The sequence below is a fragment of the Sphingobium sp. MK2 genome (assembly GCF_040170545.1).
Taxonomy (GTDB): domain Bacteria; phylum Pseudomonadota; class Alphaproteobacteria; order Sphingomonadales; family Sphingomonadaceae; genus Sphingobium.
Window position 1 is genome coordinate 1 of record NZ_JAZDXA010000037.1, and the last position, 53,460, is coordinate 53,460.

Here is a 53,460-nt window from a genome sequence, read left to right on the forward strand (position 1 = left end):
AACCCTTCTCTAAACCAAATCAGATAGTTACGCTACGATCGCCAACCCAAAACCGTGCCCCCGGTGCATAAGACGGGCTAGGGCTCGACGTCTACGAGGAGGAGGACGGGCTCTTCTTCGAGAACCTGTCGCAAGACATGATCCAGGACGATATTTTCGCGCGCCTGCTGACATTCCCCAACGTTCTCGTCACCGGGCACCAGGGCTTCTTCACGGGCGAGGCTCTGACTGCGATTGCGGCGGCGACGATTGAGAACCTTTCCAGCTTCGAGGGGACAGGCGTCGCTGCGCACCAGATTGCGCCGGTTCGCAGCTGATATCGATCTGTCCCGCGACGCTCGCCGGACCCGTAACCTGCGCGATGTTCCGATCCGGTCAATTACGCATAGGCGCACAGCTGGCGAACGATCATCCTGCGTCCAACAACGGAGAAGCATGATGCGCACGATCCTGACAAGTATAGCGCTCCTCGCGCTCTGCGCCTGCGATGCGGCCGAAAAAAATGTAACAGAGCCGAGGGAAGTAGCCGGAAATGTGACCAATTATGTCGCAGAGGTCGTGGCTCTACCCGAACGTCAGCGGAATGCGGTCTTCTTCCGCGCGATCCGGGACGCGGGTCTGCCGTGCCAGAATGTGACCGGCGCCGAGCAGATCGCGACTGGCGAAAAGGCGCCGATGTGGCGCGCTCAATGCGAGGACGGCGTCGCGCACCTCATCCAGGTTCTGCCGGACGGGACCGCCAACGTCGTCAGCCGGGCGACCCCGTAGGTGACCGCGCCGTACGCAGATCACGAGAGCGCCAGGACGGACGCCGGCGGCCGGCGCTGGAGGGTGCGGTGATCACAGCCAGTGTCACGGATACGCAAGACGGCGACGACCTCCCCGAGCCGGATATTCAGCGTGAACACCCTGTGCGGATGCATATTTCCGACACGGTCCACAAGATCCTCGCGCGCTACGAAGGAGAGTCGGCCGAGATCAAGCTGAACCTGGCGCGCATTCTCATGCATGGCCGGGTAGGAGGCAGCGGCCGTCTGATCATCCTTCCCGTCGACCAGGGGATCGAGCACGGCCCGGCGCGAAGCTTTGCCGCCAATCCAGCCGCCTACGATCCCCACTACCATTTTCGGCTCGCGATCGATGCGGGCCTGTCTGCCTTTGCAGCACCGGCCGGCATGCTCGCGGCCGGGGCTGACTCGTTCGCCGGACAGATCCCCACGATCCTCAAGCTGAACGCCGCCAACAGCCTCACGGTGATCAAGGATCAAGCGGTCGTCGCGACCGTGGACGACGCGGTGCGCCTCAACTGCGCCGCTGTAGGATTCACGCTCTACCCTGGTTCGGATGCCTTTATCGACCAGGCCGAGGAGTTGCGCATCGTGGGCCAGGAGGCCCGCGCCGCCGGCCTTCCATTGCTTGTCTGGTCCTATCCGCGTGGCGGGCTGATTTCCGAACAGGGCGAGACCGCGCTCGATATCATCGCCTATGCCGCACACATCGCTGTCGCGCTGGGCGCCCATATCGTGAAGGTGAAGCTGCCCAGCGAGCATATCGAACAGGACGCCGCCAGGCCTGCCTATGCCGACCGGCAATGGTCCGACCCGGTCGAGAGGATAAGGCACGTCGTCCAGGCCGCTTTTTCCGGGCGTCGCCTCGTGCTCTTCTCGGGAGGCGCGGCTAGGGACGCAGAGTCGCTGTATCGGGACGCCCGCGCGATACGTGATGGCGGCGGCAGCGGCTCGATCATCGGCCGCAACAGCTTCCAGCGGCCTCGCTCCGAGGCTCTGGCGATGCTGGACGAGGTCGTGCGAATCTATTCCGGCACAGGCTGATGGCCCCCGGCACTTCTGACCCCAATCCCGAGTTGCGGGCAAAGATCGAAATGAGGAGAAACAGCATGGCGACCCAGCCGGAATTCCCGCCGCCAGACACCATCGAACCCCAGTCGCCACCGGAGGCTCCGCCTGGCCCCGGTCCGGCGGAAAATCCTTTTTCCGAGCCGCCGGAGATCATTCCAGACGTTCCCGACCAGGATTATCCGGGCCGAGAGAACGACCCGGCGTAAAGGCATTTCGCGCCGGGCGGTAGCCGGCCGCGAGAGGTAACGGCATGATCTGCCGTTCAGCGTGTCAGCCCGAGGCCTGAGCACTGCGCCAAGAGGATTAAGGTTGGCACGGATGTACGCGGCAGGAATTTGCGAGCTGGAGGGCTTTGCTTATGCGACCAAGGCATGCAGCACGTCGGCACGGCTGATCAGGCCTACAACCCGACCGTCCGTCACTACAGGAAGCCGTTTGACAGCATGGCATTCCATGAGCTCGATCGCTTCCTCCATGGATGCATCGGATCCGATCGTGATCGGGTCGCGCGACATAATCTCGCCGACGGTCCGGGATTCTAGCGCGTTGATGCGCGCGTTGGCATCTGCGCCGAAGAGCGCGGTCAGCCGAGCCGGCCGCTCTTCACGCCGGAAGAAATCCCCCTCGGAGATAATGCCCTGGAGTTGCCCGCCCCGATCGACCACGGGCAGGGCGCTGATGTGGTGGTTGGCCATGGTTCGTATCGCCTGCGCAAGCGAAGCATCATGCGTGATCGTCGCCGCCCCGAGGCTCATAACATCGCTTGCTTTCATCTTCTCTCTCCGTCCGCTCGATCATTTGCCTGCCGTTGCAGCAAGGTAGGGCGCTTGTCTCTCACGCGCGCTGTGCCTCCGCTGCCCGGCTGCTATGCGCTGCCATATTGATCGAAGCTTCCGCCGGCGTTTCGCCCGGATCGACAAGGACGTACAGCCGTTCCACCTCATCCCGATGGCAAAGATCAGTACCCGGCGTCAGGACGGCGGCGGCGCCTGCCGCGATTCCATATCGAAAGGCGTCCACCGGATCCCGGCCGCAAGCCAGCGCGAATGTCATTGCCGCAAGAAAGCTATCGCCGGCGCCGACTGCGCTCTTCGCTTCAACGGGCACTGCGGGCAGCCAGAGGACACCGGAGCGCTGCGCGAGGAGGCCGCCTTCATGGCCCATGGTCACAGCCACATATTGGGCCTGGTCCTTGTGGACGATGTCCGACGCTGCCGTCGCGATGTCGCTGCGATCTGCCAGTGAACGGCCTACAAGCTGCTGAAGCTCGCCAAGACTGGGCTTGACCAGCAATATGCCGCCGGCGGCGAGGCCCTGCTGGAGTGCGGCCCCCGAACTGTCTAGAATGAACTCGATCCCGCGAGCCCGCGTCTTCGTCTGCAGGCGGCTGTAGAAATCGTCGGGCACGCCCGGCGGCAGCGATCCGCTCGCGACGAGATAATCACATTCGATACCGTCGAGATGGTCAAGGCATGCTTGCCATTCCTGCTCGGTGACGACGGGGCCGCGCGGCACGAACCGGAATTCCTTGCCTGTTTCCCGCTCATAGACCGCCGTGCTTATGCGGGTGTTGCCTTGGATCGGGATGCGGGAGCGAACCATCTGGTGAAGATCGAGAAGACTATCGAGCGTAGCGCCGGTGGCGCCGCCCGCGAGATAGTGCGCGCGCGCGGTGCCACCCAGCCGGGCGATGACACGCGCCACATTGATGCCGCCGCCGCCCGGGTCATAATGTTCCTGGCGGGCCCGGATCTTGTGAGTGTGAAAGACGCGGTCCGCCTCATAGGCCACATCTATGGCCGGGTTCATCGTAAGGGTCGCAATTCTCTTCATGTCCGGGAGGTTATCATCGCGAGCCTTGACGTCGGAATAAGTATATGTCCCGAGATGCTCCGCAGTTCGGCTCGCTTGACTGCCATGGCCACCGCGACGGCTCTGTCACCGCCATACCCCTGTGCAGCTATCGAGTGGGCTTCGGTGCGGACACGGCTCCGTATTGTTCCCTATGTTGTCACGCCCCGGCTTTCGACAGGAAAAGCCATGAAGAAATTCCTGCTTCTCGCCTTTGCCTGCTTCCTGCCCGCGGCATCCGTCCCCAACCCGCCGCATTGGCACAAGGCGCAGGCCGAACGCCTCGTCGAATGGCTCGACGCAGCTGCCGACGACGGCCTCGCGCCCGTCAGCAAGGAAGCGCACGTGGTCCGCGCGGCGATTGCGGCCGGTGAAGAGGTGCGCCTTGATACGGCGGCGACGGCGGCAGCGATCCGGCTGTTGCAGGCTCACCGGACGGGTTGCTGCAATGCGTCCCTGCGCACCGGTTGGCGCATCGCGGGGGAGCCGCTTGGGGCCGAACCGGCTGCTGCGGTGGCGGCGTCGTTGGCGCGAGACGACCTCGACCGGCTGTTCGGCACGGCGCGCCCCTCGCATCCCTTTTATTATTCGCTTCGCAAAGCCTATTCGCACGAGCAGGATCCTGCGCGGCGCGCGACAATCGCCGCCAATCTCGATCGTTGGCGCTGGATGCCGCGCGTGCTCGGAGCCCGCTACCTGCTGGTTAACACCGCGGCCTTCGAAGCGACGCTGTGGGACGGCCGGAAGCAAATCGGCCGCTGGGCGGTAATCGTCGGCAAGACCGGCTCGCCGACACCGGTATTCGCCGCAACAGTGACAGGTGTGACGTTCAACCCCTGGTGGGAGATTCCGTCGAGCATCGTCGCGGAAAGCGTCGGCGCTTTGGTGCGCAACCGTCCTGCCGAGGCGGCGCGCAAGGGCTATGTCGTGCAGGGTGGCCGGTATCGACAGCGCCCGGGCGCAACCAATGCACTCGGGCGGATGAAACTCGTCATGCCCAATCCTTACAGCGTTTATCTTCACGACACACCGAGCAAGGGTCTGTTCGAGCAGGATGTACGCGCCTTCAGCCATGGCTGCGTCCGGGTCGGGGACGCGCTCGGCCTCGCCACGGCGCTTCTTGCGACCGAGCCGGGCTGGGACCGGGCGCGCACGGATGCCATGGTCGCGGCAGGGCGGACGGCTACCGTACCGATGGCTGCTCCGGTTCCCGTCTATGTCGCCTATTTCACGGCCGAACCGGACGGCGAAGGCGGTATCCGCTATTTTCCCGACGTTTACCATCGGGACCGCGGCATGCCGGTGCCGGGCGAGGAGAATTGTCCCCGATAACCTTTGCAAATTGCGGTGCCCAGCGGGAACATCGACCACGCCCATCGGCCGAATCTGCGCGAGGCGGCTTAGCGTTCAGACGGCTCCTAGATGACATCACGAAACGGTGAGAGAAGGCATGCATGGCGGACGAAATCGAACTGAAGCTCGAACTGACGCCGGACGCCGCCGATGCGTTCGAAGCTTCCGCTTTGCTGCCGGCCAATCCTGAAAAGATCGAGCAAGGGTCGGTCTATTTCGACACTCCGGATCATGCTCTGGCGAAGAAGGGGTTTTCGCTTCGCATCCGCCGTTCGGGCAGGAAGCGCACGCAGACCGTGAAGGCGGATGGCGCCAGTGCCGCGGGCCTGTTCGTGCGCTCCGAATGGGAACGCGCCGTCAAGGACGACAAGCCAATCCTCGATGATACGACGCCGGTTCGGGCCATGATCGGCGGCGCGGTCGATAGCGTCGGTTCGGTCTTCGAGGTGCGGATCGCGCGGCGCGCGTGGATACTGAGGCAGGAGGGCGCGACGATCGAAGTGGTTCTGGACCGCGGCGAGGCGGCGGCGGGGGACCGAACATCGCCGATCTGCGAGATCGAGCTGGAGTTGAAGGCCGGCGATTCGGCCGCATTGTTCACGCTTGCCCGGCGCATCGATGCGGTCGCGCCCGTCCGGCTCAGTGTACAGACCAAGGCCGAGCGGGGCTACCGGCTCACCGGACCGGTCACGACGATGGTCAAGGCCGAGCCGATAGCGCTAACCAGCGACATGACGGCAGCCCAGGCGTTCCAGCATATCGTCCAGAGCTGCGTGCGGCAGTTCCGGTTGAACGAGACGCTGCTGCTGGCCCGCCGGGACACCGAGGCGCTGCATCAGGCGCGCGTGGCGTTGCGCCGCCTGCGATCAAGCTTCTCAATCTTCAAGCCGCTGATCGGTGGCGACCGCAAAGCGAAGCTGGGCGAGGAGCTGCGGTGCCTCGCTTCGAGGCTGGGCGACGCCCGCAACCTTGATGTGTTGCTCGAACGCGCCCGATCGGGTCCACTATACGATCGCATCGAGGCGGCGCGCCAAGCGGCCTATGGCGAGGTCGCGGATGCATTGGCGTCATCGCGCGCGCGGAAGCTGATGCTCGATCTTGCGGAGTGGACTGTGAACGGCGACTGGCTACATGTGTCCGCCACCGAGGCGGATCGCCATCAGCCGGCGCGAGAATTCGCGGTCGCCGCGCTCGGCCGCTTTCGCCGCAAAGTGAAGAAGGGGGGAGGTGATCTCGCTCATGCGGACGATGCGGCCCGGCACGAGGTCCGCAAGGACGCCAAGAAGCTGCGCTATGCCGCGGAGTTCTTCGCCGCCCTGTTCGAACGCAAGCGCGAGAAGCAGCGGTATCGAAGGTTCCTTGCCGTGCTGGAAGAGCTTCAGGACCAGCTCGGTCTGCTCAACGATCTGGCGACGGCGCCGCGCCTGCTGGAAACGCTAGGAATCGCTGACGATCACGATGCGTCAATGTTGTTGGCCGACGGCAGGAAGAAGGCGTTGCTGAAAGCTGCGGCCGATGCGTATCAAGCGCTGATCGACACGAAGCGGTTCTGGCGATGACCGATAGTTCCGGCTCTTGTCGCTGGCGTAGCAACGGATGCCGGCGCAAGCCCTGCTTGCACCAACCAACGTGCCTTTATCGGATGGATTGTAGTGGGCGGGACGGGCCGTCTATGCCAACCTGGCCGCCATGACATTGTCCACGCAACTGGGTATCGCAACAGCGGTCGTCGCCCTGACGGTGCTGGTGCACCTCGTCGGGCTTGGGGCGTTGCTCGCAATTCTGCGCCGACACCGTCACGCATCGAGCCGAATGCTGGCGGCGATGTTCAACACAGCGGCGATCCTTTTAGCGGCGTTCGGCCTCTTTGCGCTGCATTCGGTCGAGATCTGGATCTGGGCGGGCCTATACCGGTGGCTCAACGCTTTTCCTGATTTCGAGCAGGCGCTTTACTTCTCCACCTCGACCTATGTGACAATAGGCTACGGAGATCTGGTTCTTCCCCCGGGCAGTCGCATCCTGGGCGCGATCGAGGGCGCCAGCGGAATTATTCTGATCGGCTGGTCCACCGCCTTCTTCTTTTCCATCGTTGATCGTTTGAAGCTGCTTGAACGAGGGTTCGAGCATGATCGGGCAGAATAGCCTTGGTCAGTCATTCGTGGTCGCGCCTGATGGAAAGGGACGCAAAGTCGGCGCTCATCATCATCATGGCGCCAGCGGGCCGTCATGCTTCCCACCCGATCCGCATCCAGAACGTCGCCCAGCCTGGATCGCGACCGGTTCCGGAAAATCTTCATTGACGCCGAAATGGACGGCGTCGAAGCGATGAACATCGTCAGGCTCGGCGCTGCTATCTCCCAGACGTTGGGCATTGCGCGTTGCCCCTTTTTGCAGTCACCTTTCTTTCTCAAGCGACCGCAGCTTCTCTTCCTCATCGCGAAGGAGTTTGCGGATTTCATCATGCCTGTCGCGATGGGCGGCATTGTGGAGAAGCGCCTGGAAGCGCAGGATATTCTGGTTGTGCGCCCAGGATTGCTTCTCGAAGTCGCTCCGACCGTTCCCGCCCTCACGCGCCATTTGTAACGCTCCCGTTAGCGACCTGCCTACGGGTGAGCGGAGCGCCGCTGGCGGCTATCCTATCGACTCAGCGTGTCGGAGTGCACAGAGTGATGATCGTTCGCGCACGCGTCTGTTCGATGTCGAACATAGCATGAGCGTTTCCGAACCTTTCCCGAAAAATCAGCCGCCCGGCTGCGTTTCCGGACCGAACAATCGATTCATCTCTGCGGTGGTCTCGGCGTAGCATTCGCATGAGGTCTCCTCGAGACCCGCCCGGTCGACGATCGTAATGATCCCGCGTACATAGTCGATGTATCCCGCCCGATGGAGCACCTTGGCGGTCAGCGAGACGCTGGAGCGGGTGGTTCCAAGCATCGTCGCGAGGAATTCGTGGGTGAGCGGAAAGGTGTCGGCAAGCGCACTGTCATGGCTCGTCAGCAGCCAACGACAGCAGCGCTCCTCGAGCGTATGCAGTCGGTTACAAGCCGCAGTCTGCGCGAGCTGGCCAAAGGCGAAGCGCCAGTACCGCTCCATCATCCGCCTCAGATCGCGATCCCGCTCGAGCTCGCGCGAAAGGAAAGTTCGGCTGATCTTCAGCGCGCTGCCCGGCACCTGCACCATCGTCTCGGTGATCGCGACATCGACGCCGAACAGCGCATTGGAATCGGTGATGCCCTCGAGGCCGATCGCGCCCACTTCGACGGAGCGGCCGTCGCGCATCACCTTGACCATCGAGACGATGCCCCGGTTTACGAAATAGAGATGCTGGATCAACCCGTTAACATGATCGATGACGGCCCCCGACTCCGTCCGAATAAGCTCCATCTCGGGCGTCAGCCGGGCGAGCGTTGCCGGAGGCAGCGCGAGCAAAAGGCGGTTGGTGATTGGCTCCCTTTCACTGACCATCGTGACGCGCTCCGCCTGACTGACGGTGCGCATGCAAGAGACGGTCGATAGTGTCACCGACGGCTCCTTCGCGAAACGGCTTCTCGATCACCGCCCCAAAGCCGAGGCTGGCAGCTCGCTCCTGAAGGTCTGGGGTGGAGTAGGCGGTAATCAGTATGGCGGGTCCATTCCAATCCCGCGAACGCAGGCGCGACAAAATCTCGAAGCCGTCGAGTTCGTCGAGCCGATAGTCCGCCACCAGGCAGGCAGCGCTTATGCAAAACGGATCGTCGAGCAGCGTCTTTCCGCTCGCGTGCGCCCTCACGTCATAGCCCCGCGCCTGCAAGACCAGCTGAAGCGATCGCCTGACGGCGGGATCGTCCTCTGCAAGCAGGATCTTCGGCTGTCCCGAATCCGAAACAGTGTTTCGGTATGGCATGTCGTTCCGTTCGGAGAGGAGATATTGCATCGCTCCCGATACCGGGCCCACCTACGCGGTGCGTTACGTAAAGCCCCGGATGGGGCGTCATCAGTCCCGCGCACCACTTCGGACAGGCGCCAGACGCTCAGTTCGTGATGGCCCGCGACCACCTCGCTTGTGTCGGAATTTGTGCTGCGGTCACGTCCCCGGGGATGTGACCGCGGCGATCTGCTCGCGCCACTCTACCGCGCGGTGCCGGGGGCTGCGGACCAGTGAACTCTGGCTCGCAAAGCGACGACGTTGAGGGAACATACCAATCTGCTGCGGTCTCTCGATGATGTAACGCCTGCGGACATATGATTGGTCATGCTTTCCGGGCAGCGTCCGGAAGAATGAAAGGATCGCGAATACCAGTGGCGATTTCGATACATCATCACATTCCGGGTCGAACGCGATTGCGGTTTTCTCCATGGCCTGCCGATGACGCGTTACGGCGTTTCCGAAGCAGATTGGTGGCTCGCGGTTGCCGTGTAGGGGAGGGCAATGCCTTCTTGGGCAGCATGCTTGTCGAACATGATCCCGCAGTGACCATTGCCGCCATCGTCTCCTGGTTGGAGGAATCGGCGCCGATCGAGGCGGCCGCCGAGCCAGATGACCGGCTTTCCCGCTCCGGTCCGCGGCGACCGAGGCTTTTGGACGAACCGCCACTGGAGAGTGACGCCATTTTCCGTTCGCGGGGTGAGGATATCCTCGAGCTGTTGCGTAGCGGGGCGGACGGTCTTTCTGCGAACGAGGCGCGCCGCCGGCTCGCCGTCTACGGGCCGAACCAGACTCCGCCGCCGCTCGGCCGCTCGCAGCGGGATATGGTCGCGGCGCAGTTCACGGGCTTGCCGGTGGCGCTGCTGTTCGGATCGGCGGTTCTTTCCTTCGCCACCGGTGGCCTGCTGGACGCCGCTTTGACGATCGGCGTCGTACTCGCCAACGCCGCCATCGGCTTCTCTTCGGAAAATGCCACGGAGCGCCTTATCCGCCGCCTGTCGCGGCCGACGGAGCATATGGCGGAGGTCCAGCGTGACGGCAATCGCCTTACGGTGCTCGCCGCGACGATCGTGCCCGGCGATATCCTCGTCCTCGCGCCGGGCCAGTTCGTGCCCGCCGATGCCCGAATTCTCGAATGCCGGGATCTGACGGTGGATGAATCGACGCTGACGGGCGAGAGCCTGCCAGTTCGAAAGCACGCCAAGGTGCTGGACCAGGCGCCGGCCGGAGTCGCCGACCGGCACAATATCGTCCACGATGGAACGATCGTCAGCGGTGGAGACGGGCGCGCAGTCGTCTTTCGTACAGGCAGCGGCACGGAGGCCGCACGAACCCGCGCCTTGATCGATCTGGCGCGTCCGCCCCGACCCGTCATCGAGGAGGAGCTCACTTCCCTCAGCGGCCGTCTCGCATTGCTCTGCGTCGGCGCATCGAGCGTTGTGTTCCTGGTCGGGCTACTGCGCGGCGAGCCACTGCTGGCCATGGCGCGAAGCGCGGTCGCGCTCGCCGTCGCTGCCATTCCCGAGGGTCTTCCGGCCATCGCGACCACGACACTTGCGCTGGGCGCAAGGGCGATGGAGCGCGAGCAGGCTTTTGTTCGGGCGCTGCCCGCGGTCGAGGCCCTGGGCACCATCGACACCATCTGCCTCGACAAGACGGGAACCCTGACCGAGAACAGGATGGCGGTCGTGGCGGTCGCCATCGGAGAAGAGGTTCGGCGGACTTCGGCGGACGGACATGGCCATGGCTCGGACACAGATTTGCTGCGGGCCATCGCCGAGGCCGTAGCGCTGTGCAATGAGGCAAATCTGGCTATGCAGACGGGATCCTCCACCGAGCTGGCGCTTCTTCGCTTTTCCAGCGACGTCGGCATCGACCCCGATGCCGTTCAACAACAGTCGCCGATAGTGGGCCTCCAGAGCCGGGATCAGGCGCATCGATGGATGGCGACAGCGCATCGCCGCAACGGCGCGGATTATGTCGCGGTCAAGGGCGCGCCGGACGAATTGCTCGCGCTTGCCGCCCACGAACTGACGGAGGATGGGCTTCGGCCGCTCGACGAGGAACGGCGTTACCGGATCCTTGCCACCAATGAGACGCTCGCCCGGGAAGGCTTGCGGGTGCTCGGCGTTGCGAGGAAGGAAGGTGATCTTCGCGACGGATTGCCGGACGACCTCGTCTGGCTGGGCCTCGTGGCGCTCGCTGACCCTGTCCGCGCGGAGGCGCAGGAAGCGGTCGAGATCTTTCACCGCGCCGGCATTCGAACGATCATTATCACCGGAGATCAGCCGGCCACCGCGCTTTCGGTCGCCGAAGCGGTCGCCGTGTCACGGACCGGCATCATCCCCGTCGTGGACGGCGCGAACCTTGCGGATCTCGACGATCAGGCGCTTGGCGCTTTGGCGCTCCGGACGTCGGTCTTCGCCCGTATCAGCCCTAGTGACAAGCTGCGCATCGTCCGCGCGCTTCAGGGCGCGGGCCGGCCCGTGGCGATGATCGGGGATGGCGTCAACGACGGTCCCGCGCTCAGGGCTGCTGCGGTAGGCGTCGCCATGGGAAGGCAGGGAACCGATGTCGCGCTCGAGGTGGCGGACATCGTGATCGCCGACGATGATTTACGGGCGTTGGCACGGGCGATCGCCCGCGGGCGCGCGACCGATGACAGCATCGGCGCGGCCACCCGCTATTTCCTGTCGACGAACCTGTCGGAGGTGCTCCTCATGCTCGGCGAAACCCTGCATGGCCGGGGCGGGCTCGAAACGCCGATGGAGTTGTTCTGGCTCAATCTGGTGACGGACATCATGCCAGGTCTGGGGCTGGCGATGGCCGAGCCGCGAGGCGACGTGATGACACGCCCCCCGCGCACTGCGGATGCGCCGCTGTTCGGCCACGACGAGCTTCGGGATCTTGGATTCGACGGCGCGCACCTCGCTGCGTCGGCGTTGACCGCCCATCTCATCCTGTTGGCGCGCAAGGGCGCCGGACCACAGGCACGCGCGGCGACCTTCATAACATTGTCGCTGGCGCAGTTTGCCCACGCCTGGGGGCTGCGTGACCGGACGCCCGGATCGGTCGCAGGTCGAGTGGTATCGGAGATACGGCTTGGCGGCGCATTGGCAGCGGCTTGCGGACTGCTTGCCGCGCCTTTCCTGATCCGGCCACTGCGAACGCTGCTCGGGCTGGGTGTGCCCGGTCCGGGCGACTTGGCGCTCTCCGCCGGGCTGGCGGCGACCTCTTTCGGCATCGGCGAACTGCGACGGACTCAGCGAATGAACGTTCGCAGTGGCCGGGCCATCGTCAGGGTGGCGGCCTGACCGAGGAGGGTCAGCGCCGGTCCGGCAACCCTGCCTCTTGCGAGCTGGATCACACCCCCGGCCACAAGCCCCGCGAAAGCCAGGCTCCACAGATCCGCACGGCCGTCCGTCAGGCGCGCTATCGCTCCGTCGACCGTACCAAGCTGCCGTGCGGCGGCGCCCATCGGATCAATCGGCTGAAGATGCGTGATGGACGAAGCAAACTGGATGCCTTCTCTGGCGATCGACTCCCGCAACTCATCAAAATCGCCGCGGTGTCTGATAACGATGCTGCCGCTTGTCGGCCTGATCTCGGCGGAGTCTATGCCCGGAATCGCGGCCAATGCCGTAGCAAGCGACTCAAGCCGCTCGAGGTGGGGCAGGGGACGATCGAGCACGATCCGGACGCGTCCGGGCATACGGTGCTTGAGATGACCTCGCGTCGTTTCAGCTTTTGGACTGCGATCCATCGACGGCGTCCTTCTCCTGGCTGGCTGCTCCTTGCGTGGCTGCGGTTGCGGAAGCGGCCTCTGGCGCCGGTGTTTGCTTCATCTCATGGGCGACCTCGGCGACCAGATCCTCGACATCTTCAGCGAAACGCGCGGCCGCGCCGCGAACTGCTGCATAGCCGGCAAGACCGGCCCGCAGCGCCCGTTTGGCCGCAGGCCTCGTCGTTTCCCACGGGATCGACGCCACCAGGGCGCCACCCGCTCCGACCACCATTCCCCAGAAGAAGCTGCCGCGCATGATCGTTCCCGTATTTTCCTGCCGCCATGGCAAATCGAGCCGTGCCTTTCGCTCGGCTTGAGCCGACTCTGCACGAGCAATATGAAAATCTGTGGCTGATCCGAGCCTGCCTCATGCTCTTAACCGGACGAATTCGTATACATACGTAGGTCCCGGCGATCACCGTCCCTCATAGTCCTTCCACTGGAAGCGAAGCGACAATCTTGTCGCAGCGGTCGTCCTTCAGCCAGAAGCCCAGGTGCCGACGCGGAAGGTTCCTTGCCGCGGTGGAAGCGCTTGGGGACCGGCAGCATGCCCAACGATCTGGTCAACCGTACCGCACATATAGGAGGAACTCGGAATAGCCGATGATCCCGATGCAGCAAAGCCGGTGGCCAGCCGCGGCAGGAAGGCGATGCCGAGGGCTGCGTCCAACGCCACATGACGTCCTGCACGAAGTGGTTCTGGCAAGGACCGATGGCCCGGTCCTCATCGTGGGCAGAAATCTCCCATCGCTTGGGACTTAGGGGAATTCCTTACAGAGGGACCTGCCTGACGCATCTAAAACCCTATATTTCGGATATGACGGTCTTGCCCACTTACAGCCCACGCAAGTCGACGGCAGCCGCCGGGGTTCCGCTCTGCGCCCTGCTGATCGCTTCGCTTCTGCTGGCCGGCTGCATTCCCCATAGCCCGCCGCCCAAGACCGGCGCAGCCGCGCCACCCGTCGCGCAGCCGGAAAGCAAAGGTAGACCAGACGGGCAGGAGGGCGGGCGAGATCGTGACCCAGCCGGTTCGCGACGTCGGTGTGGCCGCGACCAATATTCCGCCGGTGTTGGAAAGAGCGAGCGAGAACCCCTACAACCTCGACGGCCTTAGAGCCTGCACCGAACTGGCCCGTGCGGTAACCGAACTGAGCGCGGTGCTTGGACCGGACTTCATTGTCGGTGCGAAACAGCAAGAGAACAGCGCCGGAAAATTTGCAGAGGCCGGCGGCCAGATGGTGGTGAACTCGCTCATTCCCTTCCGGGGACTGGTGCGGGAGGCGACCGGCGCGGCGCCGGCGCAGCGTCGCCTCAACACCGCGATCGATGCGGGTTTTGCGCGACGGGGCTTCCTGCGCGGCATCCACCAGGCAAGAGGCTGCCGTCCGCCGCTCTGAGGCGCCGGGAACGCGTCCTCAAGAGGCTGGACGTCGCGGCGACCGATCCTAAAGAAGGTCTCCTTCCCGACGGTTGCCGACGACCGTACCGTCGGGAAGGCCGCTGCTGAAGAGATTCGCGCCGCTTGAGCGACCCGAGCGGCTCTCCCGGCTGGGCCGCGATCCGGCTGGGGATGTTGGAAAAGCATGTAAATCGCTGTGAATGTCGTCGTTGATCATTATCCATATATCCGTTAATATAGATACATGGATAATGATTCGGCCATCGCCACTTTAGGCGCTCTCGCGCAGGGCACCCGCCTTGACGCCTTCCGGCTTCTGGTCCGGCATGAGCCCGACGGGCTCGCTGCCGGCGAGATCGCCAAGGCATTGGCTGTTCCCCAGAACACCATGTCGGTTCACCTGGCCACGCTCTCACGAGCCGGATTGATCCGTTCCGAGCGGCGCAGCCGGGTCATCAACTATCGCGCCGAGCTGGACCAGTTGAAGACGCTGACCCTGTTTCTCGTGAAGGATTGCTGTGGCGGCAACGCGGCGCTGTGCGCGCCATTGATCGCCGAACTCGCCCCCTGCTGCTGATGGAGTCTGCCATGTCCGACCGCATCTTCAACGTCCTCTTCCTGTGCACCGGTAACTCGGCCCGCTCGATTCTTGCGGAGAGCGCCCTTACCAAGCTGGGCGGCGGTCGCTTCCGTGCCTTTTCGGCCGGGAGCTACCCCAAGGGCGCGATCAACCCTGACGCGCTCGCTCTGCTCGAGCGGATTGAATATCCTACAGAAGGTCTCCGTTCGAAGAGCTGGGACGAGTTCGCCGTGCCTGGCGCGCCCGTGATGGATTTCGTGTTCACGGTCTGCGACGACGCGGCGGGCGAGGTCTGCCCGATCTGGCCGGGTCATCCTGTCACCGCCCATTGGGGGATCGAGGATCCAAGCCACGTCCAGGGTTCGCAGATCGAGCGGGAGCGCGCGTTCGTGACAGCGCTGCGCTATCTTGAGAACCGCATCAAGCTCTTCGCGGCGTTGCCCTTCGACAGGCTCGACGCCATGGCTTTGCGGGCCCGTGTCCGTGAGATCGGGCATGGCGAAGGCGCGAGCAGCCGTCGCGGGGACGCAGCCTGACGCCGGTCGATATCATAATCTACCACAATCCCGAGTGCGGCACCTCCCGCAACACGCTGGCGATGATCCGCAATGCTGGAATCGAACCGCATGTGATCGACTATCTGAAGGCTCCTCCGTCGCGGTCGATGCTCATGTGGCTGATCGAGCGCATGGGTATTACCACGCGCTCTTTGCTGCGCGAGAAGGGCACGCCTTTCGCTGAGTTGGGGCTCGATAACCCGTCGCTGAGTGATGGGCAGCTTGTCGATGCGATGATGGCGCATCCAATCTTGATCAACCGCCCGATCGTAGTGTCACCGCTCGGCGTCAAGCTCTGCCGCCCTTCCGAGGAGGTGCTCGATCTGCTGCCGAGCGATCAGCGTGGCGCCTTCGCGAAGGAAGATGGCGAACGCATTGTCGATGACCGCGGCCAGCGGGTCGCATCATGAACGCCACCGCTGCTGGAACGTTGGCGCCGGGCAGGCCGGCGATCAGCACATTCGAACGCTATCTCAGCGTCTGGGTAGCGCTTTGCATCATCGTCGGCATCGCACTCGGCTATGCACTGCCCGGCCTGTTCGGCGTGATTGCGTCGACCGAGGTTGCGCGGGTCAACCTCATCGTTGCGGTTCTGATCTGGCTGATGATCGTCCCGATGCTGCTCAAGATCGATCTTGGCGCGCTTGGTTCGGTCAGGCAGCATTGGAAGGGTGTCGGCATAACGCTGTTCATCAACTGGGCGGTAAAGCCCTTCTCGATGGCGCTGCTCGGCACCCTGTTCCTGGGCTGGCTGTTTCGGCCGCTGTTGCCGGAGGCTGAGATCAGCTCCTATATCGCCGGACTGATCCTGCTTGCCGCAGCGCCCTGCACGGCGATGGTGTTCGTCTGGTCCAATCTCTGCGATGGTGACCCGACCTACACGCTGAGCCAGGTCGCGCTCAACGACACCATCATGGTGTTCGCGTTCGCCCCGCTGGTCGGCCTTCTCCTCGGCGTCGCATCGATCACCGTACCCTGGGACACGCTGCTGATCTCGGTCCTACTCTACATCGTCGTGCCGGTGATCGTCGCGCAGGTCATTCGGGGTGCCGTGCTCTCGTCGGGCGGACACCCCGCGCTTGACCGGCTGCTCAGCCGTCTTGGCCCAGTATCTTTGGTCGCGTTGCTGACGACTCTGGTGCTGCTGTTCGGATTCCAGGGGCAGGCGATCATAGCCCATCCGCTGGTGATCGCGCTGATCGCCGTGCCGATTCTCATCCAGGTCTATTTCAACGCAGGGCTCGCCTATTGGTTGAGCCGTCGGTTCGGCGTGGCATGGTGCGTTGCCGCCCCCGCCGCATTGATCGGCGCGTCCAACTTCTTCGAGCTGGCGGTCGCTGCCGCGATCAGTCTGTTCGGTCTCAACTCCGGCGCAGCGCTTGCTACCGTCGTCGGCGTGCTGGTCGAAGTTCCGGTCATGCTGTCCGTGGTCAGAATCGTGAAGGCGACACGCCCTTGGTATGAGCGTCGGGTAGCCTGATGTCGCGCCTTCGTTCCCTTGCCGACCCTGATGACCTGCCGGCGCTCGATCGGTCGCTCGTTAGACCTAGTCCCGCCGTCGGCCTCGGTTCGCTCGAACATCCGCCCCGCATCTTGCTGCTTTACGGATCCCTGCGGGAGCGATCATTCAGTCGACTCGCGGTCGAGGAGGCGGCGCGCCTGTTGATCCTGTTCGGCGCCGAGGTGCGGATCTTCGATCCGAGCGACCTGCCGCTGCCGGATCAGATCAGGGGGGACGACCATCCGGCGGTCCATGAACTTCGTCAGCACGCGCTCTGGTCCGAGGGCATGGTGTGGTGCAGTCCCGAGCGTCATGGCCAGATCACTGGCATCATGAAGGCGCAGATCGACCATCTGCCGCTGGAGTTTGGCGGTATGCGCCCGACCCAGGGAAGGACGCTCGCGGTGATGCAGGTCTCAGGCGGCTCGCAGTCTTTCAACGCGGTCAACACGCTGCGTCTGCTCGGCCGCTGGATGAGGATGTTCACGATCCCGAACCAATCGAGCATCGCAATGGCATTCAAGGAGTTCGATGAGGCAGGCCGCTTGAGACCCTCCAGCTACTACGACCGCATTGTCGACGTGATGGAAGAGTTGATCCGGTTCACCATTCTGATCCGAGGCCATGCCGAGCAGCTTGTCGATCGATATTCTGAGCGCAAGTCCGAGACCGCCAAGCGCGATGCCGCGAACGACCTGACGTCACGATCGATAGCGTGAGGCCCGCAATTGGGCCAGAACGCCGGGTCTGGCGCCTTATGGCTGTTCTATTCCCGCCAGCCGGACGCTGGATTTGCCCCCCGTCCCCCGGGCGATGCTGCGAGTCGCCATAATCGGAACGACGATCAGATCGGGCCGGGCCGGGCCGGTTTCACCTGCGGCGCGTCCGCATCAATGGGAAAGGAGCGACATAGAAAGGAGGCACGGCCATGTCGCAGCCATTTCGCCAGAGGTGGGCAGCACAAGCGCTCTTCTCTCCAGCCATGTCCGGCGGCAGCCGATCGGCAGATAGCCATGAACATCGCCGGTCCGGACTTGGCTGAATTCCGCGCCCATCGGAACATCCCGTATATTTCTGGGCTTCGGCTTGAAAGATAAGCGCCAAGAATTCTGAGCGAACGAGAGAGGGGGAACACGCTATGCCAAGAAATCTCCGACTTTGCCGAACCAATCGATAGGGCCTTCATCGGCCGTGTTGGAATCGGTTCGATAACCCTTGGCCATCACGTGCGACGTCGAACCGACAATGGGGTGAGACGCGATCGGTACTCACGCCAAACGGAAAAACGAGGAATCAATGAATCTCGAAAAATTCACCGATCGCGCCAAGGGCTTCCTCCAGAGCGCGCAAACCGTCGCGATCCGCATGAGCCATCAGCGGATAAGCCCGGAACATCTTCTGAAAGCTTTGCTCGAGGATGAGCAGGGCATGGCAAGCGGCCTCATCCGCGCGGCAGGCGGCGATCCCGCCGTGGCGACGCGGCAGACCGACGCCGCGCTCGCCAAGGTGCCATCGGTTTCAGGCAGCGGCGCGCAATCGGCCCCGAGCCTCGATAATGATGCTATGCTGGTGCTCGATCAGGCCGAGCAGGTCGCGCAGAAGGCGGGCGACAGCTATGTCACCGTCGAGCGGCTGCTTCTTGCGCTAGCGCTGGCCTCAAACACCGCGGCCGGCAAGTCCCTGGCCTCAGCGGGCTTGAAGGCAGAAGCGCTGAATGCGGCGATCAGCGCGCTGCGCAAGGGAAAGACTGCGGACACGGCCTCGGCCGAGGATCGCTACGACGCGCTCAAGAAGTTCGCACGCGACCTCACCGAAGCGGCCCGCGAAGGCAAGCTCGATCCGGTCATCGGCCGCGATGAGGAGATCCGTCGCACCATCCAGATCCTTGCCAGGCGCACGAAGAACAATCCCGTCCTCATCGGCGAACCCGGCGTCGGCAAGACCGCGATCGCCGAAGGGCTCGCCCTGCGCATCGCCAATGGCGACGTGCCCGATACGCTCAAGGACCGCGCGCTGATGGCGCTCGACATGGGCAGCCTGATCGCCGGGGCCAAATATCGCGGCGAGTTCGAGGAGCGGCTGAAGGGTGTGCTCGATGAGGTGAAGGCCGCCGAGGGCCATATCGTCCTGTTCATCGACGAGATGCATACGCTAATCGGCGCCGGCAAGGGCGAAGGCGCGATGGACGCATCCAACCTGCTCAAGCCCGCGCTCGCGCGCGGCGAACTCCATTGCATCGGCGCGACCACGCTCGATGAATATCGCAAGCATGTCGAGAAGGATCCAGCCCTCCAGCGGCGCTTCCAGCCCGTCTTCGTCGGTGAGCCCACGGTCGAAGATACCATCTCGATCCTGCGCGGCCTGAAGGAAAAATATGAGCTGCACCATGGCGTGCGCATCACCGATGGCGCGCTGGTCTCGGCGGCGACCTTGTCCCACCGCTACATCACCGACCGCTTCCTGCCGGACAAGGCGATCGACCTCATGGATGAGGCGGCCTCGCGCCTGCGTATGGAAGTCGAATCCAAGCCCGAGGAGATCGAGAATCTCGATCGGCGCATCATCCAGCTCAAGATCGAGCGGGAGGCGCTGAAAAAGGAGACCGACAAGGCGTCGAAGGACCGACTGGAGACGCTGGAGCAGGATCTCGCCAATCTCGAGCAGCAATCGGCTGAACTCACCTCGCGCTGGCAGGCCGAGAAGGAAAAGATCGCGGGTGAGAGCCGTATCAAGGAACAGCTCGACGCTGCACGCATCGAGCTCGACCAGGCGCAGCGCTCGGGCGACCTCGCCAAGGCAGGCGAACTGCAATACGGCACCATTCCCACGCTCGAAAAGCAGCTGGCCGATGCGGCGGGCGCAGCCGAAGGCGCAATGCTGCGCGAGGAGGTGACAGCGGAGGACATCGCCGGCGTCGTCGCGCGCTGGACCGGCATTCCGGTCGAGCGAATGATGACCGGCGAACGCGAGAAGCTGCTCGCCATGGAAGAGACGATTGGCAAGCGCGTCATCGGCCAGGCCGATGCGGTCCGCGCCGTGTCGACCGCCGTGCGCCGCGCGCGTGCCGGTCTGCAGGATCCCAATCGGCCCCTGGGCTCATTCCTGTTCCTAGGGCCCACAGGCGTCGGCAAGACCGAGCTCACCAAGGCGCTCGCCGGCTTCCTGTTCGACGACGACAACGCGATGGTTCGCATCGATATGAGCGAGTTCATGGAGAAACACTCGGTCGCCAGGCTGATCGGCGCCCCTCCGGGCTACGTCGGCTATGAAGAGGGCGGCGTGCTGACCGAAGCGGTTCGCCGCCGCCCCTATCAGGTCGTCCTCTTCGACGAGGTCGAGAAGGCGCATGGCGACGTGTTCAACATTCTCCTGCAGGTGCTCGACGACGGGCGGCTGACCGACGGCCAGGGCCGCACGGTCGACTTCACCAACACCATCATCGTGCTGACCAGCAATCTGGGCAGCCAGTATATTGCGGGCCTCGCCGACGACGAATCGGTCGAGAAGGTCGAGGACCAGGTGATGGAAATCGTCCGCGGCCATTTCCGACCGGAATTCCTCAACCGCCTCGACGAGATTATTCTGTTCCACAGGCTGGGCGCCGACCATATGGCGCCCATCGTCGATATTCAGGTCGCCCGCGTCGGCAAGCTGCTCCAGGACCGCAAGATCACGCTCGACCTCACCGATGCGGCCCGCGCCTGGCTCGGCCGCGCCGGCTATGATCCGGTCTACGGCGCGCGGCCATTGAAACGCGCGGTGCAACGCTTTCTCCAGGATCCGCTCGCCGACTTGATCCTCCAGGGCGAGATCCGCGACGGATCGACCGTCCATATCGATGAGGGTGACGGAGTACTCGTGCTGAATATAGGCTAAGAGTTACGATGGCCGCCTGGAATAGCGTGGGACTGAATTGGGCGACAGCAGCAGTTGACGAAGGATTGCCCGAACGAATTAGGGAGAAAGCTTATGAGCGCGCACGAAGCAAATAAGGGGGTCTGGGGTTCGCCGTTTCCGGCATCCACCGGTTGGGGATGGGTTCTGACCTATGGCGTGCTCCTGATCCTGGGCGGGATCCTGGCTTTCCTGAACCCGCTCGCGACGGGCTTTGCCGCCGGCGTGATCTTCGGAGCGATATTGCTTGCCTATGGCGTCATCGCGATAGTCGCTGGACTGTCAGCCTTTTCCACCCGATCGAAGGTGCTGGAGTTGCTCCTCGGCGTCGTGGCGGTACTCGCAGGCCTCTTCGTGCTGTTCGATCCATTCCAGGGTGCCGCATCGCTCGCTTGGGCGATCGGGCTGTGGCTGTTCGTCTCAGGATTTTCCCAGCTTTTCTATGGACTGAAAGGTACGCATGACAAGGGATGGAGGCTGTTGCTCGGCGTCGTCGATATCGGGCTGGGTACCTATCTGGTGATCAGCGGCCCGCTGGCAGGGCTTGCCTTCGTGGCGGCGATCATCGGCTTCAGCTTTCTCTTCCGCGGTGTTTTCCTTATCTCACTTGCCTTTGGCCTGAGGCGGCTGAAGTCCGCGTGACGAGGGGATGCGGCCAGGAGATGGATATACCGAGGCTGACGGCGAATGCTGCGGAAGGGTTCGCGCCGATCCTCAGCGCGGCCAGGAGGCGTAGCAGGTGAGCAATCCATATGAAGTTCTCGGCGTCGCCGCGTCCGCGAGCGGGGACGATATCCAGAAAGCGTATCGCAAGCTCGCGAAGAAGCTCCATCCGGACCTCAACCCTGGCGACAAGTCGGCCGAGGACAAGTTCAAGCAAGTCGCAGGCGCCTACGATCTGCTGAGCAACCCGGAGAAACGCAGGCGTTACGACACGGGCGAGATCGACGAGACCGGCGCAGAGCGGCCCCAACAGCAATATTATCGTGACTATGCCGGGTCGGACCCCGGCCATTATTCGAGTAACGCTGGCTTTGCGGATTTTGCCGCAGGCGACGATCCGTTCGCCGAACTCTTCCGTCGCAGCGCACAGGCGCGCGCCAATCGCCGCGGGCAAGACCTGCACTATCGCCTTTCGGTCAGCTTCGTGGAGTCGATCACCGGCGGTTCACAGCGGATAACCCTGCCAGCGGGCGGCACGCTCGACGTGACGATCCCGGCGGGCGTCGTTGATGGTCAATCGCTGCGCCTCAAGGGCAAGGGCGCACCTGGCGCCGGCAAGGGCGGCCCAGGAGACGCATATATCGAGATCGAGGTTCGATCCGACCCACGCTTCCTCCGCAATGGCGACGACATCACGATCGACGTTCCGATCTCGCTGAGGGAAGCCGTCCTCGGCGGCAAGATCCGCGTTCCCACGCCAACCGGTGATGTGACGATGACCGTGCCGGCCAATTCGAACAGTGGCAGCACGCTGCGCCTCAAAGGCAAGGGTGCCCCTCGGCTGGGCGGCGGTCGTGGCGATCAATTCGTGAAGCTCAGGATCGTGCTGCCCAAGCCGGCCGATCCGGAACTCATACAATTCGTTTCGACCTGGGAAGCCGGCAAGAATTTCAATCCTCGTGAGGCCTTGCGATGATAGACTTGGACGAATTTCTATCCCACTCGGGGATCGAACTCCACTCGCTCGAGCAGTGGATCGATCGCGAATGGCTCCTTGGCGAGCGCAGATCCACGACCATCGTCCTGACCGACATGGACGCGGCCCGCGCGCGCCTCATACATGATCTGAAGCGAGACTTCGGCGTGAACGACGAAGGCGTCGACATCGTGCTCCACCTCGTGGATCAACTGCATGGCCTTCGCCAGGTGCTCGCACAGATGCGAACGGAAACGCAGGCGGCGCGGCGCCGGGATATCCGGCGATCGCGAGGCCGCAAACCTGGTCCGATTCTGGCTCCGCGGCGCAGGTCGTAACCGGGCCATGAGTCTTGGTGAAAGGGCCTAGCTCCTCACAACATCTGCGCCACAGCTTCTATCCGCACCGAACTCGGTCAGCTGCGGTGAGAGCAAACAACGAGTTCACGTCGGAATTGGCGAACCGATCCCTGCTAAAGTCTGGAAGGCAATGATTGACGACTCGGAACCACTCCAGCCTGCGCAGGCGAGCGAATTCGACGCTTCGTTCCAAGCGACCAACCAGAGCCCGGTTGAGCAACTTCTTGCCCTTCTTGAGATTGAATATGGGGCGCTGCAAATGCGCCTCTCGGCGCATCTGCGTTCCTCCGAGGCTGCAGCTGAGGCGCTCCACGACGTCTATGTCAAGCTGAGGGCGGACCCGTCTATCGGCGATCTCCATAACCCACGCTTCTACCTCTACCGGATGGCCATCAATCTCGCAAAGAACAGGAGGCGGAGCGACTGGCGCGCGATCAACATGGAGGATGCTGGGCTTCTCGATATTCCGGACAATGCGCCGAGTCAGGAAGCCGCCACCTTGGCCACGGACGAAATGACGCGAGCTTTGCAGGCGCTTCATACCCTCCCGCCTCGGCGGCAGGCAATATTCCTGGCCAAGTGGCGCGACGAGAAATCGCAAAGCGAGATTGCCGCCGAGTTCGGGTTGCACAAGCGCACGGTTCAAAAGGAGCTCACTCGAGCGGAGATATATCTGAGGAAGGTCTTACGTCGTCCCAAGCGGCCGGTCTGACTGGCGCTGATGCCGCTCGAAAGGCTAGTCGAGGCCCACGTCCGTGCCACCGAACGGTTGCACGGGGACGACATTACCGTACCGGTTTAACCTGGTATGGCGTTCCCTTGTCATCGTATTTGTTGCAGATCTAACAAACCAAGGCTTGTCCGGTTGAGTGCAGGAGATGCTGGCATGAAGCATGAGGGAAGCTGCACTGCGGGACAATCCGCGTTGCGATTGAGGATGATCCTGTCGATGCCGGTGAGTGCAATTGCTCGATCTGCCGGCGAACCGGAGCACTGTGGACCTACCGCTCGCCCAGCCAAGTGAAAGTCGCGGGCATGGGCGTAGGCTATGTACAGGGCGACGCCACCCTGACGTTGTGGCATTGCGCGACATGTGGCGTCACCACCCACTGGAGCCCCCGCGATCCGACGTACGACCGGATGGGCATCAATCTCAGACTATTTGACCCGGCGTTGTGGAATGGGCTGCCCCGCCGGTTCATCGACGGCGCGAGTTGGTGAGGTATGGTGACTCCCAAGGCCGCAACTGTAATGATTTGGGCCATATCGTCATAAGACGGATCGCTGGCCGTTAACCTGCCTTCCGCGCCAGAAAGCAGATTTTCCGGTCCCCACGACATCATTGCTCCTCTGGGCGTCCGCTGAAGCCGCCATTCGGTGGCGGCCTGCGGTCTTCACCGGATGGCTACGGGAGGCCCGGCGCTGAACTCGGACAAAAAAGTGGGGCGCATTTTGGATCGCCAATGTGTCCCCCCATTGGGAATAGTAGGGCTTCCTCCTTCGAACGCGCCTCGGCTTGCGCCCTAGCGTCTCCTGGTGGTGGCCGATGAGGCAGGGCGCTGAGGTCCCCGGCGCAAGCAATCTGCCTCGCAACCCGTTGGGGGTCGCCATGGCGGCTTTTGGAAGTGTGGGCGCGAGCGCGACGTCGTGCGCGCGGTTGGCGCAGACTAAAACACAATCTGTGCCGACCGGACGGCAGAAGGGTTTCGGGGGACCCAGAGGAGAGACGAGCAGTCGGCCGATGCTTGCCCCCTGGCAGGTCAGTCTGGCCATGCGCACGATGCGGTGTAATCTCAGCAACGCAATCTCGATCTCCGAAATCGCGTCTCTGTGCCGATTGTCGCTCTGCTATTTTGTGCGAGCTTTCACGAACACGGTTGGGATCGCACCCTATGCCTGGTTTGTTCAGCAGCGCATCGTGTGCGCAAAACGCCTCTTGGCCGATACCGCGCTACCCCTGGTGCAAGTCGCTCTCGAGTGCGGATTCTCCGACCAGGCCCACTTCACCAAAGCGTTTGCCAAGGCATCCGGCATAACGCCTGCAAAATGGCGCCGTCAGATTTGCGCGTGCTGAGCTTTCATAGCGCGGGCAAGGCTGATCTCTCAGTCCTTCCTTTCGCCTTCCGCTCCTCGAGAAGCCGCACGGCGATTGGCGAAGGCGAGCAGGGCAGGGTCATGCTCAGGCCGATTCCAGCGTGCAGAATCCCGCAGAACCACCACATCCTCAAGATGCGTGAGAAACGTGTAGACCTTGTTGACGATGTCGATCATCAACGCCATCATTTCTGCATCGGAGATCCGCGAAAGCTGGTTCCATGGGATGTCACCAAAGGGCGTAACCACCTTCACATCGCTAAAATCGCCGACCGCTGTTCCTGGGGTCGTGCCAGCATGGAGATCCTCCAGTTGAGAATTGCGTACACAATTCTCAACGAGGGCCAGCGCGAGCCACCGCGCAGCGGCATCGGATATATCTTCAGCTGCCACAACTTTCTCCCGGATAGAAACCCTTTATGCCGTTTCGCTGGACATTGGCAGAGTGGGCGGCAATCGATAGACGCCTGCCATGCCGCTTCATGCTCACCATGATACGACGCGGAGAGGCGAATGCTGAAGGTTTGTGGAGACGATGAGGTCGTATGACGGCTTGACCGGCGATTCATCAATCGCCGGTCGTTAGGAATTCAGCCGTTCAGCTTATCCCTGATCGCCTTGGCTGGCGCGAAGGTGAGCTTTTTCGACGCGGCGATCTGGATGGTTGCGCCCGTAGCCGGATTGCGTCCCTCCCGCGCCAGCGTGTCTTTGACCTTGAACTTGCCAAAGCCGTTGAGCGAGATTTCCTCGCCGTTCGAGGCGGATTCCGCGATTGCGGCAAAGACCGTATCAACCGCCTTGCGGGCATCAGCCTTTGTGACGCCGATCACCGCTGCCAGCTTTTCGGCCAAGTCGCTGTTGTTCATTCATTTCCTCCTGCAAGGCTCGTCTGAATATGGGATAAAGCGCCTATAGCTCGGCGCGCAGCTCTGACAGCCTCTCCTGGCAGAGTTCGTTGACGATCGTGCCAAGCACCTCGACACGCTCGGAGAGGTACGCGAATTCCTCCTCCGTCATCTTGAAATGCTCGGAATGCCGGGCTTTCACATAGGCATCCTTGAGCTTGTTGAAGTGCGCTTCCTGCTTGCGGGTCTCCCTTGGCCAGGCCTCGACGAGGCGCGCAGAAATCGCTTCAGCGCGCGTCCGAAGGAATTTGATATTGTGGCTATAGGGCGTGTAGAAGGTGTAGACGAGAAGAACGCAGTAATAGAGACGTTCGCACGCCTGTTGAAGATTATAGGCTGCGTCGGGAAATTGCTTGTTGTCGTAGGCAAACTGATAAAGCATCCGCGACGATATAGCGAGGCCGAACCACTGGTCGAAATAACCCTTCGCCATGTCATAGGCTTGCTGCGGGGTCTTGGGCTTGGGCTCGTGCAGTTCGCTGTTGTCGACTTGATACAGCGCAATGCCATCGCGCGCGATGTCCATAAAGAAATAGCGGCCATGAGCCAGCCCATCGTTCACTTCCTGCAGCGTGTGAACGATGAAATTGACCGGCGTGCGCAGGCGGTTGAGGATCATGGTTTCCCGGTCGAGGCGTTCTTCCGCTTTCTCCCAATATTCGGCTCTGTCCGTCAGCTCCTTCTGGTTGACGATGATGAGAAGGTCGAAATCCGATCGATAGCCCCTCTCGGTATGCGGCTCATGCACCCACCGTCCGGTCGCATAGGAGCCGTAGAGGATGATCTTGAGGATGCGGCCAAGCTTGCGCGGCCCAGTCGGCTGGCCAAGCGCGTCCTCGAACTCCTCAAAGAGGATCCGGATGACCCGATCGAGTTCGCGCCGCTTGTTTACCGGAAGATGGTCGAGTTCGGTTTTCATCGTCTCATCGTCATTCGGGTCATGTGAGAGGGAAGCGCGAAGGCTCGTCTTCCCACGGGTTGAAGATCACGGCGCCGCTGTGGCGAGTATCCTTGATGTTTCGCGTCACGAGGAAGAGGTCGTGCTCGATCGCGGTTGCCGCGAGCAGCGTATCGATCACCGGCGGGGACTGCCCCGTGCGCCGCTTCACCTCACCCGAAATTGCGCCCCAGCGATAGACGATGGCGTCGTGAACGGAGAGGAGCCGGTCGCTGAAGCGTTCAGCGAGGGCGTCGCGGGCCGCTATATAGCGCGAACGATCCGGATGTTCCGGCTCGAGATTGTGGATGCCTTTATCGAATTCCGCGAGCGCCAGGACGCTCAGGAACATCCGGTGCTCGGGTTGCGCTGTCGCCCATGCCTTGACGCTTGGCGCACCGTTCGGGCTGGCCAACGCAGATACGATATGCGTGTCCAGCAGCCAGCCTTTCACAAGGCGACGTCCCGCCCGCGGTCGATCTCGCGCTCAAGGTCGAGGCCATCGAGTCCGAGGCCCTCGAGGAACGGAACGAACGCAGGTTTGCCCGCATCCCTGGGCAGAAGCCGGTCGAGTTCGTCCACGCTCATCACCACCACGGCCTCCCGGCCGCGGACCGTGACCCGCTGCGGTCCCTCGCTCTGGGCGCGCCGGACCACTTCGCTGAAGCGGGCCTTGGCATCTTCGAGTTTCCACGTACTGCGGGGACCGGATTTCTCACCTTCCGTCTTGCCAACTGCCGTGCCCATTGATTATCTCCTGACTAGCTAGTCAGATATAGACTGCTCTAGCCGCTATCGCAAGACCAATCGCCCCTTCGCGAGCAAACGGCTGATATGACTAAGTCCAAGGCTCCGCCCGTGGACCTCCCATGTCAGCCAGGGAGCGTCGGTCTGCGGAGGTGTTCTATCGGCACATCCATCCACTATACTCCGGCGATGTCCACGAAGAACGATTCGTACCAAGGCTCGCTGTTCCGCGAAGGCGATTTGCCCTCACCCAGGCGCAACAGCCTTGCCTCCCGATCCGATACTCAAGGCGATTTGTCTTCAGACCCGCCACCTGCCAGCTTTCACATTCGGGTCCGTCGCGGACCGAAACGTCATCTGCTTGCCCGATTATGGCGCATTCTGCTGCGCAGCCGCCCACATGACGAACCTTGATCCAGACAGTCGCAGGGTACCCGCTGACCAGGGAGCTATGCCCTGACGTGGCCACGGCATTGGGCAAACATCTTGACATGGACCATTCAATAGTCCAAAAATGTTCATGTAGCCGACGGCCAGTGGGAGTTCAACATGCGAGTCTCTGTGAGCGACGCCAAGGCGCAGCTGACCGAGTTGGTGCGGCGGGCCGAAGCTGGAGACGAGATTGTCCTGACGCGACATGGACAACCGGCAGTGAGGTTGGTCCCCGTCCGTCCGGCGAGCGATGGAACGGCGCGCCGCAAGCTCCTGGACGCCGCTCGGATAGCTGGGGCGGCGAAGGCAACCACCGGTCCTGACGCTGCGCATAGCCAGGATTTCCTCTATGGCGACGATGGTTTGCCCGCGTGATCGCGGTCGATACGTCTGCACTGATGGCGATCGTCCTTGATGAACCGCATGCGGCTACCTGTAGCGATGCGATCGAGGCTGCGGATGAATTGATCATCTCCGCCGGGACCGTGGCCGAGACTCTGATCGTCTCGGCCCGACGGAACGTCGCCGAGGAAATGGTGAGCCTGATCGACGGGCTTGGCTTCGAGATCGTGAGTGTGACCCCAGCCGCTGCGCGCCGCGTTGCCTCGGCCTATTCCAAGTGGGGAAAGGGCGTTCATGCAGCCGGGCTCAACTTTGGCGACTGCTTCGCCTATGAAGTCGCCAGGGAGCATGGATGTCCTCTCCTCTTCGTAGGGGACGACTTCACCAAGACCGATGTCGAGAGCGCAATATAGTCGGCGAAAGGTCACGCTCCGCCCGAATCTCGCCTTGAGACGACTATGTAGACCGTGGAAATCTGGCCCGATCAGTGATATGGGGCAGTGGAAGGGATTTCCCGATGGGCACTACCATCGACAAACATCAGGTGGAAAGCGCCGCTGACCAGCCGAAGCTGTCGAAGTGGCTCTGGCGGCCTTGGTATGCCAAGCTTTGGTGGTCCGCCATTCCCGTCTGGTGGCTCGGGATGGCAGTGGCGACACGCGTTGACTTTCTCGCGGCATTCTATCGTGGGGCACTCGCGGGCTATCTGAATGTCCTATTCTTCCCGATGACGGCGCTTATGGTGCTGGGCGTCGGCTACGTCCGAGAGCGTCTGGGCCACTTTGTGGGGCAAGGTGATGGAACGCCGCTGTCCGATGAGGAAGCTTCGACTGTGACGAAACGCATTTGGGCGGAGCATGATCGCGCGATGAAAGATCTGGCCGCCACAACTGACATGTTCGACCCGCGGTCGGGAGTACTCTGGATCGGCAACCCGTTGAACCCCCTCAATGCGGGGTACATCAATCCGCACACAGGTAAGCACTCTTAACGCTTCTTGAAGCTGGTGTCGCCGTCACCCGGACTGCTTTCGATATCAGTTGAGAAGCTCCCTTTCGCAAGAACCGAGTTCTGTTCCAGTGACGTCAGCGGCCCGGTGATATCGAAGGTAGCGCGCCCATTATCTGCATTTTTGAGGTAGCGATTGCGTATGCCTTCGTCACCGAGGACGCGGTTTGACAATTCGCGGGAGAATGCTGCTTCCGGGTCGCTGGAACGGGCTGCTGCGCGCTCTGCGGCGGCGATGGATTCGCGAACGTCATAGTTGACGATATCAAGCGTTGACCCCGCAGCCTCACTCGTGGAACCTGTGTCTCTGCTGCTAAACCCAACGCTTGCGCCAACGCGCCCCGACGTTGATTGCATCTTCTGTGGGGCTTGAGTACGCCGGCCCTGTGTTCTTCTTCCGGCCCCTTGCCCGCGTTCACCGATGTCTTCGTTTTCGGATACGCCGACTGAACGGCCGAGTTCCACGTTGACACTGGTACCCATCGTCGTCTGATCTTGGGCCGAACGTGACAGCGTTCTCTGCCAGCCGGTCTGCGCCATGATCGCCTGGACATCGCGCTGGAGCGTGTCGGCGACCTGCGGCTTCAGGCGCCATTCGCCCTTGCGGTCCATCTCGAACCCGCCGCGCAGCCAGTTGGCGAGCATGGCCTGGCCTTCGGCGCCGCCGCCCATGAAATGCTCAATCGTATCCGGTCCCGCCTGCTTGCCGGCCTCGAACCGGGTGCTGGTGTCGCTGCGCGCCGACCGGCTGAAATCCGTTCCGCTGGAGACGAGGAGATCGTTGTGCGCGAAGCTGAAGCGGGCGTGCCCGCCATTGGCGATCGCTCCCAGCTGGCTTTCGTTGATGAGCCCCGCTCTCCACATGGCCGCCGCCGTCTCAGGCGTGAGATTGAGGCCAAGGTCGCCATTCTGGTCCATCGCGATTTGTCGTTTGGTCAGCTGGATGCCGTTGTCGCCCAGAAGCCTTTGCATGCGGGTGAGCCGCTCCCGATCGACGATCGAGGTGAGCCGCTCGTTACGCGCGCGGTCGGCCACGCCCTCGGCGCCGCCCTCGGCCATGTCGACCTGGTTGCCCGCGGTCCGGCTCAATGCCTGGATGAAGCTGTCGAGCCGCGCTGCCTCGCGCGTCGATACGCCGGCTGCCTCCGCGCCCTCGGCAAAGCCGAAATTTTCCGCCTGACGCCGCTGCTCGCCGATCCGCGCCGCGCCGCGCGTGCCTGCGGTTCCGACTTCCCGCTGCGCATCGAGCTTGCCGGAGCGCTCGGCAAAGTCGTACCCAGCCGCCTCGGCCGTCCGTCCGTAGACGCTGGTGCCCTCGCGGCGCGCTTCGGCAGTGGCGCCATCAGCGGTTCCGACCTGCACCGCCATATTGTAGCGCTCAAGGGCCGCCATGACCTGCGCCTCGTTCCTTCCCGTCGCGCGCCCGAGCTGCGTAACGGCGGTGCTTCTCGCCTCGCCAGACAGCGCATTGATGAACCCGACCCGACGCGCCGTCTCGTCGACGGAGAGACCGAGCATCGAAGCCGCCTCTCGCTGGCCGTGATTGCTGCCGCTGCGCCAGCCCTGCTCGGTCGCGACATTGGTGCGCTCGACGCCCGCGACATTATCGCCGGCATAGTCGCGGCGCCCTTCCATCGCACCGACCTGGATCTGCGCCGACGTGAGATCGTTCCTCAGCATCTGCTCCTGGTCGAACGTGTTGGCGATCAGCTTGGCGAAAGTCGGATCGGCCTGGGCCTCTCCGATCACGCCCGAGGCTTTGAGCTCGGCATCGCTCGCCGAATAGCCGGCCCGCTCAAAATGGCGCGTGGCCGCCTGCATCATCATGCCGTAAGCTCGGCTGTCGCCGAACGCGCGCCATTGCACCAGGTTCTGGCTGAAGGCCGCGAACGTCCTCTCGCCGGCCTCACCCTGGCCGAAATAGCCCGTCCCGAGGCTCCTGAGCGCATCCTTCTCGGCAAATTGGTGGATCGCAGTGGTCGCGGCATTGGCCTGAACGGCGCGCGCAACCGCCGGGTCGGCGAGATCCCGGCCAGCCAACGCCGGCGCAAGGCTGCCAAGCTGACGAGAGCCCTCGATGCCGCCAAGCGCCATCGCCGTCCCGCCCGGGGTGCCGGTTCGCTGGCCAAGGATATGACCTGCCTCACCGAAGACGCGGTTGGCGCCGAAGGTCGATCGTTCCCCGAAATCGCCGAAGCTCGATGACGCAGCGGCGCGGGAGCGGGTGCCCAAAGCCGAGGCCTGCGCTTCCAGCGCAGACGCTTGTCCCTCGGCCGTACCCATGGGCGCGGCGGCGGCCGTGCCTTGGCTCGCCACGCCGAGGGAGCCCGACGTGAAGGAGGTGAACACATTGCCGCTGAAGCGGAACACGGTAAAGACGAACGCGCCGGCCAAGCCGGCGGCGGCCGTACGAAAGCTGCCGAAGATCGCCAGCGCCTTCATCGCCGCCGAAGGCGCGAGCAGCCAGGCGTTGGCCGCAAGCGCGTTCGAGCGCAACTCCGCGAGCGTCGCCGTCGCGCGACCGAGCGTGAGCTGATAGATGCCCGCATCGATAACGCCCCAGAGCGCCACAAAGACGAACATGCCGAGCGCAAAGCTCGCGACCCGCAGATTGATCGGCGTCAGGATGAACAGGAGCGCGATCGGGATCATGAACAGCATGATGCCGAACACGGTGGCGCGGATCGTCGGCATCCATTCGTTCGCCACCGACATGGTCGCGAGGCCGTTGGAGATGACTGCCCGATTGGCCATGACTCTCGCCGCACTCGCCGGTGAATCCTCGAACAGCACGTCGCCCACCGTGTTGCCGAGCAGAATGTGCGTCAGGAAGGCCTGCGCACTCAGCGGCCGGCCGAGCATCATCTGGCCCATCTCTCCGACTTGTTGCCGGCATCGTGTCATCTGCTGGACATTGTCCGTGTCATAGCCGGTTCGCGCGCAAATTTGCTTCGTATAGCCGTCGAACAGGACCGGGTCGGACAGGCGATCCGAGATATACGCCCAGGCATCGCTGCAACTGACCGTCGTGCCGCCCTTGTCGGCTTCGGTATAGACCGTTGAGAAGGTAGCGGGGCCTGCCATCGCCGCGAAGGAAGCCGGCAAGTCGGTCGAAGTCCGGAAGAGCTGGTCATCGTCCACGCCATAGGCAGCCGACACCCGCGCCACCGGATAGCATTGCCGGACATAGTCTTTGATTGTCGCGTCCAGGAAGACGTCGGTCATTGGCCCGCGCGGCGAAACGGCGTTCAGGAACAAGTCGAAGCTGTGTCCGCCGGCCCCGAACTCGATCTTGGCATTGGGATCGAGCGTGTTGTCGTCTATCGTCTCGACCATCGCGCGCTCGATCATGTTGGTCGCGCCGGCGACGAGCACGAGCAGGTTGGGAACGCCGCCGACCGGCTGATAGGCGTTGCGCACCCGGTCGTAGACATGGACCGTTCCCGTCGTGGCGACGAGTCCGACGAACAGGCCGACGCCGATGAGGATCTGGAAGCCGAAGGCGACCAGCCCCATGCCAGTCCCGCGCACGCTGGCGATGATCGCGCCGAGGCCGATCCCGACCGTCGCGACGATCATCACCAGCGTCTCGTAACGCGGATCGCCGAAGATCATCGACACCAGCCGGAAAGCCTCGACCGTCTCGGCAAAGCCGTCATAGGTGTGGAAGCTCGTGTCGACCGCCAGGGCGGGGGAAGCGAGGAGCAGGGCGGGAAGGGCGGCAAGAAGCCTTGGAAGCCGGCGCATGACAGGATCCTACTGGTTGCGGGCCGCGGCGCCGGCGGCGTCACGGGCGTCCCGATCGCGCTCGCGCAGGAGCCCGGCATAGTTGGCGGAGAGGTTGGTCTGGTTGAGGGCCGCCATATAGCTCTGGCGCATCTGCGCGCGTTGGCGCAGCACCTCGTCTCTCAAATCCCGTAGCTGCTCGATGCCCTTGGACAGAATCCGCGTCTGGCAGACATTGGCGTTGTTGCTGTCGGCCGACCCCGCCACCGTGGCTCCTCGATCTGCATTGGTCACCGTGAAGTCGATGGTGCGGGTGAGATCGTTGAGCATCTGGTAGGCGAGGGTGAGCGCGACCAGTTCGTCCGTGTCGGCGATCACCGAGTCGACGACGCCCTGGCGCACGCCCCATTCGAGCATGCGATAGACGGGAAGCGTCCGGACATTGGCCACGAACTGCCGTTCCTCGGCCGCCAGCGCAGCGCGCGTGCGGATCTTGGTGGCGATCGACTGCATGCGCTCGCGCGCCAGGACGAGCGCACCGCGTCCGCTGCCGTCCTGCGCGCAGTCGGCGCCGGTGGGCGGGAAATTGAGCGTGCGGCGCTGGACGCGCCCCGTCAGGAAATCCTGCGCGCTTTCCGTGTCCTGCGCGGGGCATTGGGGGATAGCCGTGAAGAGCGGCACTCGGTCGCCATCGTCCCAGCGCATGTACACGTCGCCGACCCGGGCACGCATCACGCTCGCCCAGTCGCCGGCGCCGACCCGCTGCGCGGCGTGGGCGAGGAGCGAGCCGGTGCGGAAAATGTCCGTCACCTCTGCCGGGCAGTTGGCGAGCGCGTCCTTCAAATCCTCGGTGGGATTGTTGTTGTTGGCCTCGATCTTCTCGCGGCTCTGCTGGTAGCTCTTGGCGAACCCTTGCTTGACCGAGCGATAGCCGGTCATCTCCTCGATGATCCCAGACATATTGTCGTCGCCCTTGGCAATCTGCACCATGCGGTTGGCGAGCCGGCAATCGTTGACCTGGATCGAGTTCAGGAAATTGGTCGCCGCTTCCATCTTCGAGATGATGTTCCCCATCTTCTCGTCGAGCGTCTCGAGGAGATACTGGAACGCGACCGCGGGAGCTGCCTGGAGAATGCTTTCGAGCTTCTGGACGAGATAGTCCGGATCGAGGAACGACATACCGCCAAGGAACATGTCGATCCCGCCGCAGCCGGCGCGGACCTTGGGCAGGCTGACCGACATGAGATAGTCGTTGTGGACATCGACGCGGCCCGACATGCCACCGGCCGTGATGTAGCCCCGCGTCTGGTCCTGGAAGCTGCCCGGCGACGTATAGGTCACATTGTCAAACCAGCTCTCGGCCCAGCTCTGCGCGTGAGCGGGAACTGCGGCAACGATCGTCGCGAGGGCAAGGGCGATCAGCGAACGGACGATGGCGCGGTGGCAAGCGAACATGGCGGACTCCGGATGATTGGGGATGACGAAGGAAGGACCGAGGCCGCCATTGCTCAGCGCCTTCCTGCACGCTTCGCCGACAGCCCCACGATGCCGGTGAACTTGGACATGGCCCGGACGCCGACGTCGGGCCTCACCCCCGTCAGCATCTTCGCGGCCAGATAGAGATTGCGGGCCAGATTGGGCGAATGGTCGGTGCCGATCGCCACCGGCACGACACGCGCATCGTCCGCCATCGGCCGCACCCAGGCGACCGGATGTCCGACCCAGGGCAAACCGAGGCGTCCCGACCGGATCATCGCCTCCTGACTGCCGATGGTGCGTACCTGCCAACCATAGCGCGCGCCCAGCGCGGCCAGCTTTGTCCAGAGGTCGCCGCACGGTATGCAGCCGGGGCTTGTCGTCATCTCGATGATGAAGGCGGCGCCATGTCCGCGTAGCGTTGTCGTGAAGTCATCTGGAAAGTCACGCGTGACAGGAACGCGCGAGAGCCAAGCCTGCAGGGTCTTCGCATCGTCGACCGGGTGGATCGCCGCTCGCATCGCGTCCTCGCGGCTAACGGTCTGCGCGGATGCCGAGCCCATGCCGATGACGAGGCCCGGGATGCCGAGGAGGATGAGACCGCGCATCATGGCCTCGGCTCGCTGGAGGTTTTCACGAGATCGCCGCCGAGCGCTCGCGGATCGGTCGCTGATACCGGGCCGTTGCCAAGCGCGTCGAAGAAGCCCGCATCCTCCCCCGGACCGGTCATGAACTGTTCCGGCCGGATGTCGCCGCGCAGCAGGCGGACCGCTTGATAAGCCATCTGCGCGAGGTTGGGATAAGCCTCGACGCCCGAGGCGATGATCATGCGCTGCTGACTTCCTCGGCGAATGACCATCGTCGTCGGTGTGATCTCGACTCCAAACCGCTCCCTCAGGTCGGGCCGCTTGTCCAGATCCATGGGCGTGACCTGCCAGCCCATCTCTTCCTGGAAGCGCTGGATGATCGGCCACTGGACACGGCAATAGCCGCAGGTCGAACGCGAGAACATGACGAGCGCGAACTCGCCCGCATGGGCGCGCAGATAGGACCGGCGAGTGGCGTCCTTCTCGGCGGTCAGCTCGGAGCGCGCGTCGCCCACCATCGGATTAGCGGACTTCGAGTTGAGTTCGGGATATTGCAGCATCGCGATCTGGGTGACGCCGGCGAACGCTCTTGCCTTGCGCCGCGCAAAATCCTGAAGCCGCCAGAAATCCGCGACGGCATCGACCGTCAGCACCGTCGCTGCATAGTCCCGCTGCTGCTCGATGAGCTTGCGAATCTTCGGCGGCGTCCAGGTCGCCAGCTCCGCCATGGGCGGGATGACCGGCTTCACAAGCGCATCCGCCTCGTCTGGCTTTTCGGGAGGCGCAGGCGGCGCCTGATACCACCAATAGCCCTGCTTGGACGCCACGGCAGTCGGGCTCGCGCCTTGCGCACCGACAGATTGGGGAACGGCGAAGAAGGCTGCTCCGGCCAAGCCCACGACGAGAAGCCGATGACGAGGGAGGTACAAATGTATTGACATTGTCGTGGCAAATCGCCAAATGCCGGCAAGGAGTTTAGCGATATGGCACAGCACGCCCGTTCCGACCGAAGCGCCTCTGCGCGTAAGGACGATGTCATCCAGATCAGGGCTGCAGCCGAGCTCAAGGCGATGCTCAGCCGCGCCGCTTCTCTGCGAGGCCAGAAACTGTCCGAGTTCATGCTTGCGAGCGCGCGGCGGGAAGCCGAGGCCGCCATCCTCGATCAGCGAACCTTCTTTCTGGATGCCGAGAGCCATGAGCAGTTTCTTAGCCTTCTCGATGCGCCGGCCGTGCCGTCGCCTAGCCTTGAAAAGCTGATGAAGCGCGAACCGCTCTGGAATCGATGATCGGACGCGTCGCTCATTTCCATGTCCACGCGCCGTGTTACGCCGCCTGAGCGATTGAACTTCGACCATGATGTCGATGCGTTCCGCAATGGACGGCACGCCTCGCTCGATCTTTGGCTCAACGAGCGCGCGCTCGCCAGTGAAGGCGCTTCGGCCCGCACCTACGTCGTGTGCGGTGCTGACCGGCCCAGTCAAGTTGTGGGCTATTATACGATCACGACCGCGATGGAGGAGCGTGCGGCGCTGCCCACGGCAAAGCTGCGAAAGGGCATGCCGGACAAGGTGCCTCTCCTTCTCATTGCAAGGCTGGCCGTCGATTCCGCCTTCCAGGGGTTTGGCTTGGGTCCCGATCTGCTCGCCGACGCGCTCCGCCGCTGCGCGGCCGCCTCGGAGATCGCCGGCGTTCGCGCCGTCATCGTACACGCGATCGACGACGATGCCGTGGGCTTTTACGAACGGCATGGTTTCATCGCCTCGCCGTTGGGAGAGCGCGTTCTCCTGATGCCCATCGAGGCCGTCCGGGCCTTGCAAGACTGACGACACCCCGCATTGCGCAGGGGCGATCACAGCCTCCTGAAGATCGCCAGAGTCACTCCGCTGCGGGATGTGCTCGGCGAGCGTCCGTTGATCGCGCGCGGTCACAGGATGCGCTCCATGCGCGTGAGACGCGCGATCGGGAGCAATCCGAAATAACGGCTGTCGAATCCGCGCGGATGCGTCGAACCCACATAGACCATGCCGGGCGGAATGATTCCGCTCCAGCTCATATGCTCGAGCTTCATCCCGTTATGGGCTTGCGGAAGGCTCACGCCCAGGAGCACGCCGTTGCAATAATAATGACCGTCTCTGCTACGAGGGATGAGGGGCGAGGGGGTCTCGAACATCGTCAGCCGGTCGCCGGCCATGCAGAGTGCATGCTTGGTGACGGACACCGGCTTTGGCCCGGCGATCGGGTGATGGAGCGTGAACATGACATAGTCGCCGCGTGCAATCGGCCCCGGGCTCTTGTGCACCGCGAAAGCCTCGATCGACGGCGACATGACCAGAGTGACCTGCGGGACGACGAGCGCCGCGAACAGCGCAGGGGGCAGGACGACCAGCATTGCCAGCCACAGGCGTTCGGGTCGCGCCGGTGCGTCAGGGCCGGGTGCGCCCAGCGCCACCGCCGCTTTGCGCGGCAATCGGCGCAGACGCGGCCACAGGCCGGCGATCGCCCTAGCGAGCGCGAGCAAGAGCCTGAGCATGGCTCACCTCCTCCTTCCCCCCGAGACGGGCATATTCTTCGAACATTCCCGAAAGCGCGCTGTCGCCGAAGACGACATGGGTCGCGCGGGGGCTTTCCTCGTCGCGCTCGCAATAGGCCTGGGTCGGATCGCCCGGGATCATCGCGAGCGCCGGAACCTGGGCGATCCCATGTTGGCGAAACACGATCGGATCGATGATGATCTGCACGTCGCGCATCACGCAGTTCGGGCCCTCGCAACCCGGGTCAAGCCTAAGGATTTGCGCCGTCAGCTTCGCCATCGGGCCCATCTTCCTGAGACCGCCGGGCACCCCGCGGAATGCCATGACGCCTCGAACCTTTTCGAGCTGGACGGCATAATTGCGCAGTGTCGAAATCGGCATGGACGAGGACACAAACAGGACCGGCACCCATCCCGCTGCGGCCACCGGCGGCGCAGCTTTGGCGAGCGCCAGCTCTTCCGCCGGCTCTAGCCCGAGCGCCCGACGCAGCGCCTTGGCCTGCCGCTCACGCTCGGCCGCGAGACTTGCCTCGCCGCGCGCCTGCGCTGCGCGAGCGCGTGCTTCCATGTCCGGCTCGGGAAGTCGCTTGTGCAGGCCGTCGAACGCGCGCCTTCGATCGGCGGGGTCGTCGGTCCGCGGAAGCCTGGGCTCGGGAAGTTGCGCCGCATCGTTCTTGCCGCGGGAGACCGCGCGCTCCAGCCGGTTCATGCTCGCTTGGCCTTGGTCCGCGGCGGACTGCCTCGCAGCGCCGCGAGGGGCGTCACTCGCGACGCTCTGCGCGAGCGCGGCCGTCGCCACGCCCAACAGCAGGCCCATGCAGGCGCTATGGATTGACCGCTTTGAGATACGCATCGATGCGCTCCCCCATGTCGATTTGGATTTCGGATTGGGCGCGGGCTTCGATGTCCGCATAATATTCGGAGAGATCCATCTTGCTGAAATCGAGCGCCTGGAACTCCTCCGGCGTGAACCCGCGACACATCGGCTTCTTGGCCGTGCCCCACAGGTTGCCGTTGAAGGCCTTGAGCTGGGGACGGCCCTGTTCCTGGATGATTCGGCCGAGCTTGGTGTTGAAGCAGCAATGGCCACGGGCCTGCTGCAGGCAGACGCCAAGGAAGCTCGAGGTGCAGTAGCTGCCGATCTCGTGGCACATGCCTGACGAGCGCAGCATCGCCGTCTCCATGTCCTGCTGGTCGCAACCCGCGAACAGGAACTCCATCATGAAGTTGATCGCCAGGCTGACGGCGATCGAGGTGGGGTCGAGGCCGACGATCAGGGCGTTGGCGCCGGCACTCGCGGCCTGGCTCGCGGTCGCACCGGCCTTGAAGGCGACATAGGCAGCCTTCATGCCCGTGAACACGCCCTTCGCGACCGCGATCTTGGTACCGATCGACGAGATGGAAGAACCCATCCCGTCCTTCACGATCTTGCCCTTGTCCTTGCAGCAGTTCGCGAAGGTGGTCGAAAGCCCGGCGGGCCGGCACCGCACTCCGCGTCCCGAGAATATCTCGATCTTTCCCAGGCAATTGCCGTCGGCATCGACGCCGCCGTCCGGCGCGGTGCCTGGATCGTCCATCGGCGGCTCATCCACGATGGGATTGGTCGCGAGATCGGCACACTGATTGGGCGAGCAGGCCGGCGCGCCACCCTCAGTCTTTACGAGGCAAGCATATTGCGGGCCGACCGGGCAGCTATATTGGCCCATCGCATCCGCGACGCAGGCGACCTCCTGGATCGGGCAAGCCCAAGCGCCGCTGGTGGTGGAACGGCAGCTCGCCTGCTCACCTTCATCGGCCGCATCGCCGTTATTGTTGAGATCCGCCGCGCAGATCTGCTGCGCCCTGGCGGCACTGGGGCAGACGAGAACGAAACCAATGCCGAGCACCAGCGCGAGCGCGGCGCCGCGCGGATCGAGATACCAATATCTCGTTGTCGGGAGGCCGTTCATTGCACGCTCCCCGTGCAGACCATGTCGGCGCCGGCGAGGCGCACGGTCTGCATCATCACGACCGCTTCGGGAAAATCGTCGAGGCAACCGCAGGCGGAGACGACCTCCTCACCGGGGCCTGCCGGGCATTGATTGTCCGCAGTGCAGGCGTGGAAGAAGGTGTCGTAGCCGGTCGGCACATTCTGTTTCGCACCCACGACGCCATCGGGCGCCGCCTCGCTGTTGGCCTTGGCCGCGCGGGTCTTGCACACGGGCTCGCAGGCCGCGACCGAGCCCCGGTCGGGAAGGCTGAAGGCGCGCGTCGATGTCGCATAGCTTCCGTCGCTCTGGCGCGTCCGGTCGGCCAGCATCGTCTCGGTCGAATGGTCGATGATATAGGCGCCGCGGCTCGTGTCGGGTTTCGCGATGTCATCGACCGCGCAGCGATAGGTGCGGTCCTTCAGGAAGAAGTCGCGCGTGAGTTGTGTCGGGCAGCTCGGCCCGCCCAATATACGGGTCTGGGGGAGGGGGCGTAGCCCGGTCACGACGCCGTTGATCCAGGTCTGGACACCATCGACCAGCTCGCTGTCGAGTTTGCATTGCGGATCGGAAGCGATCGCGCCGCAACCATCGACGACCTGCTCCAGCGTCTTGCAGCTGTTGTCGACCTCGACATGGACCTGCGCGAAGCCTTCGCCGCCCTCCGCGACCGCGACGCGCAGCCAGATCTCATGATCGCCTGCGGTAAGATAAGGCCGCAGATCGAGGTTCGGATAGGCGTAGAAGGTTTTCTTGAGTTCGCATTTGCCCGGAGGAAGGCCAAGGCTAGTCCAAGCGGAGGGGCCCGAGCCGATGAACTGCCCATCGATCCGCACCTGCGCCCAATCGTCGGCAAAGAACTGAGCAAGCCGTGCGTCGACGATGCGGTCGGGGTCGTTCACATGCAACGTCATGCGGAAGTCGATGAGCGTGCAGCTTCCGCCGGCGAGGCTGTTATCCGCCGGTGAGCCCATCAGGAAATCGAAGGACGAGCCGTTCTGTATCGTGGAATAGCCGCCCGAGGTTCGGCTGATGATATCCTCCGCGCCGGGCTTCAACACGGTCACCCGCCGCTCGATCGAGCAATGGCGATATTGGAGCGCGGTGCCCGTACCGGTCGCCGACCCCTTGAGCGCCTGGAACACGGAATTGCTTGTGGACGCGGCATAGGCGTCCGACGCGATCGTCGCGGGATTGGCGCGATAGGCGGTCTGGGGAAGGTCGGGATTGGCGGAGCAGGCGGTCGACCTGGCGCCCACATAGCGGATGGAGGGGCCGTCGATCACAGCCTCGGCAACGCCGTAGCGCGGGTCGGCGGTGGTGAGCGCGCCAATCATCCCGCCGCCAAGGTCGCGCAGCACCGAGGCCATATTGCCCCAGGCGAGGTTGGTGCCGCAGCTATTGTTGAGGCAATAGCATCCGGCGAGCTTGGGCATGTCGACCGAGGTCAGCTTGAGCGCTCGCCCCCCGTCGACATCCCAGCGGAAGAAGCTGCACCCATTCCAGGTGCCGGGCTGGCAGGAGACGATCCCGTTCGCGCAAATGCCCGATACCGGGACGGGAAGGTTCGCCGTGCTGTCGACCGTTCCGTCGAGATCGGTGTCGCGGGCGATCGTGACCTTGCCGAGATCGCCAGTCCCTGCCGGTTGCACCAGCACCTCCAGCATCGACGCGGTTTTCTGGCAGGCGATGTTGGGCGCGAACGTGCGACTGTTGTCGACCGTCGAAATCTGCTGCCCGGCCAGGCCCGGCGTCACATAATTTTGCTGAAGCGCGTCGCTATCGCCGCTCTTTGCGCGCGACGCTTCGGCTGCGGCCCGGGCGCGCTCTTCCATCGTCTGCGCCGCTGCGGGCGCGGTGAGCGGGATGGCCAGCGCGGTCGCTAGGACGGAACAGGCGGAGAGGAAGCGCCGATCCCATCGGGGGAGCGTTGCGGCCGCGCTGGCCGGGGGTGGAGCGGCGCCGCCAGGGGGGCATGGCGACGCCGCTCCGGTTCCGCACGGAAGCCATCGGCCGTAGGGGCCTTGGCGAACAGACCTCCGGAATGGACGGCTGTCTCGCGCGGAACACGGCGGAAGCGACCTGTTCATGGCACGGGTATCCCGGCGCAGCAGATCACCTTTTCGAAGAGCATGAACTGGGCGTTGTCCTTGCCCGGCGCGTGCTTGGCTGAAGACCAGAGCGCGCCGGGCCTGCCGATATTGACGCACTTGCTGCCCTTTACCGGCTCCATGATCTGGAGCTTGTAGCGGGACTTGGTCCAGACGGGCTGGGGGATGAAGGAGCAGCCGTCCGCCGAACTGATGGTGAGCGCGCCCAGCCGCCCCATCATGAAGACCCCGCGCGCCGCGAGCCCCGCCCAGGCCTCGACGCTGTCGTCGAAATGGATGTCGCCGGCGATCGGATAGGTCGCGCCCCAAGAGCCCATGCACCAGAACAAGGGGTCGATCACCTTGCCCGCCGCTGCCGCGGCGCTGTCGCCCATGCAGGCGAGACCGGCGGCGGGATTGCCGAAAAGAATGCCTTCGGGCTGGATGATCGCGCCGAGCGTGCCCGACTGCCAGGTCGGCAGAACCTCGGTGATCATGGCGACGTCGAAGCCGTCATTCTCGAGGCACGGCAGGTCGGTGAACATGTCGAGCATCGCCCAGACCGGCGAGATGTAATAGTGCATCTGCGCGAACATCTTGCGGGTGTTTGTCCCGTCCGAAATCGACGACTGGCTGCCTTGCAGCTTGCCGCCGGTCGGCAGGAGATCGGCGCCAAGCGCCATCATGCAGCCGGGTTCGGTCACGATGTCGACCATCCGGTTCGGCGACCAATAGGAGACCTTGACACCGAACCAGAACTGGAGTCCCTTGCGGCAGGCGCACAGAGGCTTGGACGAGGATTGTGCGTCAAGCGCCTTGTCGAGCTTGTCGAAACTCCCCACCCGGATGCCGCCGACCGTGATCGGAAAGATGCAGGTCCAGCGCACCTTGGTGATGGGGTTGAAGACCGTGCCGGCCTCGCATTTGGAGGCATGGGCCTGACTCGGCCAGGCGAGCGTCATCAGCAACCCGATGACGAGGCCCGCGACGAAGACGGGAAGACGCCCGATCATCGCGTCGCTCCTTTCGCCGCGGTCGCGGCAGCCCGGCTCTTGGGGCCATATTCGGTGAGGACGAGGCGCGTGCCGGACTGCTCGACGATGACCGGAGCCACGGTGAGTCCCAGACGCTGCTTGACCCGCTCCTCGAGAATGTAGATCGGGCGGCCGGTCTTTTCGCTCAGATCGATCGCGTCGCCATTCTGTGCCCCAAGCGCGGCGAGCAGGATGAAGTCGCTCGCCCGGGCACTACGGAGCGCCCAGCCAAGGTCTTGGCGATGCACGACGACAAGGCGCTGCGGCAGCTTCACATAGGTCAGCGGGTTGAAGGGGAAGCCCTTCGGGTAGAGCGTCTTGCCGCCCGGGAGCGTGATGTCGAAGTCGAGCGTGTAGAAGGGGACGACGCTGCGCACGCGATCGGCGCCGGCGACGCCGAGCGGCGCCGCCTTCAGAGCGCTCCATTTGTCGCGCGGGCCGAACGCCTTGCTCATGTCGCTGGGCAGAGTCGCGACCTTGGCCTCGATCTCGGCGAGCGCGTCGGGCTCCGCGATCGGCCAGGTTCGCCCGATCGTGCTGCGCGATTGGGCGCTGCCCGCGATCGGCGCGGCCGCAGGCAGCGTTGCCGCGACGGCCAGCATGCTGCCCGTGACGAGCACAAGAAGAGGACCGCGACGAACACGGCGGAGCGGATCAGCGGCCATGGCGCTGCCTCCAATGCCTCTCGGGAGGCTCGGGAATGCCGATGAGGGCCGCGACGAAGGCGGAAAATGCGAGCGGCGTCAGAATCCAGATCAGCGTGCCGGCATCGCCGCCGAGCGACGGCGACACGAGCAGCATCGTGCTCTGGACAGCCAAGAGCAGGAAGCCGCTGACGGTGAGCCGGATCGCCGATTGTGATGGCGCGGAAGAGGTAAGGCCGTTCATTTGCCCCTTCTCCTGCGCAGGCGGCTCATGACCCTCGCGGTGCCCGCCGACAGGCTGAGCAAAAGGAGACCGGTCGCCAGGCACGACGCGGCAATGATGAGCGAAGCGCGGAGCACCATCATCGTCGGCTGCTTGAGCAACAGCCCGGCGACGAGCACCAGCAGACCCATCATCGCCGTCTCGATCATCACGAGCCGGAAGCGCCACTGGAAGGATTCCGCTTCGAACCGTTCGGCGAGGCGCTGCTCGACAATTATCTCGATGGCTTCGTTGTCGGACCATTTGAGCGGCAATTGATCGGGGTGCGGAGTATGGCGTCCCATGACCCTCATACCCCCACGAGGCCGGACACGGCCGGCGTACCCAGGATTTCCGAGGGGTCGACACCGGCCAGGCGGCACACGGCTTCGAGCGGGGAGAGGCCCTGGCGCATCAGCGCCTCGAACGCAGCCACCTCGTCGGGCGCGGACGTGTTGATCCAGTAGGAGAAGGGATCGACCACGAGCCGGGCGATGCCAAGACCCAGGGGCGAGTCGATGAACACCTCGCTGTAGTTGGGCTTCGAGTTGCGGACCGACTTCAGGAGATCGAGGACGAACCCCGAATAGTCGAGGATCTTGTTGTCAACCGCCCGATCATAGGTCGAGCCCTGAAGCAGGAACCGCGTCGCGGCATTTTCGAGGATGACCTGACCCGTCCCGCCGAACAGCGTCAGGTCGTTCATCGACTGCAGCACGATGCCGAACGAACCGCGATATTTGCGCGCGCGCCGATAGCCCTGGCCGAATGCCTCGGCGAGGCGCGAGAGATCCTGCCCGTCAGTCCGGGTCATGAACTGCGCGGCTTCGTCGCATAGCACGAAGCGGGGACGGTCGCGCGCGGACAGGTAGAGTTCCTGCGTGACCGCGTTCACCACCACCATGACGATGACGTTGAAGAGGTCGGGCATCGCTTTGAGGCGTTCGAGCTCGAGCACCACGAATTCGTCATTGCGGATGTCGAGGGTCGACGGCCCGTTGAAATAATGGCCATAGGCGCCGCCCGAGCCGAAATCCCGCAGATTGAAAGCCAGTTCGCGTGACGTCGGCACGAGGTGGTCGACGCGATCGAGATCGGTCTCGACGAGTGAGGGATAGGTGCCGAGCCACTCGCGCACGGCATCAATGCCATGATCGGCCCTCCCTGTGTCGATCGTCCATTGAACGGCGGACTTGAGGAGGTTCCATTCCGAGGTGGTGACGCCCTTGCGCGTTGAGGCGTTGGCCATCTCGGCGACGATGGCGACCGCCATGGTGATGGCCGACTGCTTGTCGTCGCCGTCGAGCGCCAGCCCCATGTCGAAGGGGTTGAGCACCAGATGCTCTTCGCCGATGTCGATATAGCGGCCCGAGCAGAGCGTGCAGAGTTTCCGGTAGCTGCCGCCGATATCGATGATACGGATGAGCGCGCCGCAGGCATAATATTGCTGGCAGAGATTGTTGAGCAGGAAGCTCTTGCCCGCGCCGCTCTCCGCCGAGACGATGAAATTGTAGTTGTTGATCCTGGGGTCGAAAAGATCGAGCGTGACAAGCTGGCCCTTGCGCCCCGTGTAGAGAAGCGCCGGACGCCCGCCGCCGCGAAAGTCGGTCTGGATCGGCGCCAGCATTACCGCCGCTTTGACCGGCATGCGGAAGTCGCGCTCGAGCAGGCGCAGCGTCGCGCGGTCGGGATAGAGCCCGAACGGCAGGCTCATCACCAGCAGGGTCGGGTTGAGATAGCTCTCCTCCTGCATCGAGAAGGGCAGGGGTTCGCCCTCCCATAGTCGCTTGGCGCGCGCGGCGAGATCGCGGGCATGGGCACGGTCGCGACCGAACACCCAGATGGTGGGAATGACCCGGACGAACTTGCTGTTCCCCGCCTCGTCGAGGATCCAGCCGATCTCCTCGATCTGCTTGCCGACCTCGACGGCGAAACTGCCCGCCGCCTTCTGCGCCGAGAGGATCTGCGCCCGTTTGTGGATCTCGAATTGGGAATGATCGAACAGGATATTGAGCGTATAGAGGAAGGGGCCGCCGATCTGGTCGCTATCCTCCGAGGCGCCGCGCATCCCGCCCATCAGACGGTTGGCGCGCTCCGCGGTGATGCGCCGGGCCGGCGCCTTGGGCGTCAGGCAGCGTGCAACCTGGTTGCCGAGGAAAACCTCCGCGCCCTCGAACACGAGATCGGGGCCTGCATCGATGATCTGCTTGGCGATCGGCGGCGCGCCTGTCGCGGTGCCGTCGGCGAAGACGCCAGGGGCCTGCGTCGCGACGCCGTTGAAGACGCGCCGGTAGAAGGCGACCATCTCCTCTGGCGGGAGCCGGCGGATGCCGAGCTTTGACAATTGTTCCTCGACCTGCCGACGCAGATCCTCGCCCAGCGGCCGGCGTGTCTTGATCGACAGCAGCGTGCGGAAATTGCGGACCGGGATGCCGTGCAGGGCCTTCAGGCCATGACGCCCTTCGCTGAGATACGCGTGGGTGTGACGCGCGGAAGCCTGAATGAGCGGATCGTCGCGGGTCTTCAGATCGAGAAACGCGTCGAGGGCGTCGTCGATCAGCGGATCCGCGAAGGTATGGAGCTGCAGGACTGTCCCGTCGGGGAAGTGGATATTGAGCAACCCCTGCAGCGCACTCTGGACATGCGCGAACATATAGGCGGTGGGCACCAGCTCCCAGGCATGGCCCCAAGTGTCGTCGATACAGAGAAACGCGTTGGTTTCCTCCTCCCAGGCCACAAGCGGCAGATAGTCGGAGAAGCTGTCGCGCCGCACGGCATTGCGCAGCCGGCTAAAAGTCAGGCCACTCATGGCTGCGGCGCCGGCGGCACGATGGCCGGTGCGGGTGGAGTCGTCCCTGCCGGTGCGGGCTCGCCATCGGGTGTGGCGATATCGCGCACCTGGCCGAGGATCGGTGCCTGAGCCGCACGATCCGGGGCGGCGACAAGTGCGCCGCCCACGACCCAGACCGGCTTGTCGACCACCGAATAAACATAGCGCGGCATGTAGAGCCGATCCGGGCGCTGCCGATCGGCATAGGGAAGGATCAGCGTCCGGACGGTCTGCGCGGGCTTGAGCATCGGCGTGACCGGTGCTTCGATCAGGCCTTTCAGTTCACGATAAACACTGTCGCGATAGCTGCCATAGGCGTTGCCCGCGCTTCCTCCCGGCGATCGGGAGCCTGCTCGGTCGGCGTCCTGCCCGCGCAGCATGGCACGGTCATTGGTAACCTTGGGGTCCGACTTCGAGGTGACGCCGGCAACCGCATCCGCATAGGCCCGATCGGGATGGATGCATTGGCCGTGGTCGCTGTTCTTGCAGTCGAACTTCTCCGAATAGGGCGACATCATCGAGCCGACCGTCGCGCATCCGCTCAAGCCCGCGAGCAGGCTGAGCGAGAGCAGAGACCGATGGAGAGACTGGTGGGCCAGCAAGAGCATGGCGGAACCTCCTGTAAGATGGGGGGAGCATCGCATCAGAATTTGGCTCCGACCGACGGCTTGATCTCGAGGGCGAGGCCTTCCTGGATGACGACCACGACATCCTTGGCCGCGCCGACTTCGACCACCGGGCCGGCCTGGCGGGCGAGATCGAGATAAAAATCGGTGAGCTTGTCCGACGATTTGGAGAGCCCGCCGGCAACGCCCGACTTGACGGCATCGCCCGCGTCGAGACTGCGCACGCTGCCAAGCGCCGAGGTCGAGAGGCTCCCGAACGTACCTTCGACCGACTGCGAAATGCCGGCGATCGTCCCGGCGATGAACGAGCGCGCGAGCGTCGCGCCGGCGCGGGTCACGACCTTCCCGGACAGCCCCTTCTTTCCATCGGCATCGACGAAGAAGCCCTTGATCGCCTGGTCGACCACCGCGTGGCTCTCGAAATCGACGCACGAGATCGAGACGAGCTGGATCTCGACCCGCTCCTTGGCGAGGCTGCCGGTCGCGTTGCCGATGACGAAGCAGCCGGCGAGATTGGCCTTCACCTCATTCGGAAGCACGGCGGGCGCCTGGACCCGGGCGATGATCGGCTCGGGATTACTGGTCGCGTCCCGGCTTGCCAGCGCGTCGATACCGGTCAGCAGCCGCGCCTTCATGAAACCAGGTGGCAAATAGATCGTCCGCTTCGCTTTTTTTGACGCGGCCCCGCCGCCCGCGCCTCCCTCCGCCGCTTGCGTGGCGGTCGCCGCGCCGATCGCGCCAACCTGCCGTTCCGTGGGCGGCGCGGGCGGCGCGGGTGGTGCCGCCGGAGCAGTAGGCGGCGCAGGGATTTCGTCGGCTGCGCCCCTGGCGTCGGGAGGAGCGGGCGGGTAGGCGGGGGCCTCGCCGGGTAGGGCAGGCGGAAGGTCTCCGTCGCCGCTCGCGCTTTGGGCGTGGCCGGTGTCGGCGGCGCCCGGGACCACCTTGCCTTCCTCGATCGCAGTCACCCGGTCTCCGAGCAGCGTCTGTCCGTCGAGGATCTTCTGGAGATCGCCGCGCAGCTTCACCTCGAGGCTGTCGCCGCGAAGGCCCGCGCCCATGTCGAGATTGGAGGCCTGGGGCGCCTTGGGCGCCTCCTTCTGGCCGCTGGTGCTCGCCGTGTAGAGACCGAGGCCAAGCAGTGCGATCGTCGATACGACACCCAGTTGCTTGGCGCGTAACTTCTGGTTGGAACTGAGCTTCGACCACTGCGCCGGCAGATCGAGCAGAGCCGGGCGCGCGGTATTCGCCGTCTCGTTGACGTCCCCACCCTGACGGGCCGACGGGCCAGCCTCTCCCTGAGGTTTCTCTTCGGGCGCTGTCATGGCTGGACACTCCGGCGAACGACGATCAGCCGAGCCGTCTCATTGGGACCCAGCGTCAGTCGGTCGATCGTGATGGCAAAGATGTCGGCCCCGAGCGCCGTATCGAGGAAGTCGCGTTCATCGAGCGTGATCGCGACGCTGGTGCGGACCAGATATTCACTGACCGAAAGCCCGGCGCCCTCGACTTCGAGACGCCGCCGTTCGCTGAGCGACGCCGTGGGAAGGTCGGCAAGGGTGAGCCTGTCGTGGGACGGTGCCACCTCGGAGAACGACGCGGGCACCCGGTCCTGCAGGATCGCAAGCGCAATCCCGACAGCCCGCTCTTCCTCCACTAACGGACCCAGAAGCGCATCATTGGCGCGCGCGCGCTGTGCCCCGCCGGGGACCAGCGTCACGGTCTGGGCCGGAATGTCGGCGGGCTCGGTGTAGAGCGGATAGATTGCGCCGTTGCACGAGACGAAGAATTCGGACGGTGTCGTCACGTAGGTGCGCGTCTTCATGTCGCCTGGCGCCGCGCCCGGATCTTCGGTTTCGAGGACGAGGAACTTGATCCATGCGTCAGATCCACCGCGTTCGACCGCGAGGCCCTTCTCGGCCGAGAATTTGACGTCCTCGATGTCGCCGCCGATGCACACGACATGATTGACGTCGCGATTGGAGAGCCGGATGCGGCTCGTCTGATCGGGCAGTGCCGCGATCGACTGGGCGAATGCGGGAACGCAAGCGGGAAGGGACGCGACGAACGCCCCCGCGAGGCAAGCGAGCCTCGCGCGGTTACCGGACATCGGCACTGAAATTCTCCTCCTGGAGGGCGGTCAGCCAGAAGCGGCCGTTCTCGAGCGCGTAGCGAATGCGCAGATTGCCGCGGAACTTGCGGATGACGCCGCCGATCACACGGACCTTTTCGACGGGCACGAGGATTTCGCTGCCCGTCCATGTGACGGGCTGGTCGCCGCGGATATAGGTCGCGATCGAGAGCGTGGGATTGTTGCCGAGCTCATCGAGCAGCCGATTCAGACTGTCGCGCAGGCCATTATACGCGGTGGGATGCGCGATTCGCAGCAGTTCCTGGAACTGCCGGTCCGCCGAATAAGCGGAATAGGTGCCGGCGAGACCCACGATGTTGAACGTGATCGAGCGGAGATAGCTCTCCGACGGTTTGTTCCCCGTCACATAGAGGTCGCCGTCTGCGCCGAAGGGCACGATCACGGTGCGCGTGTTCTGGTTCGAGGTGTAGATGAGCGTGCCGAGCACCGCGGTGATGCCGAACAAGCCGGCGATCGCCACCTTGAGCAGCCGGTTCTCCTCGAACAGGTTGGCTGATCCCTGCAGATAGCGATGCAGGTGCCAGCTCGGGCGCGTGTCGCCGATCATGTCGGCCGCTGCCTTGCGTCGGAATGGATGTGCCATCTCGCCTACTCGAAGAAGCGGGTCTGGGTCGGACCCGGATAGTTGCGGAAGCGGGCAAGGCCCCATCGCCAGGCCAGGTGCGGGATGAAGCCGCGCGGCTTGGTCCGCTTCCAGGGAATGAAGAGGAGAAGAGCGCCGATGAGCGACCAGCCGATGATTCCGCCGACGATGACCGCGACGAAGATCACGCTCATCACGACGATGAACTCCTGACTGTCGAACCAGAGGATCTGGACCGGCCGGTGCAGGAACTGCGGAAGTCGTTCGTCCACGCCCTTCTCCCTTGCTTCACCACGCTGCTGAGCGTGGTCTTCGGAAGGCGACCATCACCTTCCGTTGCGGTGGACGGGCGCCGGCGGACCGGCCACCCGACCTGTCTTCAGATCAGCATGCCGAAGGTCTGGAGGATCGAATCCGCCTTGATGAGGCAGACCGCCGCCACGATCGTCGGGATGCCGATCATGATGTTCGAAAAGAGCCGCGAGACGCCGAACAGGAAGGCGGCAACGCCGCCCACGAAGCCGAGCGGTCCCTTCACGCCCTGGTTCACGACAATGTCGTAAATGTCGTAACCAAGGTCGCCGGCGGCCGGCGCCTGGAAGGCGTGGGCGACGCTCGTGCCGGCGATCGCGGTCAGAAGGAAAAGGACGGCCGCGTCGATCGTGCGGAACGTCCTTCCCCGAAGCAAAGTCAACATGTTCAGTCTCCTTGTGGTCACCAGAGCCGTCCAGATCATGCTTGCCGGTACCGATCGGTGGTCGTGTCCGGCCGGCGGCTTCGCTGGACGGCCCCTGGAGGCGCGCTGCCGCCGGCATCCCGGTCCTCGCCAGCGCGGCATTCGCCGCGCACGTGCGAGATCCGCCAAAGTCATTCGGGCCGACCCTTCAGGGACTGGGCTTGGGTTTCCGGCTTTCGGTCTCGAGGAACGCTTCGAGTTCGGCCTGCTGGAAGCCCGAAACGAGTTTGCCGTTGACGAAGAGCGTCGGCGTGCCTGAGACGCCCATCTTGCGGACGGTTTCGGCGTCGCGGGCGACCTTCTCGGCGCCGGGACGGCATTTGTGCAGCGTGGCGGGCTGAGCACCGGAGTAGACGGATTTGAAGGCCGCTTGGCTGTCCGGGGAACAGAGGATATGCTCGGCTTTCGCTGCCGCCTGCGGGTGAATACCGCTCACGAAGTAGACGAGGCGCTGGACTGGTTTCCCCTCGGCTTCCTTGGCCAGCCAGAAGCGTTCGAGCGCTTGGCAATAAGGACAGTCGGGATCGGTGAACTCGATGACCTTGGGCGCGCCTGCAGGCCCTATCACAAGGGCCTCTGCGGGATTGATCGCGCTGAGGCGCTTCCTGGCGCTCGCATCCTGCGCCAGCGCTGTCAGGTTGACCCCGTTCTTGTCGTAGATCGCCGCAAAGAGCAGATGCTGGCTCTCCGGCGCGAAATAGATGACTCGTCCACCGGCAATAGCCTGATATATCGGACCACTGACAGGCGCCGGACCGAAGTCCTCGAAGGTCAGATTGGTGAAGGTCTGGCGCAATTGACGCTGAGCCTCCGCGGCGGCCGCCGTGAGCGGCTCGGCGCTGTTCTCTTGCGCATTGGCGGGAGCCGACGCGCAAAGTAGCGCAGCCAGGATCAGTTTACCGCTGCGGGACATCGGAGGACTCCGGACGAACGAGGGAGGTGCGCGCGAAAATTCGCCTGTCGAGAGTGAGCGAGTTTCCGAGCTTGATCGCCGCCGACAGAGGCGCCGGTGTCGCCGCAGGGGGAGGCGGGACAGAGTCGGCCTTTTCGCGGATCGAAAAGCCGGTCTCGCCCTGGACGACCGCGAGTTGGGCGGTACGGGCGCAAGGATAGGCTTCCGCGTCGGGACGATAGCTCTGGCCGCTGGCGGGATTGGCGCCGATGACATGCAGAAGGGCTGCTGCAAGCATGGGCGGGGAGCATGGAAAGTCCATGGCACGCGTCTCCTCATGGCGCCGCAAGGCGCTCGGGTCTGGGGTTTGGATGGTCCGGACGGTGGAGCTGGAGTTAGGTTCTAGACCTCCCCCAATCCGGTGCGTTCACAGCAATGGCGGTCTCGAACGACTGCCGCAATAGGCAGGGCACTGAAGTGCCGAAGCGGCGCAACAAAGAAGAGATAGAGCAGAACGGATCGAATGAAGTCGAGGAATGTCGAGACGATCAGATTTGGCGTAAAGCGGCACTATAATGCCGCTTTTGCCTCCGTTCGTCTTGCAAAAGCACCTGTTCGGGTTCGCGAACGGGTGCCGGCGCACTAGTCAGGCAGGAGAGACAGGCAATGGGTCGAGCACGACGCAGCTTCAAACTCCGGCTTTCATCCGCAGGCCTTGACGTCCTGATCGATTCCCACTGCCATCTGATTCGCGTTACGCGCTCGCTGATCGCCTGGGGAACCACGCTTCACGTGGCGATCGAACATCTGAATACCCTACCACCGAGTATAATTGCCGACCAACTGAAGGAGCCGGAACTTGCCGGCTTTGGTGGAAATGAGGAGCATCATGTCGGGGCGTCGCACCAGCTCTGGAATATCGCCACAAGCATTACCGAACGCGTCCAGGGTCACATGGCGGAAGGCCGGGCGCCGACCCTCGGCATGATCTACATCCTGGCGCTCCGGCAGATCACCACGGCCGACCAGTCGGCGCTGTTGCGCGCGTTTGATCGCGCTCTACAATCGGGAGCCAGAACGCCTGCTATCCGGGATACCCATGATCTTGCTGGATAAATCCCGACAAGTTGGCCGAGGTTCCATATTGACACTAGTGGTAAGTACACCTTAGCGTTCGACCTTACGGAAATGCCTTGGCGGGCGGAATCTCCCGTAAGGAGACGCGGATATGTCGCATTTGATAGCGACTTCCGTTGCTGAAAGTCCGATCCTGTATGTGAAGGTGCAATCGGGGCGGCAAATTGAAGAGGCACGGAAGAAACGGCGCCTGACCCAGCGCGATCTGGCGCGCGAGCTCGGCATGGGTGTGCGTTGGCTTCGTGAAATCGAAGCCGGCAATCCCCGTTCGCGGCTCGATGATCATCTTGTCTGCGCCTACAAACTGGGGCTCTCGACCGGCCACATCCTCATTCCTCTGCTCTTCGCGGGGCAGAAGATGTGCTTTCCACGGCAGTTGGCAATGGGAGACCTCAGCGATCTTGAGCGCATGTGCATCGAGATGATTGCGCAGCGAAATTTGGATCACCTGACCCAGGCTCTCACCCCGGCGTGGGCGAGTCCCCCGGTCCCGGCCGGAGCCGGACTATGATGTCGGCAATGGACCCTCCATTGCAGGAGCGTGTCTATCTCGGGCTTAAGGCCGATTACCTGGCCGGTCAGTTCGTCCCGGGCAAACGGATCGACATTCAGGATCTCGCGAACCGGCATCATTCGAGCAAGACACCGGTTCGTGAGGCCGCCTTCATCCTCGTTGGCGAGGGGCTTTTCACGCATCATTCAGATGGGGGCTTCCTGGTTCCGATCCTTGAGCCGAACGAGCTCATCGAGCTTCTCGCATGGCACTTGCAGTTGTTGATGACGACCCTGTCGAACCTGAAGGAAACAACATTGCGTCGTGCCCTGCAGCAATACTCAACCCTTAGCGAACAACCCTCGTCGGTAAGCACCGCAGTACGGGCAACCGAGATCTTTTCCTCACTGGCTGAGGCAACAGGAAACCGCCAAGCTTCTTTCGAGGTGCGCCGGTTAAACGAACGACTTCACTATCCCGGCTTATTCATCAGGGGGTGCCTGAAGGGTTGGCAGGAGTAGCGTAAGGTTCTGTTCTGAAGTAGGAAATTGGT

The 53,460-nt window shown here is 63.6% G+C and carries 63 protein-coding genes; 29 read left to right on the forward strand and 34 right to left on the reverse strand.

All coding sequences use genetic code 11. From position 1 onward, the window contains the following. Positions 1 to 137 precede the first annotated feature (137 nt). The 4 genes from V2I08_RS15220 to V2I08_RS15235 all read left to right on the forward strand — a co-directional run bounded on the left by V2I08_RS15220 (position 138) and on the right by V2I08_RS15235 (position 2,065). Positions 138 to 317 carry a hypothetical protein gene (locus V2I08_RS15220; protein ID WP_043152227.1) on the forward strand — a complete coding sequence of 60 codons (180 nt, stop codon included), beginning with the start codon at positions 138 to 140 and terminating at the stop codon, positions 315 to 317. 118 nt (positions 318 to 435) lie between these two features. Further along, the gene (locus tag V2I08_RS15225; protein WP_043152228.1) at positions 436 to 768 is read left to right on the forward strand and encodes a hypothetical protein; all 333 of its coding nucleotides are present in this window, start codon (positions 436 to 438) and stop codon (positions 766 to 768) included. Positions 769 to 917: 149 nt separating this feature from the next. Further along, a complete protein-coding gene (locus V2I08_RS15230; protein WP_043152230.1) occupies positions 918 to 1,832 on the forward strand; it encodes a class I fructose-bisphosphate aldolase in 915 nt (304 codons plus the stop codon). Between the two features lie 65 nt (positions 1,833 to 1,897). Beyond that, positions 1,898 to 2,065: a hypothetical protein gene (locus V2I08_RS15235; RefSeq protein WP_200866976.1), complete on the forward strand. Its 168-nt coding sequence runs from the start codon at positions 1,898 to 1,900 to the stop codon at positions 2,063 to 2,065. 150 nt (positions 2,066 to 2,215) lie between these two features. Here V2I08_RS15235 and V2I08_RS15240 read toward each other — a convergent pair whose 3' ends face one another. Together V2I08_RS15240 and V2I08_RS15245 are read right to left on the reverse strand one after the other, a co-directional pair. Beyond that, entirely contained in the window at positions 2,216 to 2,632 is a 417-nt protein-coding gene (locus tag V2I08_RS15240; RefSeq protein WP_043152282.1) for a CBS domain-containing protein, read from the reverse strand. Between the two features lie 61 nt (positions 2,633 to 2,693). After that, on the reverse strand, positions 2,694 to 3,692 hold the full coding sequence (locus V2I08_RS15245; RefSeq protein ID WP_349635883.1) for a 1-phosphofructokinase family hexose kinase: 999 nt from the start codon (positions 3,690 to 3,692) through the stop codon (positions 2,694 to 2,696). Between the two features lie 207 nt (positions 3,693 to 3,899). On the opposite strand from V2I08_RS15245, the gene V2I08_RS15250 reads away from it, so the two are divergent. The 4 genes from V2I08_RS15250 to V2I08_RS15265 all read left to right on the forward strand — a co-directional run bounded on the left by V2I08_RS15250 (position 3,900) and on the right by V2I08_RS15265 (position 7,646). Next, a complete protein-coding gene (locus V2I08_RS15250; protein WP_081764178.1) occupies positions 3,900 to 5,042 on the forward strand; it encodes a L,D-transpeptidase family protein in 1,143 nt (380 codons plus the stop codon). 122 nt (positions 5,043 to 5,164) lie between these two features. Continuing rightward, complete coding sequence (locus tag V2I08_RS15255) at positions 5,165 to 6,622, forward strand: CHAD domain-containing protein (RefSeq protein ID WP_349635884.1); 1,458 nt, start codon at positions 5,165 to 5,167, stop codon at positions 6,620 to 6,622. A 130-nt stretch (positions 6,623 to 6,752) separates the two neighbouring features. Beyond that, positions 6,753 to 7,205 (forward strand): potassium channel family protein, encoded by a 453-nt coding sequence (locus tag V2I08_RS15260; protein WP_043152232.1) that lies wholly within the window; start codon positions 6,753 to 6,755, stop codon positions 7,203 to 7,205. A 165-nt stretch (positions 7,206 to 7,370) separates the two neighbouring features. Then, a complete protein-coding gene (locus tag V2I08_RS15265) occupies positions 7,371 to 7,646 on the forward strand; it encodes a hypothetical protein (protein ID WP_152542741.1) in 276 nt (91 codons plus the stop codon). Between the two features lie 156 nt (positions 7,647 to 7,802). Here V2I08_RS15265 and V2I08_RS15270 read toward each other — a convergent pair whose 3' ends face one another. From V2I08_RS15270 to V2I08_RS15280, 3 genes are all read right to left on the reverse strand, one after another. Then, the gene (locus tag V2I08_RS15270; protein ID WP_349635885.1) at positions 7,803 to 8,561 is read right to left on the reverse strand and encodes a Crp/Fnr family transcriptional regulator; all 759 of its coding nucleotides are present in this window, start codon (positions 8,559 to 8,561) and stop codon (positions 7,803 to 7,805) included. Next, entirely contained in the window at positions 8,518 to 8,976 is a 459-nt protein-coding gene (locus tag V2I08_RS15275; protein WP_327195471.1) for a response regulator, read from the reverse strand. The genes V2I08_RS15270 and V2I08_RS15275 overlap by 44 nt, the downstream gene beginning before the upstream one ends. A gap of 150 nt (positions 8,977 to 9,126) precedes the next feature. Continuing rightward, positions 9,127 to 9,399 carry a hypothetical protein gene (locus tag V2I08_RS15280; protein ID WP_043152236.1) on the reverse strand — a complete coding sequence of 91 codons (273 nt, stop codon included), beginning with the start codon at positions 9,397 to 9,399 and terminating at the stop codon, positions 9,127 to 9,129. A gap of 89 nt (positions 9,400 to 9,488) precedes the next feature. On the opposite strand from V2I08_RS15280, the gene V2I08_RS15285 reads away from it, so the two are divergent. Next, the gene (locus V2I08_RS15285) at positions 9,489 to 12,281 is read left to right on the forward strand and encodes a cation-transporting P-type ATPase (RefSeq protein WP_349635886.1); all 2,793 of its coding nucleotides are present in this window, start codon (positions 9,489 to 9,491) and stop codon (positions 12,279 to 12,281) included. On the opposite strand, the gene V2I08_RS15290 is transcribed toward V2I08_RS15285, so the two are convergent. The 3 genes from V2I08_RS15290 to V2I08_RS15300 all read right to left on the reverse strand — a co-directional run bounded on the left by V2I08_RS15290 (position 12,230) and on the right by V2I08_RS15300 (position 13,421). Further along, positions 12,230 to 12,730: a hypothetical protein gene (locus V2I08_RS15290; RefSeq protein WP_152542745.1), complete on the reverse strand. Its 501-nt coding sequence runs from the start codon at positions 12,728 to 12,730 to the stop codon at positions 12,230 to 12,232. The genes V2I08_RS15285 and V2I08_RS15290 overlap by 52 nt on opposite strands. Beyond that, entirely contained in the window at positions 12,708 to 13,007 is a 300-nt protein-coding gene (locus tag V2I08_RS15295) for a DUF5132 domain-containing protein (protein ID WP_043152238.1), read from the reverse strand. The genes V2I08_RS15290 and V2I08_RS15295 overlap by 23 nt, the downstream gene beginning before the upstream one ends. A 222-nt stretch (positions 13,008 to 13,229) precedes the next feature. After that, a complete protein-coding gene (locus tag V2I08_RS15300) occupies positions 13,230 to 13,421 on the reverse strand; it encodes a hypothetical protein (protein WP_349635887.1) in 192 nt (63 codons plus the stop codon). Positions 13,422 to 13,767: 346 nt separating this feature from the next. Here V2I08_RS15300 and V2I08_RS15305 point away from each other — a divergent pair, with 346 nt between their 5' ends. The 12 genes from V2I08_RS15305 to V2I08_RS15360 all read left to right on the forward strand — a co-directional run bounded on the left by V2I08_RS15305 (position 13,768) and on the right by V2I08_RS15360 (position 24,754). Then, positions 13,768 to 14,148, forward strand: a complete 381-nt coding sequence (locus V2I08_RS15305) for a hypothetical protein (protein WP_235209772.1) — start codon at positions 13,768 to 13,770, stop codon at positions 14,146 to 14,148. Positions 14,149 to 14,394: 246 nt separating this feature from the next. Next, positions 14,395 to 14,727, forward strand: a complete 333-nt coding sequence (locus V2I08_RS15310; RefSeq protein ID WP_043152239.1) for a helix-turn-helix transcriptional regulator — start codon at positions 14,395 to 14,397, stop codon at positions 14,725 to 14,727. A gap of 11 nt (positions 14,728 to 14,738) precedes the next feature. Next, entirely contained in the window at positions 14,739 to 15,266 is a 528-nt protein-coding gene (locus V2I08_RS15315) for an arsenate reductase ArsC (RefSeq protein WP_043152291.1), read from the forward strand. Next, a complete protein-coding gene (gene arsC, locus V2I08_RS15320; RefSeq protein WP_043152241.1) occupies positions 15,263 to 15,697 on the forward strand; it encodes an arsenate reductase (glutaredoxin) in 435 nt (144 codons plus the stop codon). Before V2I08_RS15315 ends, arsC begins: the two co-directional genes overlap by 4 nt. After that, the gene (gene arsB, locus V2I08_RS15325; RefSeq protein WP_043152243.1) at positions 15,694 to 16,767 is read left to right on the forward strand and encodes an ACR3 family arsenite efflux transporter; all 1,074 of its coding nucleotides are present in this window, start codon (positions 15,694 to 15,696) and stop codon (positions 16,765 to 16,767) included. Before arsC ends, arsB begins: the two co-directional genes overlap by 4 nt. Beyond that, on the forward strand, positions 16,767 to 17,507 hold the full coding sequence (gene arsH, locus V2I08_RS15330; RefSeq protein WP_043152244.1) for an arsenical resistance protein ArsH: 741 nt from the start codon (positions 16,767 to 16,769) through the stop codon (positions 17,505 to 17,507). Before arsB ends, arsH begins: the two co-directional genes overlap by 1 nt. 577 nt (positions 17,508 to 18,084) lie before the next feature. Further along, the gene (gene clpB, locus V2I08_RS15335; RefSeq protein WP_043152246.1) at positions 18,085 to 20,664 is read left to right on the forward strand and encodes an ATP-dependent chaperone ClpB; all 2,580 of its coding nucleotides are present in this window, start codon (positions 18,085 to 18,087) and stop codon (positions 20,662 to 20,664) included. A gap of 93 nt (positions 20,665 to 20,757) precedes the next feature. Further along, positions 20,758 to 21,324: an HdeD family acid-resistance protein gene (locus tag V2I08_RS15340; protein WP_043152247.1), complete on the forward strand. Its 567-nt coding sequence runs from the start codon at positions 20,758 to 20,760 to the stop codon at positions 21,322 to 21,324. A 97-nt stretch (positions 21,325 to 21,421) separates the two neighbouring features. Next, on the forward strand, positions 21,422 to 22,321 hold the full coding sequence (locus V2I08_RS15345; protein ID WP_043152248.1) for a DnaJ C-terminal domain-containing protein: 900 nt from the start codon (positions 21,422 to 21,424) through the stop codon (positions 22,319 to 22,321). Continuing rightward, a complete protein-coding gene (locus tag V2I08_RS15350; protein ID WP_051520051.1) occupies positions 22,318 to 22,659 on the forward strand; it encodes a chaperone modulator CbpM in 342 nt (113 codons plus the stop codon). The genes V2I08_RS15345 and V2I08_RS15350 overlap by 4 nt, the downstream gene beginning before the upstream one ends. A 151-nt stretch (positions 22,660 to 22,810) precedes the next feature. Beyond that, positions 22,811 to 23,392 (forward strand): RNA polymerase sigma factor, encoded by a 582-nt coding sequence (locus tag V2I08_RS15355; protein ID WP_043152251.1) that lies wholly within the window; start codon positions 22,811 to 22,813, stop codon positions 23,390 to 23,392. A gap of 1,068 nt (positions 23,393 to 24,460) precedes the next feature. Next, positions 24,461 to 24,754, forward strand: coding sequence for an AraC family transcriptional regulator (locus V2I08_RS15360; protein WP_349635888.1), 294 nt, complete (start codon positions 24,461 to 24,463; stop codon positions 24,752 to 24,754). 29 nt (positions 24,755 to 24,783) lie between these two features. Here the strand turns inward: V2I08_RS15360 and V2I08_RS15365 are convergent, their stop codons facing one another. The 5 genes from V2I08_RS15365 to V2I08_RS15385 form a co-directional block, all read right to left on the reverse strand. Continuing rightward, positions 24,784 to 25,167, reverse strand: a complete 384-nt coding sequence (locus V2I08_RS15365; protein ID WP_051520052.1) for a hypothetical protein — start codon at positions 25,165 to 25,167, stop codon at positions 24,784 to 24,786. A 197-nt stretch (positions 25,168 to 25,364) separates the two neighbouring features. Beyond that, on the reverse strand, positions 25,365 to 25,640 hold the full coding sequence (locus V2I08_RS15370; RefSeq protein WP_043152252.1) for an HU family DNA-binding protein: 276 nt from the start codon (positions 25,638 to 25,640) through the stop codon (positions 25,365 to 25,367). Between the two features lie 43 nt (positions 25,641 to 25,683). After that, on the reverse strand, positions 25,684 to 26,598 hold the full coding sequence (locus tag V2I08_RS15375; RefSeq protein ID WP_043152254.1) for a HEPN domain-containing protein: 915 nt from the start codon (positions 26,596 to 26,598) through the stop codon (positions 25,684 to 25,686). A gap of 19 nt (positions 26,599 to 26,617) precedes the next feature. Next, positions 26,618 to 27,070: a type II toxin-antitoxin system VapC family toxin gene (locus tag V2I08_RS15380; RefSeq protein ID WP_043152255.1), complete on the reverse strand. Its 453-nt coding sequence runs from the start codon at positions 27,068 to 27,070 to the stop codon at positions 26,618 to 26,620. Further along, complete coding sequence (locus V2I08_RS15385; RefSeq protein WP_043152257.1) at positions 27,067 to 27,363, reverse strand: type II toxin-antitoxin system Phd/YefM family antitoxin; 297 nt, start codon at positions 27,361 to 27,363, stop codon at positions 27,067 to 27,069. Before V2I08_RS15385 ends, V2I08_RS15380 begins: the two co-directional genes overlap by 4 nt. 549 nt (positions 27,364 to 27,912) lie before the next feature. Here V2I08_RS15385 and V2I08_RS15390 point away from each other — a divergent pair. The 3 genes from V2I08_RS15390 to V2I08_RS15400 all read left to right on the forward strand — a co-directional run bounded on the left by V2I08_RS15390 (position 27,913) and on the right by V2I08_RS15400 (position 29,128). Further along, positions 27,913 to 28,170 carry a type II toxin-antitoxin system Phd/YefM family antitoxin gene (locus tag V2I08_RS15390; protein WP_043152258.1) on the forward strand — a complete coding sequence of 86 codons (258 nt, stop codon included), beginning with the start codon at positions 27,913 to 27,915 and terminating at the stop codon, positions 28,168 to 28,170. Then, positions 28,167 to 28,550, forward strand: a complete 384-nt coding sequence (locus tag V2I08_RS15395) for a type II toxin-antitoxin system VapC family toxin (RefSeq protein ID WP_048577508.1) — start codon at positions 28,167 to 28,169, stop codon at positions 28,548 to 28,550. The genes V2I08_RS15390 and V2I08_RS15395 overlap by 4 nt, the downstream gene beginning before the upstream one ends. A gap of 104 nt (positions 28,551 to 28,654) precedes the next feature. After that, the gene (locus V2I08_RS15400) at positions 28,655 to 29,128 is read left to right on the forward strand and encodes a hypothetical protein (protein ID WP_043152260.1); all 474 of its coding nucleotides are present in this window, start codon (positions 28,655 to 28,657) and stop codon (positions 29,126 to 29,128) included. Here the strand turns inward: V2I08_RS15400 and V2I08_RS15405 are convergent. The 4 genes from V2I08_RS15405 to V2I08_RS15420 are packed head-to-tail and all read right to left on the reverse strand — an operon-like array spanning position 29,125 to position 35,875. After that, positions 29,125 to 32,892, reverse strand: coding sequence for a conjugal transfer protein TraG N-terminal domain-containing protein (locus tag V2I08_RS15405; protein ID WP_349635889.1), 3,768 nt, complete (start codon positions 32,890 to 32,892; stop codon positions 29,125 to 29,127). The two genes, V2I08_RS15400 and V2I08_RS15405, sit on opposite strands and share 4 nt — an antisense overlap. A 9-nt stretch (positions 32,893 to 32,901) precedes the next feature. Further along, positions 32,902 to 34,326 (reverse strand): conjugal transfer protein TraH, encoded by a 1,425-nt coding sequence (locus tag V2I08_RS15410; RefSeq protein WP_043152265.1) that lies wholly within the window; start codon positions 34,324 to 34,326, stop codon positions 32,902 to 32,904. 53 nt (positions 34,327 to 34,379) lie between these two features. Further along, a complete protein-coding gene (locus tag V2I08_RS15415) occupies positions 34,380 to 34,955 on the reverse strand; it encodes a hypothetical protein (RefSeq protein ID WP_043152300.1) in 576 nt (191 codons plus the stop codon). Then, positions 34,955 to 35,875, reverse strand: coding sequence for a conjugal transfer protein TraF (locus tag V2I08_RS15420; RefSeq protein ID WP_081764181.1), 921 nt, complete (start codon positions 35,873 to 35,875; stop codon positions 34,955 to 34,957). The genes V2I08_RS15415 and V2I08_RS15420 overlap by 1 nt, the downstream gene beginning before the upstream one ends. Before the next feature lie 42 nt (positions 35,876 to 35,917). Here V2I08_RS15420 and V2I08_RS15425 point away from each other — a divergent pair, with 42 nt between their 5' ends. Both V2I08_RS15425 and V2I08_RS15430 read left to right on the forward strand, forming a co-directional pair. Then, on the forward strand, positions 35,918 to 36,220 hold the full coding sequence (locus V2I08_RS15425) for a DUF1778 domain-containing protein (protein ID WP_043152267.1): 303 nt from the start codon (positions 35,918 to 35,920) through the stop codon (positions 36,218 to 36,220). Between the two features lie 54 nt (positions 36,221 to 36,274). After that, positions 36,275 to 36,757 carry a GNAT family N-acetyltransferase gene (locus V2I08_RS15430; protein ID WP_349635891.1) on the forward strand — a complete coding sequence of 161 codons (483 nt, stop codon included), beginning with the start codon at positions 36,275 to 36,277 and terminating at the stop codon, positions 36,755 to 36,757. Between the two features lie 101 nt (positions 36,758 to 36,858). Here the strand turns inward: V2I08_RS15430 and V2I08_RS15435 are convergent, their stop codons facing one another. The 17 genes from V2I08_RS15435 to V2I08_RS15515 all read right to left on the reverse strand — a co-directional run bounded on the left by V2I08_RS15435 (position 36,859) and on the right by V2I08_RS15515 (position 51,575). After that, positions 36,859 to 37,464 carry a S26 family signal peptidase gene (locus V2I08_RS15435; RefSeq protein WP_043152270.1) on the reverse strand — a complete coding sequence of 202 codons (606 nt, stop codon included), beginning with the start codon at positions 37,462 to 37,464 and terminating at the stop codon, positions 36,859 to 36,861. Further along, entirely contained in the window at positions 37,436 to 38,173 is a 738-nt protein-coding gene (locus V2I08_RS15440; protein ID WP_235209777.1) for a type-F conjugative transfer system pilin assembly protein TrbC, read from the reverse strand. Before V2I08_RS15440 ends, V2I08_RS15435 begins: the two co-directional genes overlap by 29 nt. Before the next feature lie 115 nt (positions 38,174 to 38,288). Next, on the reverse strand, positions 38,289 to 39,413 hold the full coding sequence (gene traN, locus V2I08_RS15445; protein ID WP_051520053.1) for a conjugal transfer protein TraN: 1,125 nt from the start codon (positions 39,411 to 39,413) through the stop codon (positions 38,289 to 38,291). After that, positions 39,410 to 41,266: a hypothetical protein gene (locus V2I08_RS15450; RefSeq protein WP_043152273.1), complete on the reverse strand. Its 1,857-nt coding sequence runs from the start codon at positions 41,264 to 41,266 to the stop codon at positions 39,410 to 39,412. The genes traN and V2I08_RS15450 overlap by 4 nt, the downstream gene beginning before the upstream one ends. Positions 41,267 to 41,517: 251 nt before the next feature. After that, positions 41,518 to 42,534 carry a TraU family protein gene (locus V2I08_RS15455; protein WP_043152274.1) on the reverse strand — a complete coding sequence of 339 codons (1,017 nt, stop codon included), beginning with the start codon at positions 42,532 to 42,534 and terminating at the stop codon, positions 41,518 to 41,520. Then, positions 42,531 to 43,220, reverse strand: a complete 690-nt coding sequence (locus V2I08_RS15460) for a conjugal transfer protein TraW (RefSeq protein ID WP_043152276.1) — start codon at positions 43,218 to 43,220, stop codon at positions 42,531 to 42,533. Before V2I08_RS15460 ends, V2I08_RS15455 begins: the two co-directional genes overlap by 4 nt. Continuing rightward, on the reverse strand, positions 43,210 to 43,443 hold the full coding sequence (locus V2I08_RS15465) for a hypothetical protein (RefSeq protein WP_043152277.1): 234 nt from the start codon (positions 43,441 to 43,443) through the stop codon (positions 43,210 to 43,212). Before V2I08_RS15465 ends, V2I08_RS15460 begins: the two co-directional genes overlap by 11 nt. Further along, positions 43,440 to 43,766, reverse strand: a complete 327-nt coding sequence (locus V2I08_RS15470) for a hypothetical protein (protein ID WP_043152278.1) — start codon at positions 43,764 to 43,766, stop codon at positions 43,440 to 43,442. The genes V2I08_RS15465 and V2I08_RS15470 overlap by 4 nt, the downstream gene beginning before the upstream one ends. Positions 43,767 to 43,771: 5 nt before the next feature. Continuing rightward, a complete protein-coding gene (locus V2I08_RS15475; protein ID WP_336972860.1) occupies positions 43,772 to 46,270 on the reverse strand; it encodes a TraC family protein in 2,499 nt (832 codons plus the stop codon). Beyond that, positions 46,267 to 46,899, reverse strand: a complete 633-nt coding sequence (locus V2I08_RS15480) for a TraV family lipoprotein (RefSeq protein ID WP_043152280.1) — start codon at positions 46,897 to 46,899, stop codon at positions 46,267 to 46,269. Before V2I08_RS15480 ends, V2I08_RS15475 begins: the two co-directional genes overlap by 4 nt. Positions 46,900 to 46,934: 35 nt before the next feature. Continuing rightward, complete coding sequence (locus tag V2I08_RS15485; protein ID WP_349635892.1) at positions 46,935 to 48,239, reverse strand: TraB/VirB10 family protein; 1,305 nt, start codon at positions 48,237 to 48,239, stop codon at positions 46,935 to 46,937. Then, positions 48,236 to 49,024, reverse strand: a complete 789-nt coding sequence (locus tag V2I08_RS15490) for a type-F conjugative transfer system secretin TraK (RefSeq protein ID WP_051520068.1) — start codon at positions 49,022 to 49,024, stop codon at positions 48,236 to 48,238. Before V2I08_RS15490 ends, V2I08_RS15485 begins: the two co-directional genes overlap by 4 nt. Next, a complete protein-coding gene (locus tag V2I08_RS15495; RefSeq protein WP_200866986.1) occupies positions 49,014 to 49,613 on the reverse strand; it encodes a TraE/TraK family type IV conjugative transfer system protein in 600 nt (199 codons plus the stop codon). Before V2I08_RS15495 ends, V2I08_RS15490 begins: the two co-directional genes overlap by 11 nt. Positions 49,614 to 49,654: 41 nt before the next feature. Continuing rightward, on the reverse strand, positions 49,655 to 49,921 hold the full coding sequence (locus V2I08_RS15500; RefSeq protein ID WP_043152464.1) for a type IV conjugative transfer system protein TraL: 267 nt from the start codon (positions 49,919 to 49,921) through the stop codon (positions 49,655 to 49,657). A 107-nt stretch (positions 49,922 to 50,028) separates the two neighbouring features. Continuing rightward, positions 50,029 to 50,346 (reverse strand): hypothetical protein, encoded by a 318-nt coding sequence (locus V2I08_RS15505; protein WP_043152465.1) that lies wholly within the window; start codon positions 50,344 to 50,346, stop codon positions 50,029 to 50,031. A 187-nt stretch (positions 50,347 to 50,533) separates the two neighbouring features. Further along, positions 50,534 to 51,298 carry a DsbC family protein gene (locus V2I08_RS15510; protein WP_043152466.1) on the reverse strand — a complete coding sequence of 255 codons (765 nt, stop codon included), beginning with the start codon at positions 51,296 to 51,298 and terminating at the stop codon, positions 50,534 to 50,536. After that, positions 51,282 to 51,575: a hypothetical protein gene (locus V2I08_RS15515; RefSeq protein WP_043152467.1), complete on the reverse strand. Its 294-nt coding sequence runs from the start codon at positions 51,573 to 51,575 to the stop codon at positions 51,282 to 51,284. The genes V2I08_RS15510 and V2I08_RS15515 overlap by 17 nt, the downstream gene beginning before the upstream one ends. Positions 51,576 to 51,943: 368 nt before the next feature. Here V2I08_RS15515 and V2I08_RS15520 point away from each other — a divergent pair, with 368 nt between their 5' ends. The 3 genes from V2I08_RS15520 to V2I08_RS15530 all read left to right on the forward strand — a co-directional run bounded on the left by V2I08_RS15520 (position 51,944) and on the right by V2I08_RS15530 (position 53,428). Further along, positions 51,944 to 52,393 (forward strand): hypothetical protein, encoded by a 450-nt coding sequence (locus V2I08_RS15520; RefSeq protein ID WP_152542760.1) that lies wholly within the window; start codon positions 51,944 to 51,946, stop codon positions 52,391 to 52,393. Between the two features lie 112 nt (positions 52,394 to 52,505). After that, positions 52,506 to 52,925 carry a helix-turn-helix domain-containing protein gene (locus V2I08_RS15525; RefSeq protein WP_200866987.1) on the forward strand — a complete coding sequence of 140 codons (420 nt, stop codon included), beginning with the start codon at positions 52,506 to 52,508 and terminating at the stop codon, positions 52,923 to 52,925. Further along, the gene (locus tag V2I08_RS15530; RefSeq protein ID WP_349635893.1) at positions 52,922 to 53,428 is read left to right on the forward strand and encodes a GntR family transcriptional regulator; all 507 of its coding nucleotides are present in this window, start codon (positions 52,922 to 52,924) and stop codon (positions 53,426 to 53,428) included. The genes V2I08_RS15525 and V2I08_RS15530 overlap by 4 nt, the downstream gene beginning before the upstream one ends. Positions 53,429 to 53,460: the final 32 nt, after the last annotated feature.

Coding starts and splice junctions, on each gene's coding strand:
- V2I08_RS15235 (WP_200866976.1), top strand. CDS start 1,898: ATGGCGACCCAGCCGGAATTCCCGCCGCCAGACACCATCGAACCCCAG.
- V2I08_RS15425 (WP_043152267.1), top strand. CDS start 35,918: ATGGCACAGCACGCCCGTTCCGACCGAAGCGCCTCTGCGCGTAAGGAC.
- V2I08_RS15310 (WP_043152239.1), top strand. CDS start 14,395: ATGGATAATGATTCGGCCATCGCCACTTTAGGCGCTCTCGCGCAGGGC.
- V2I08_RS15520 (WP_152542760.1), top strand. CDS start 51,944: ATGGGTCGAGCACGACGCAGCTTCAAACTCCGGCTTTCATCCGCAGGC.
- arsB (WP_043152243.1), top strand. CDS start 15,694: ATGAACGCCACCGCTGCTGGAACGTTGGCGCCGGGCAGGCCGGCGATC.
- V2I08_RS15465 (WP_043152277.1), bottom strand. CDS start 43,443: ATGAACGGCCTTACCTCTTCCGCGCCATCACAATCGGCGATCCGGCTC.
- V2I08_RS15525 (WP_200866987.1), top strand. CDS start 52,506: ATGTCGCATTTGATAGCGACTTCCGTTGCTGAAAGTCCGATCCTGTAT.
- V2I08_RS15485 (WP_349635892.1), bottom strand. CDS start 48,239: ATGACAGCGCCCGAAGAGAAACCTCAGGGAGAGGCTGGCCCGTCGGCC.
- V2I08_RS15410 (WP_043152265.1), bottom strand. CDS start 34,326: ATGTTCGCTTGCCACCGCGCCATCGTCCGTTCGCTGATCGCCCTTGCC.
- V2I08_RS15225 (WP_043152228.1), top strand. CDS start 436: ATGATGCGCACGATCCTGACAAGTATAGCGCTCCTCGCGCTCTGCGCC.
- V2I08_RS15315 (WP_043152291.1), top strand. CDS start 14,739: ATGTCCGACCGCATCTTCAACGTCCTCTTCCTGTGCACCGGTAACTCG.
- V2I08_RS15490 (WP_051520068.1), bottom strand. CDS start 49,024: ATGTCCGGTAACCGCGCGAGGCTCGCTTGCCTCGCGGGGGCGTTCGTC.
- V2I08_RS15400 (WP_043152260.1), top strand. CDS start 28,655: ATGGGCACTACCATCGACAAACATCAGGTGGAAAGCGCCGCTGACCAG.
- V2I08_RS15230 (WP_043152230.1), top strand. CDS start 918: ATGCATATTTCCGACACGGTCCACAAGATCCTCGCGCGCTACGAAGGA.
- V2I08_RS15440 (WP_235209777.1), bottom strand. CDS start 38,173: ATGAACCGGCTGGAGCGCGCGGTCTCCCGCGGCAAGAACGATGCGGCG.
- V2I08_RS15270 (WP_349635885.1), bottom strand. CDS start 8,561: ATGCGCACCGTCAGTCAGGCGGAGCGCGTCACGATGGTCAGTGAAAGG.
- V2I08_RS15340 (WP_043152247.1), top strand. CDS start 20,758: ATGAGCGCGCACGAAGCAAATAAGGGGGTCTGGGGTTCGCCGTTTCCG.
- V2I08_RS15360 (WP_349635888.1), top strand. CDS start 24,461: ATGCGGTGTAATCTCAGCAACGCAATCTCGATCTCCGAAATCGCGTCT.
- V2I08_RS15390 (WP_043152258.1), top strand. CDS start 27,913: ATGCGAGTCTCTGTGAGCGACGCCAAGGCGCAGCTGACCGAGTTGGTG.
- V2I08_RS15260 (WP_043152232.1), top strand. CDS start 6,753: ATGACATTGTCCACGCAACTGGGTATCGCAACAGCGGTCGTCGCCCTG.
- clpB (WP_043152246.1), top strand. CDS start 18,085: ATGAATCTCGAAAAATTCACCGATCGCGCCAAGGGCTTCCTCCAGAGC.
- V2I08_RS15475 (WP_336972860.1), bottom strand. CDS start 46,270: ATGAGTGGCCTGACTTTTAGCCGGCTGCGCAATGCCGTGCGGCGCGAC.
- arsH (WP_043152244.1), top strand. CDS start 16,767: ATGTCGCGCCTTCGTTCCCTTGCCGACCCTGATGACCTGCCGGCGCTC.
- V2I08_RS15220 (WP_043152227.1), top strand. CDS start 138: ATGATCCAGGACGATATTTTCGCGCGCCTGCTGACATTCCCCAACGTT.
- V2I08_RS15295 (WP_043152238.1), bottom strand. CDS start 13,007: ATGCGCGGCAGCTTCTTCTGGGGAATGGTGGTCGGAGCGGGTGGCGCC.
- V2I08_RS15460 (WP_043152276.1), bottom strand. CDS start 43,220: ATGGCCGCTGATCCGCTCCGCCGTGTTCGTCGCGGTCCTCTTCTTGTG.
- V2I08_RS15350 (WP_051520051.1), top strand. CDS start 22,318: ATGATAGACTTGGACGAATTTCTATCCCACTCGGGGATCGAACTCCAC.
- V2I08_RS15275 (WP_327195471.1), bottom strand. CDS start 8,976: ATGCAATATCTCCTCTCCGAACGGAACGACATGCCATACCGAAACACT.
- V2I08_RS15285 (WP_349635886.1), top strand. CDS start 9,489: ATGCTTGTCGAACATGATCCCGCAGTGACCATTGCCGCCATCGTCTCC.
- V2I08_RS15405 (WP_349635889.1), bottom strand. CDS start 32,892: ATGCGCCGGCTTCCAAGGCTTCTTGCCGCCCTTCCCGCCCTGCTCCTC.
- V2I08_RS15245 (WP_349635883.1), bottom strand. CDS start 3,692: ATGAAGAGAATTGCGACCCTTACGATGAACCCGGCCATAGATGTGGCC.
- V2I08_RS15435 (WP_043152270.1), bottom strand. CDS start 37,464: ATGCTCAGGCTCTTGCTCGCGCTCGCTAGGGCGATCGCCGGCCTGTGG.
- V2I08_RS15250 (WP_081764178.1), top strand. CDS start 3,900: ATGAAGAAATTCCTGCTTCTCGCCTTTGCCTGCTTCCTGCCCGCGGCA.
- V2I08_RS15450 (WP_043152273.1), bottom strand. CDS start 41,266: ATGGAAGAGCGCGCCCGGGCCGCAGCCGAAGCGTCGCGCGCAAAGAGC.
- V2I08_RS15355 (WP_043152251.1), top strand. CDS start 22,811: ATGATTGACGACTCGGAACCACTCCAGCCTGCGCAGGCGAGCGAATTC.
- V2I08_RS15385 (WP_043152257.1), bottom strand. CDS start 27,363: ATGGGCACGGCAGTTGGCAAGACGGAAGGTGAGAAATCCGGTCCCCGC.
- V2I08_RS15280 (WP_043152236.1), bottom strand. CDS start 9,399: ATGGAGAAAACCGCAATCGCGTTCGACCCGGAATGTGATGATGTATCG.
- V2I08_RS15505 (WP_043152465.1), bottom strand. CDS start 50,346: ATGTTGACTTTGCTTCGGGGAAGGACGTTCCGCACGATCGACGCGGCC.
- V2I08_RS15470 (WP_043152278.1), bottom strand. CDS start 43,766: ATGGGACGCCATACTCCGCACCCCGATCAATTGCCGCTCAAATGGTCC.
- V2I08_RS15290 (WP_152542745.1), bottom strand. CDS start 12,730: ATGGATCGCAGTCCAAAAGCTGAAACGACGCGAGGTCATCTCAAGCAC.
- V2I08_RS15255 (WP_349635884.1), top strand. CDS start 5,165: ATGGCGGACGAAATCGAACTGAAGCTCGAACTGACGCCGGACGCCGCC.
- V2I08_RS15455 (WP_043152274.1), bottom strand. CDS start 42,534: ATGATCGGGCGTCTTCCCGTCTTCGTCGCGGGCCTCGTCATCGGGTTG.
- V2I08_RS15240 (WP_043152282.1), bottom strand. CDS start 2,632: ATGAAAGCAAGCGATGTTATGAGCCTCGGGGCGGCGACGATCACGCAT.
- V2I08_RS15480 (WP_043152280.1), bottom strand. CDS start 46,899: ATGCTCTTGCTGGCCCACCAGTCTCTCCATCGGTCTCTGCTCTCGCTC.
- V2I08_RS15515 (WP_043152467.1), bottom strand. CDS start 51,575: ATGCTTGCAGCAGCCCTTCTGCATGTCATCGGCGCCAATCCCGCCAGC.
- V2I08_RS15415 (WP_043152300.1), bottom strand. CDS start 34,955: ATGCGCGGTCTCATCCTCCTCGGCATCCCGGGCCTCGTCATCGGCATG.
- V2I08_RS15510 (WP_043152466.1), bottom strand. CDS start 51,298: ATGTCCCGCAGCGGTAAACTGATCCTGGCTGCGCTACTTTGCGCGTCG.
- V2I08_RS15370 (WP_043152252.1), bottom strand. CDS start 25,640: ATGAACAACAGCGACTTGGCCGAAAAGCTGGCAGCGGTGATCGGCGTC.
- V2I08_RS15420 (WP_081764181.1), bottom strand. CDS start 35,875: ATGTCAATACATTTGTACCTCCCTCGTCATCGGCTTCTCGTCGTGGGC.
- V2I08_RS15375 (WP_043152254.1), bottom strand. CDS start 26,598: ATGAAAACCGAACTCGACCATCTTCCGGTAAACAAGCGGCGCGAACTC.
- V2I08_RS15265 (WP_152542741.1), top strand. CDS start 7,371: ATGGACGGCGTCGAAGCGATGAACATCGTCAGGCTCGGCGCTGCTATC.
- V2I08_RS15530 (WP_349635893.1), top strand. CDS start 52,922: ATGATGTCGGCAATGGACCCTCCATTGCAGGAGCGTGTCTATCTCGGG.
- traN (WP_051520053.1), bottom strand. CDS start 39,413: ATGAACGGCCTCCCGACAACGAGATATTGGTATCTCGATCCGCGCGGC.
- V2I08_RS15495 (WP_200866986.1), bottom strand. CDS start 49,613: ATGATCGGCGACACGCGCCCGAGCTGGCACCTGCATCGCTATCTGCAG.